Origin of the sequence: Pseudomonas aegrilactucae (genome assembly GCF_019168305.1) — a bacterium.
Lineage (GTDB): Bacteria > Pseudomonadota > Gammaproteobacteria > Pseudomonadales > Pseudomonadaceae > Aquipseudomonas > Aquipseudomonas aegrilactucae.
The window spans coordinates 1-42,131 of record NZ_JAHTBI010000107.1 but is presented as its reverse complement, the minus strand read 5'-3'; the positions used below and the strand labels follow the sequence as shown (position 1 = coordinate 42,131).

35 protein-coding genes and 2 pseudogenes are annotated in these 42,131 nt (G+C 63.8%); 22 read left to right on the top strand and 15 right to left on the bottom strand.

Features of this window, described 5'->3' with window-relative positions; genetic code table 11:
• Positions 1–103 precede the first annotated feature (103 nt).
• The 6 genes from recC to yfiB all read left to right on the top strand — a co-directional run bounded on the left by recC (position 104) and on the right by yfiB (position 11,800).
• Positions 104–3,583, top strand: coding sequence for an exodeoxyribonuclease V subunit gamma (gene recC, locus KUO17_RS24025; protein ID WP_217978062.1), 3,480 nt, complete (start codon positions 104–106; stop codon positions 3,581–3,583).
• On the top strand, positions 3,580–7,263 hold the full coding sequence (gene recB, locus KUO17_RS24020; RefSeq protein WP_217978061.1) for an exodeoxyribonuclease V subunit beta: 3,684 nt from the start codon (positions 3,580–3,582) through the stop codon (positions 7,261–7,263). Before recC ends, recB begins: the two co-directional genes overlap by 4 nt.
• Positions 7,260–9,338, top strand: a complete 2,079-nt coding sequence (gene recD, locus KUO17_RS24015) for an exodeoxyribonuclease V subunit alpha (protein ID WP_217978060.1) — start codon at positions 7,260–7,262, stop codon at positions 9,336–9,338. The genes recB and recD overlap by 4 nt, the downstream gene beginning before the upstream one ends.
• Before the next feature lie 115 nt (positions 9,339–9,453).
• Positions 9,454–10,029 carry a regulatory sequestration protein YfiR gene (gene yfiR, locus KUO17_RS24010; RefSeq protein WP_217978059.1) on the top strand — a complete coding sequence of 192 codons (576 nt, stop codon included), beginning with the start codon at positions 9,454–9,456 and terminating at the stop codon, positions 10,027–10,029.
• Positions 10,026–11,303, top strand: a complete 1,278-nt coding sequence (gene dgcN / locus KUO17_RS24005; RefSeq protein WP_217978058.1) for a diguanylate cyclase DgcN/YfiN — start codon at positions 10,026–10,028, stop codon at positions 11,301–11,303. The genes yfiR and dgcN overlap by 4 nt, the downstream gene beginning before the upstream one ends.
• Positions 11,304–11,326: 23 nt before the next feature.
• Positions 11,327–11,800 carry an outer membrane lipoprotein YfiB gene (yfiB, locus tag KUO17_RS24000; protein ID WP_217978065.1) on the top strand — a complete coding sequence of 158 codons (474 nt, stop codon included), beginning with the start codon at positions 11,327–11,329 and terminating at the stop codon, positions 11,798–11,800.
• Here yfiB and KUO17_RS23995 read toward each other — a convergent pair.
• Positions 11,801–11,935 (bottom strand): annotated as a pseudogene (locus tag KUO17_RS23995) (LysR family transcriptional regulator); the annotation flags it as partial. It lies immediately after the preceding gene.
• A gap of 47 nt (positions 11,936–11,982) precedes the next feature.
• Here KUO17_RS23995 and KUO17_RS23990 point away from each other — a divergent pair.
• The 7 genes from KUO17_RS23990 (at position 11,983) to KUO17_RS23960 (ending at position 17,702) form a co-directional block, all read left to right on the top strand.
• On the top strand, positions 11,983–13,470 hold the full coding sequence (locus KUO17_RS23990) for a tyrosine-type recombinase/integrase (RefSeq protein ID WP_255263766.1): 1,488 nt from the start codon (positions 11,983–11,985) through the stop codon (positions 13,468–13,470).
• Positions 13,471–13,494: 24 nt separating this feature from the next.
• On the top strand, positions 13,495–13,737 hold the full coding sequence (locus KUO17_RS23985) for a hypothetical protein (protein WP_217978057.1): 243 nt from the start codon (positions 13,495–13,497) through the stop codon (positions 13,735–13,737).
• A gap of 160 nt (positions 13,738–13,897) precedes the next feature.
• The gene (locus KUO17_RS23980; RefSeq protein ID WP_217978056.1) at positions 13,898–14,506 is read left to right on the top strand and encodes a hypothetical protein; all 609 of its coding nucleotides are present in this window, start codon (positions 13,898–13,900) and stop codon (positions 14,504–14,506) included.
• 464 nt (positions 14,507–14,970) lie between these two features.
• On the top strand, positions 14,971–15,738 hold the full coding sequence (locus KUO17_RS23975) for a Rha family transcriptional regulator (protein WP_217978055.1): 768 nt from the start codon (positions 14,971–14,973) through the stop codon (positions 15,736–15,738).
• Positions 15,735–16,025, top strand: coding sequence for a hypothetical protein (locus KUO17_RS23970; RefSeq protein WP_217978054.1), 291 nt, complete (start codon positions 15,735–15,737; stop codon positions 16,023–16,025). Before KUO17_RS23975 ends, KUO17_RS23970 begins: the two co-directional genes overlap by 4 nt.
• Before the next feature lie 163 nt (positions 16,026–16,188).
• On the top strand, positions 16,189–16,620 hold the full coding sequence (locus tag KUO17_RS23965; RefSeq protein WP_217978053.1) for a hypothetical protein: 432 nt from the start codon (positions 16,189–16,191) through the stop codon (positions 16,618–16,620).
• A 38-nt stretch (positions 16,621–16,658) separates the two neighbouring features.
• Positions 16,659–17,702 carry a hypothetical protein gene (locus KUO17_RS23960; RefSeq protein ID WP_217978052.1) on the top strand — a complete coding sequence of 348 codons (1,044 nt, stop codon included), beginning with the start codon at positions 16,659–16,661 and terminating at the stop codon, positions 17,700–17,702.
• Positions 17,703–18,267: 565 nt separating this feature from the next.
• Here KUO17_RS23960 and KUO17_RS23955 read toward each other — a convergent pair.
• The gene (locus KUO17_RS23955) at positions 18,268–19,215 is read right to left on the bottom strand and encodes a LysR family transcriptional regulator (RefSeq protein WP_217978051.1); all 948 of its coding nucleotides are present in this window, start codon (positions 19,213–19,215) and stop codon (positions 18,268–18,270) included.
• A gap of 134 nt (positions 19,216–19,349) precedes the next feature.
• Between KUO17_RS23955 and KUO17_RS23950 the strand changes: the two genes are divergently transcribed.
• Positions 19,350–20,876, top strand: a complete 1,527-nt coding sequence (locus tag KUO17_RS23950) for a CoA-acylating methylmalonate-semialdehyde dehydrogenase (RefSeq protein WP_217978050.1) — start codon at positions 19,350–19,352, stop codon at positions 20,874–20,876.
• 10 nt (positions 20,877–20,886) lie between these two features.
• Positions 20,887–21,774: a 3-hydroxyisobutyrate dehydrogenase gene (gene mmsB / locus KUO17_RS23945; RefSeq protein WP_217978049.1), complete on the top strand. Its 888-nt coding sequence runs from the start codon at positions 20,887–20,889 to the stop codon at positions 21,772–21,774.
• Between the two features lie 40 nt (positions 21,775–21,814).
• Here the strand turns inward: mmsB and KUO17_RS23940 are convergent, their stop codons facing one another.
• The 7 genes and pseudogenes from KUO17_RS23940 to KUO17_RS23910 form a co-directional block, all read right to left on the bottom strand.
• Positions 21,815–22,747, bottom strand: a complete 933-nt coding sequence (locus tag KUO17_RS23940) for a phosphatidate cytidylyltransferase (RefSeq protein ID WP_217978048.1) — start codon at positions 22,745–22,747, stop codon at positions 21,815–21,817.
• Position 22,748: 1 nt separating this feature from the next.
• Positions 22,749–23,372, bottom strand: a complete 624-nt coding sequence (locus tag KUO17_RS23935) for a lysophospholipid acyltransferase family protein (protein ID WP_217978047.1) — start codon at positions 23,370–23,372, stop codon at positions 22,749–22,751.
• A gap of 10 nt (positions 23,373–23,382) precedes the next feature.
• Positions 23,383–23,838, bottom strand: coding sequence for a hypothetical protein (locus KUO17_RS23930; protein ID WP_217978046.1), 456 nt, complete (start codon positions 23,836–23,838; stop codon positions 23,383–23,385).
• Complete coding sequence (locus tag KUO17_RS23925) at positions 23,835–25,154, bottom strand: phosphatase PAP2/dual specificity phosphatase family protein (protein ID WP_217978045.1); 1,320 nt, start codon at positions 25,152–25,154, stop codon at positions 23,835–23,837. Before KUO17_RS23925 ends, KUO17_RS23930 begins: the two co-directional genes overlap by 4 nt.
• A pseudogene (locus KUO17_RS23920) lies at positions 25,154–26,907 on the bottom strand (bifunctional alpha/beta hydrolase/class I SAM-dependent methyltransferase). Before KUO17_RS23920 ends, KUO17_RS23925 begins: the two are co-directional and overlap by 1 nt.
• Before the next feature lie 30 nt (positions 26,908–26,937).
• A complete protein-coding gene (locus tag KUO17_RS23915; RefSeq protein WP_217978063.1) occupies positions 26,938–27,543 on the bottom strand; it encodes a CDP-alcohol phosphatidyltransferase family protein in 606 nt (201 codons plus the stop codon).
• A 41-nt stretch (positions 27,544–27,584) separates the two neighbouring features.
• Positions 27,585–28,523 carry a LysR substrate-binding domain-containing protein gene (locus tag KUO17_RS23910; RefSeq protein ID WP_217978044.1) on the bottom strand — a complete coding sequence of 313 codons (939 nt, stop codon included), beginning with the start codon at positions 28,521–28,523 and terminating at the stop codon, positions 27,585–27,587.
• Between the two features lie 78 nt (positions 28,524–28,601).
• Here KUO17_RS23910 and KUO17_RS23905 point away from each other — a divergent pair, with 78 nt between their 5' ends.
• Positions 28,602–29,366: a sulfite exporter TauE/SafE family protein gene (locus tag KUO17_RS23905; RefSeq protein ID WP_217978043.1), complete on the top strand. Its 765-nt coding sequence runs from the start codon at positions 28,602–28,604 to the stop codon at positions 29,364–29,366.
• On the opposite strand, the gene KUO17_RS23900 is transcribed toward KUO17_RS23905, so the two are convergent.
• On the bottom strand, positions 29,356–29,670 hold the full coding sequence (locus tag KUO17_RS23900) for a putative quinol monooxygenase (protein ID WP_217978042.1): 315 nt from the start codon (positions 29,668–29,670) through the stop codon (positions 29,356–29,358). The genes KUO17_RS23905 and KUO17_RS23900 overlap by 11 nt on opposite strands.
• 156 nt (positions 29,671–29,826) lie before the next feature.
• Between KUO17_RS23900 and mdaB the strand changes: the two genes are divergently transcribed.
• From mdaB to ggt, 3 genes are all read left to right on the top strand, one after another.
• Entirely contained in the window at positions 29,827–30,417 is a 591-nt protein-coding gene (gene mdaB / locus KUO17_RS23895) for an NADPH:quinone oxidoreductase MdaB (protein WP_217978041.1), read from the top strand.
• 67 nt (positions 30,418–30,484) lie between these two features.
• Positions 30,485–31,381 (top strand): LysR substrate-binding domain-containing protein, encoded by an 897-nt coding sequence (locus tag KUO17_RS23890; RefSeq protein ID WP_217978040.1) that lies wholly within the window; start codon positions 30,485–30,487, stop codon positions 31,379–31,381.
• Positions 31,382–31,461: 80 nt separating this feature from the next.
• Complete coding sequence (gene ggt, locus KUO17_RS23885) at positions 31,462–33,129, top strand: gamma-glutamyltransferase (RefSeq protein WP_217978039.1); 1,668 nt, start codon at positions 31,462–31,464, stop codon at positions 33,127–33,129.
• 120 nt (positions 33,130–33,249) lie between these two features.
• On the opposite strand, the gene KUO17_RS23880 is transcribed toward ggt, so the two are convergent.
• Both KUO17_RS23880 and ypfJ read right to left on the bottom strand, forming a co-directional pair.
• Complete coding sequence (locus tag KUO17_RS23880) at positions 33,250–35,157, bottom strand: methyl-accepting chemotaxis protein (RefSeq protein WP_217978038.1); 1,908 nt, start codon at positions 35,155–35,157, stop codon at positions 33,250–33,252.
• 198 nt (positions 35,158–35,355) lie between these two features.
• The gene (ypfJ, locus tag KUO17_RS23875) at positions 35,356–36,240 is read right to left on the bottom strand and encodes a KPN_02809 family neutral zinc metallopeptidase (protein WP_217978037.1); all 885 of its coding nucleotides are present in this window, start codon (positions 36,238–36,240) and stop codon (positions 35,356–35,358) included.
• A gap of 194 nt (positions 36,241–36,434) precedes the next feature.
• Between ypfJ and pcaH the strand changes: the two genes are divergently transcribed.
• Together pcaH and pcaG are read left to right on the top strand one after the other, a co-directional pair.
• Entirely contained in the window at positions 36,435–37,154 is a 720-nt protein-coding gene (gene pcaH, locus KUO17_RS23870; protein ID WP_217978036.1) for a protocatechuate 3,4-dioxygenase subunit beta, read from the top strand.
• 11 nt (positions 37,155–37,165) lie between these two features.
• A complete protein-coding gene (pcaG, locus tag KUO17_RS23865) occupies positions 37,166–37,771 on the top strand; it encodes a protocatechuate 3,4-dioxygenase subunit alpha (RefSeq protein ID WP_217978035.1) in 606 nt (201 codons plus the stop codon).
• A 6-nt stretch (positions 37,772–37,777) separates the two neighbouring features.
• On the opposite strand, the gene KUO17_RS23860 is transcribed toward pcaG, so the two are convergent.
• From KUO17_RS23860 to KUO17_RS23850, 3 genes are all read right to left on the bottom strand, one after another.
• On the bottom strand, positions 37,778–38,248 hold the full coding sequence (locus KUO17_RS23860; RefSeq protein WP_078481789.1) for a cupin domain-containing protein: 471 nt from the start codon (positions 38,246–38,248) through the stop codon (positions 37,778–37,780).
• 100 nt (positions 38,249–38,348) lie between these two features.
• Positions 38,349–39,260 carry a LysR family transcriptional regulator gene (locus KUO17_RS23855; protein WP_078481788.1) on the bottom strand — a complete coding sequence of 304 codons (912 nt, stop codon included), beginning with the start codon at positions 39,258–39,260 and terminating at the stop codon, positions 38,349–38,351.
• A 58-nt stretch (positions 39,261–39,318) separates the two neighbouring features.
• Positions 39,319–41,037, bottom strand: a complete 1,719-nt coding sequence (locus KUO17_RS23850; RefSeq protein WP_217978034.1) for an FAD-dependent oxidoreductase — start codon at positions 41,035–41,037, stop codon at positions 39,319–39,321.
• 171 nt (positions 41,038–41,208) lie between these two features.
• Between KUO17_RS23850 and KUO17_RS23845 the strand changes: the two genes are divergently transcribed.
• Positions 41,209–41,985, top strand: a complete 777-nt coding sequence (locus KUO17_RS23845; RefSeq protein WP_217978033.1) for an IclR family transcriptional regulator — start codon at positions 41,209–41,211, stop codon at positions 41,983–41,985.
• Positions 41,986–42,131: the final 146 nt, after the last annotated feature.

The window sequence follows — 42,131 nt, the reverse complement described above, 5'->3', positions numbered from 1 at the left end:
AGGTAGGGGTTTTGTCTTTGTGGGTCAAAAAATCCAAGCCGCCCGGTCGCCCAGCAGACCGTGATAAGGTTCCCCCCAATCCGCACAGCCCAAGGGATGCCCCATGCCGCACGCAAGTACACTTCATCCGGGATTCATGGTCGTGCATGGCAACCGGCTGGATGAGTTGCGTGGCCTGGTGGTGAGCTGGATGCGTCGCTATCCCCTGGCACCCTTGGAAAACGAGGTGGTGCTGGTGCAGAGCAACGGCATCGCCCAATGGCTGAAGTTGGCCTTGGCCGAAGACCCTGACGATGACGACCAGGGCGGTTGCGGGATTGCCGCCGCCATCGAGGTGCAGTTGCCTGGCAGCTTCATGTGGCAGCTGTATCGCCGGGTACTGGGACGCGAAGAAATTCCCGAAACCTCGCTGCTCGACAAGGCACCCTTGACCTGGCGCCTGATGCGCCTGCTGCCCGAAGTGATCGACCAGCCGCACTTCGAGCCCCTGCAGCGTTTTCTGACCGATGACAGTGACTTGCGCAAGCGCTATCAATTGGCCGAGCGCCTGGCTGACCTGTTCGACCAATATCAGGTTTACCGCGCCGACTGGTTGAAAGACTGGGCGGCGGGTCGTCATGTGCTGAGCAGCGCGCGCGGTGAATCCAGGCCATTGTCCCCGGCCAACTGCTGGCAGGCCGAACTGTGGCGGGCCCTTCTGCTGGACGTGGGTGAGGCTGGCATGGCGCAAAGTCGCGCGGGTGTGCATCAGCGCTTTGTCGAACGTATCAATGCCCTTGAGCAAGCGCCGGCAGGCTTGCCATCGCGGGTCATCGTGTTCGGTATTTCCTCGCTCCCGGCACAGGCGCTCGAAGCCCTGGCCGGACTTGCCCGCTTCAGCCAGGTATTGCTGTGCGTGCACAACCCCTGTCGCCACCACTGGGCCGACATCGTTGCCGACAAGGACCTGCTGCGCCATCAGTACAAGCGCCAGCAACGCAAGCAGGGCATGCCCAGCCTGATTGATGCCGATGCACTGCACCAGCATGCCCATCCCTTGCTCGCGGCGTGGGGCAAGCAGGGCCGCGACTATATCAACCTGCTGGACAGTTACGACGATCCCAACAGCTACCGCGGCGCCTTCAGTGACGGGCGCATCGACCTGTTCAGCGAGAGCGAGCCACAGACCCTGCTCAACCAGTTGCAGGACGACATCCTCGAACTGCGGCCATTGGCTGAAACACGCGCGCTGTGGCCGCCGGTCGACCCGGCCAAGGACCGTTCGGTACGTTTTCATATCGCCCACAGTGCCCAGCGCGAAGTCGAGATCCTGCACGATCAGTTGCTTGCGCGCTTCAGCGCCGACCCCGGCCTGCGCCCGCGCGACGTGATCGTCATGTTGCCGGATATCAACGCCTATGCGCCGCATATTCGCGCCGTGTTCGGCCAGCTTGGGCGCAATGACCCGCGCTTCATTCCGTTCACCCTGACCGACCAGGGCCAGCGCGGCCGTGACCCGCTGCTGATTGCCCTGGAGCACCTGCTCAAGTTGCCCGACAGCCGTTTCCCGGTCAGCGAAATTCTCGACCTGCTGGATGTGCCCGCCTTGCGCGCGCGATTCGCGATCAAGGAAAGCGACCTGCCGACCTTGCACCGCTGGATCGAGGGTGCCGGTGTACGCTGGGGCCTCAATGCCCATCAGCGCGCCGGGCTGGGCCTGCCCAATGACCTTGAGCAGAACAGCTGGCGTTTTGGCTTGCGCCGCATGCTGCTGGGCTACGCGGTGGGCAGCGGTGACAGCTGCGACGATATCGAACCCTACGACGAAATCGGCGGCCTGGACGCTGCCCTGATCGGCCCGCTGGTGGCGCTGCTCGATGCCCTCGAAATTGCGCACCGCGAACTGTCGCAGCCGGCCACGGCCACGCACTGGGGCGTGCGCCTGCATGCGCTGCTGCAGGTGTTCTTCCTGGCCGAGAACGAGCACGACGACTACCTGCTGGTGCAGTTGCAGGCCTTGTGCGAGGGTTGGCTGCAGACCTGCGAGTCGGTCGGGCTGAACGATCAGTTGCCGCTGACGGTGGTACGCGAGGCCTGGCTGGCCGGTCTCGATCAGGGGCGCCTGTCCCAGCGTTTCCTGGCCGGTTCGGTGAACTTCTGCACACTCATGCCGATGCGTGCCATCCCGTTCAAGATCGTCTGCCTGCTGGGCATGAACGACGGTGACTACCCGCGAGCACAACCGCCGCTGGACTTTGACCTGATGGGCAGCGACTACCGCCCCGGCGACCGCTCACGGCGTGAAGATGACCGCTACCTGTTGCTCGAAGCGGTGCTGTCGGCGCGCGAGCAGTTGTATGTCAGCTGGGTCGGGCGCAGCATTCGCGACAACAGCGAGCGTCCGGCGTCGGTGCTCATAGGGCAACTGCGCGACCACCTGGCTGGCGGCTGGCGAGCGACGGCTAGCAAGGCCGACAGCCCTCTGGACGGTGGCCATCAGTTGCTGCATGCGCTGACCCTGGAACACCCGCTGCAGCCGTTCAGCGCACGCTATTTCCACCGTCACAGCCAGCTGTTCAGTTACGCCAGCGAATGGCGTGCCCTGCACCTGGCGCCTGCAACGCCGCCCACGCAGATCGACGCCCTGGCGCCTTTCGTTGCCGACGAGCCGCTGAGTGTCACGCTGCTGCAAGACTTCATGCGCCATCCGGTGCGGCATTTCTTCAGCCAGCGCCTGAAGGTGTTTTTCGAGGCGGCCGAGGCCCCTCTGGCCGATGAAGAGCCCTTCGTGCTCGATGCCTTGCAGCGCTACAGCCTGAGTGAGCGCCTGCTGGGCGCCGCCCTGGCTGACCCGGCCAACAGCACGCAAGCCCTGCAGGCCCAGGCGCGCCGCTTGCAGCGCAGCGGCATGTTGCCATTGGCCGGGTTCGGCGAGTGCCTGCAAGCCGAGCTGATCGAGCCGTTGCCCGACCTGCTGCAACGTCACGCCGCGTTGCTCACGCAATGGCCAACCCCTGTCGACAGCGCGTTGCCGATCCGTTTCGAGTACCGCCAGCTGCGCCTTGAAGGATGGCTGGGCCGGGTGTATCAGCGTGGCGACCAGTCGCTGCTGAGCATCACCACGTTGCCCAACGGTATCAGCAGCGGCAAGACGCTCAAGTGGCATCGCCTGGTGGCAACCTGGGTCATGCACCTGGCGGCCTGTGCGGTGGGTCATCGGTTGAGCAGCGCGGTGGTCGCCACCGACGTGACCCTGCTGCTGGGGCCGCTGGAACAGGTCCAGGCCGAGCAACGGCTGGGTGATCTGCTGCTGGCACGCCAGGCGGGCATGCATGCGCCATTGCCGGTCGCGACCAAGACCGCGTTTGCCTGGCTGGGGCAGCGTGATCCGGACAAGGCCCTGGCGGCCGCGGCCAAGGCCTATGACGGCGACGGCCAGAACACCCGCGGCGAGCGCAGTGAAAGCACCGCGCTGGCCCGACAGTACAGTGACTTTGCCGCACTGACGGCAAGCGAAGAATTCGAGGGCTGGTGCGAGGCACTCTACCGCCCGATGTTCGAAGCCACCTGGCAATCGCTGGGTAGCGATGAGGCGCGTCCATGACCGTTGAAGCACAGCAACCGCCCCTGGCGCTGACCTTTCCCCTGCACGGCAGCCAGTTGATCGAGGCCAGTGCCGGCACCGGCAAGACCTTCACCATTTCCGCGCTGTACCTGCGCCTGGTACTGGGCCATGGCGGCGAGCAGGGCTTTGGTCGCGAACTGCTGCCGCCGCAGATCCTGGTGGTGACCTTCACCGATGCCGCCACCAAGGAACTGCGCGAGCGTATCCGCACGCGCCTGGCCGAGGCCGCACGTTTCTTTCGGGGCGAACTGACCGACACCGACCCCTTGCTGGTGCAGTTGCGCGATCAGTTCGAGCCCGGCGCCTGGGCCGCCTGTGCCAACCGCCTGGATGTGGCCGCACAGTGGATGGACGAAGCCGCGGTGTCGACCATCCACAGCTGGTGCCAGCGCATGCTGCGCGAGCACGCCTTCGACAGCGGCAGCCTGTTCACCCAGACCCTGGAAACCGACCATAGCGAGTTGCTTGGCCAGGTCATGCGCGACTACTGGCGACGTTTCTGCTACTGCATGCAGGGTGACGCCCTGGCGTGGGTACGCAGCCACTGGGTCAGCCCTGAAGCGCTGTTGCCCAGGGTGCGCGCGCTGTTCGGTCGTGCGCATGTCGAGGAGAACGGTCCCGAACCCCAGGCACTGATCGAGGCGGTGCTGCAGCAGCGCGCCGAGTTGCTGCGCCAGCTCAAGGCGCCTTGGGCGCAATGGGCCCAGGAACTGCTGCAGATGTGCCATGCGGCGGTTGCCGCCAAGCAGGTGGATGGACGCAAGATGCAGCCCCGCTATTTTGAGCCCTGGTGCGAAAAACTCAGTGCCTGGGCGCAGGATGAGCAGGCCGTCGAGCTGGACCTGGGCACCGGTTTTACCCGCTTCACGCCTGAAGGCATGGCCGAAGCCTGGAAAGGCGAGCCGCCCAGCCACCCGGCACTGCAGGCCATGCCCGGCCTGCGCCAGCAGTTGCAGGCCATGCCCACGCCCGATGTCGGTGTGCTTGAACATGCGGCCAGCTGGGTGTCCAGGCGCTTCGAGCAAGAGAAGCGTCGTCGCGCCGAAATGGGTTTTGACGACATGCTGCTGCGCCTCGACCATGCCTTGAGCGGCGCGGCAGGCGAGCGCTTGGCTGGCCTGATCCGCGAGCAGTTCCCGGTGGCGCTGATCGACGAGTTCCAGGACACCGACCCGGTGCAGTACCGCATCTTCCAATGCATCTACCGCATCGAAGACAACGTGCGCGACACCGGCCTGTTCATGATCGGCGACCCCAAGCAGGCGATCTACGCCTTTCGTGGCGCCGATATCTTCACCTACCTGGGGGCGCGTCGGGCCACCCACGGTCGTCTGCACAGCCTGGACACCAACTACCGCTCCAGCCAGCCGATGGTCAGTGCGGTCAACCACGTCTTTGCCCGCGCCGAGCAGCGCGAGCTGGGCCGTGGCGCGTTCCTGTTCCGGGAGGAGGGCGACAACCCGGTGCCCTTCGTGGCGGTCAAGGCCCAGGGCCGCAAGGAGCACCTGCAGGTCGACGGCCAACCGGTGGCGGCGCTCAACCTGTGGCAACTGGCGAGCGACGAGCCGGTGTCGGGCGCGGTGTACCGTCAACATGTGGCCGCGAGCTGCGCCAGCCACATCGTCAGCCTGCTCAACGGCGGCCAGCAGGGCAGCAGTGGGTTCGTCCAGCCTGGCCAGCCCCTGCGCGGTTGCCTGCCTTCGGACATTGCCATCCTGGTGCGCGACGGGCGTGAGGCGCAGTTGATCCGCGCCGAACTCGCCGCGCGCGATGTGCGTAGCGTGTACCTGTCCGACAAGGACTCGGTGTTCGCCGCCCAGGAAGCACGGGACCTGCTGGCGTGGCTCAAGGCCTGCGCCGAGCCCGACAGCGAACGGCTGCTCAAGGCCGCACTGGCCAGTATCACCCTGAACCTGCCGCTGACCCGGCTGGCCCAGCTCAACGAAGACGAACGGGTCTGGGAACACTGGGTAATGAAGTTTCGCGACTATCGGCACCTGTGGCGTACCCAGGGCGCACTGCCGATGCTGCGCCACCTGCTGCATGACTTCGACCTGCCTCAGGTACTGATGCGCCGCAGCGACGGCGAGCGGGTGCTGACCAACCTGTTGCACCTGGCCGAACTGCTGCAGCAGGCCGCCACCGAACTCGACGGCGAGCAGGCGCTGATCCGCCACCTGAGCGAGCACCTGGCCAGCGCCGGCCAGGCCGGCGAAGAGCAGATCCTGCGCCTGGAAAGCGACGAGCAACTGGTCAAGGTGGTGACCATCCACAAATCCAAGGGGCTGGAATACCCGCTGGTGTTCCTGCCCTTCATCAGCACGGCCAAGCCGGTCGACGGCAAGCGCCTGCCGCTGGGTTGGCATGATGCCCTGGGCCAGGCCCAACTGACCCTTGCGCCCAACGCCGAGCAGATCGTCCTGGCCGATGACGAGCGCCTGGCCGAAGACCTGCGCCTGCTGTATGTGGCCCTGACCCGGGCCCAGCATGCGTGCTGGCTGGGCGTGGCCGACCTCAAGCGCGGTACCGGCAAGGACTCGCTGCTGCATCGCTCGGCGCTGGGCTACCTGCTGGGCGGCGGTGCCCCGCTGGGTGCCTCGACCGAGCTGGCGGGCTGGCTGCAGGCCCTGCAGGACGGCTGCACCTTTATCCACAGTCAGGTGTTGCCGCTGGCCGACACCCAGTGCTACCAGGCGCCGTGCAACACGGCCGAGCTGTTGCCGGCGCGCCGGCCGCGCCGGCGTGCGGCAGAAAACTGGTGGATCGCCTCCTACAGCGCCTTGCGCATAGGCGAAGACGTGCTCACGGCCGACAGTTCCCAGGCTCAGCAACTGCTCGATGACGAGCCCGCAGACCCGCAGACCCTGCGCGAAGTGGCGGCGACTGCCGGTGATATTCACCGCTTCCCGCGTGGCCCCAACCCCGGCACCTTCCTCCACGGCCTGCTCGAATGGGCCGGCCATGAGGGGTTCGCACGCGTGGTCGCGGCCCCCGAGCAACTGCACACCACCGTTGCCCAGCGCTGCAACCGTCGTGACTGGACAGGCTGGATCAACACCTTGAGCCCCTGGCTCGAGCACCTGCTCACTGCACCGCTGACGCTGGCCCCGGACAGCGCACCGGTAGCGCTGAGCCAACTGACCCATTACCAGATTGAAATGGAGTTCTGGTTCGCCAGCCACCAGGTCGACGTGCTTGGCCTGGACCGACTGGTGTGCAGCCACACCCATTCGGGGGCCGCACGGCCGGCTGCCCAGTCGGCGCTGCTCAACGGCATGTTCAAGGGCTTTATCGACCTGGCCTTCGAGTACGATGGGCGCTACTACGTGGCCGATTACAAATCGAACTGGCTGGGCCCGGACGACCAGGCCTACAGCGAGTTGGCCATGGAGGGGGCGATCCTCGACCACCGCTACGACCTGCAGTACGTGCTCTACCTGCTGGCCCTGCACCGCCAGTTGCGGGCACGCCTGCCTGACTATGATTACGATCGGCATGTAGGCGGCGCCGTGTTCCTGTTCCTGCGCGGCGTGCACGCGCTCAGCCAGGGCCTCTACTTCATCAAGCCGCCGCGCACCTTGATCGAGCGCCTCGATGCGCTGTTCAGTGGCGTCAGCGCGCCGCAGCAATCTGACCTGTTTGCCGGAGACATCCCATGACCCGCACGTTCGACGACCTGCTGCCGACGCCGCTGGATGCCGGGCACCTGGCAGCCCTGGCCCCGCTGAGCAGCGGTGCCGACCTGCTCACGTTGCTGGATCGCTGGGTCGAGCGGGGCTGGTTGCGCGCGCTGGACCGGGCCTTCGTGGGCTTTTTGCAGGAGCGCGACCCCCACGCTGATCCGCTGGTGCTGCTGGCGGCCGCACTGGCCAGCCACCAGTTGGGCCATGGGCACGTCTGCCTCGACCTGGCGCAGACCCTGGCCGAGCCCGACTTTGCGTTGTCGCTGCCGCCAGAAGGCGATGCCCTGGCAGGGCCCTTGTTGCTGCCCTCGCAACTGCTCGAACGGCTGGAACTGCCCACCTGGCACCAGCGCCTGCAGGCCAGTGCACTGGTGGCCGATGGCAGCAGTACGGTGCAGGCGTCCTGCCCGCTGGTGCTCAGCGGGCAGCGGCTTTACCTGCGCCGCTACTGGGCATACGAACGCCGCATCGATGGCGCCCTGCGCGAGCGCCTGGAGCAGGCCGAGCCAACCCCGCTCGACCTGCGCACGCGGCTGGACGCATTGTTCGACGGCGCTGGCCTGGCCGGCCAGGTCGACTGGCAGAAACTGGCGTGCGCATTGGCCACCCGCAGCGCCTTCAGCATCATTACCGGCGGCCCGGGCACCGGCAAGACCACCACGGTGGTACGCCTGCTGGCCTTGTTGCAGGCGCCTGCCGTGGAAGCCGGGCGGCCGCTGCGCATTCGCCTGGCCGCGCCCACGGGCAAGGCTGCAGCGCGCCTGACCGAGTCGATCGGCCAGCAGGTGGAGCGCCTGGCCGTGAGCACGCAGGTGCGCGACAACATTCCCAGCGATGTCTCCACGGTTCACCGCCTGCTGGGCAGCCGGCCCGGCTCGCGGCATTTTCGCCATCACGCCGGCAACCCGTTGCCGCTGGACGTGCTGGTGGTCGACGAAGCCTCGATGATCGACCTGGAGATGATGGCCAACCTGCTTGCGGCCATGCCCGGCCACGCGCGCCTGATCCTGCTGGGCGACAAGGACCAGTTGGCCTCGGTCGAGGCAGGTGCGGTACTCGGCGATCTGTGTCGCGACGCCGAGGCAGGGCGGTACACGGCTGCCACCCGCCGCTGGCTGGAGCAGGTCAGCGGCGAGTCGCTGGCCGGCAGCGGCCTGACCGAGGGTGATGCTGCGCGTGACCCGCTGCCCCAGCAGGTGGTAATGCTGCGCTATTCACGCCGTTTTGGTGAAGGCAGTGGCATCGGCCAACTGGCGCGCGAGGTCAACCGCCAGCAGCCGGAGCAGGCTCGTGCACTGCTCGACCAGGGACTTGCCGACGTAAACAGCCTGCGCCTGAGTGGCGAACACGACCGCAAGCTCGACAGCCTGCTGCTCGAAGGGCTGGGGCGTGGCGGCGACAGCCCGCAGGGCTATCGCGAGTACCTGCACCTGATCCGCCAGACCCGCCCCGCGGCGGATACCGCCGCCGACGACCCGCGCTGGAATGCGTGGGCGTTGAATGTGCTGCGTGCGTTCGAGCGTTTCCAGTTGCTGTGTGCCGTGCGCAAGGGGCCGTGGGGCGTCGAAGGCTTGAACCTGCGTGTGGGCAAGGTATTGACCCGAGCGGGGTTGATCGAGGGTGACCTGCCCTGGTACGAAGGGCGCCCAGTATTGATGACCCGCAACGACTATGGCCTGGGCCTGATGAACGGCGATATCGGTATCGCTTTGCGCCTGCCCGATGCGCAAGCGACGACACCGTTGCTGCGGGTGGCTTTTCCTAGGAATGATGGTCAGGGGGGTGTCAGATTCGTCCTGCCTAGTCGTTTGAGTGAGGTAGAAACGGTGTACGCCATGACCGTGCACAAGTCTCAGGGGTCGGAGTTTTCCCACACTGTACTGGTGCTGCCGGATGCCTTGAATCCGGTGCTGACCAAGGAGCTGATCTATACCGGTATCACCCGTGCAAAGGACTGTTTCAGCCTGATAGAGCCACGCCAGGGCATTTTCGAGGAGGCTGTGCGACGCAAGGTAAAACGCATTTCAGGGCTCATGCTGGAGCAGGTGTGAGTTGCTCGTTCAGCCGGCTTGTCGGCTGATTCCCCCTTGGCGGTGACCTCGCGAGAAAAGCAGGCGTTGTGCTATCGTTCCCTCACGTAAGGCATGGTCTTAAGAGATTTCCTATATGAAGGTCGCCGCCCCCACGCCGGGACGCGTAATGCGCTGGACGCACGCGCTGCTGGCGGCTTTTGTGTTGGTGTGCCCGCTGTGGGGCATGGCCCAGGGTGACCCGCCTGCCAGCGTGGCTGAAAAACGCGCCAAGGCCGTTACCCAGGTGGTGCTGGGTATTCTCGGTTATGCACGCTGGCCGGTTGAGCCTGCGCAACTGCGCCTGTGCCTGATCGGTCCCACCGAATACGCCGACGATCTGGTCAAAGGCACCACGCAGGCCACCGGTCGCCCGCTGACGGTGCGCCGTTTGCTGGCCGGCGACCCACGCATCGGCGGCGAGTGCGACGCGGTCTATATCGGCAAGCTCAGTGGCCAGGAGCGCAGTCAGCTCACCAGCACGCTCAATGGCAAACCGGTATTGAGTATCAGCGAAGCCGATGATTCGTGCACCGTCGGCAGCCTGTTCTGCTTGCGTGTCAAAGACGCCCAGGTCGCCTTCGACGTCAACCTCGACTCGGTGGCGCGCAGTGGTGTGCGCATTCATCCCAGTGTGCTGCAGCTGTCGCGGCGTCGGGCGGCGCAGCCATGATCGGCTGGCGCAAGGCGCGCACGCGTCCGACGCTGCGCTCGGTGCTCAGCCGCGGGCACCTGAGCGTGGCCTTGCTGGCCGTGGGGCTGGCCGGGGTGTCACTGACCCTGCTCGGGGTGTTGGCCTTGCGCGCGTATGCCAACCACAACCTGCACCTGATTGCCCGCTCGATCAATTACACCGTCGAGGCGGCGGTGGTGTTCAACGACAGCGCTGCGGCCAATGAAGCCCTGGCATTGATTGCCGCTGCCGAAGAAGTGGCCGACGCCAAGGTTTTCGGTGGCGACGCGCAATTGCTGGCGCAGTGGCAACGCGGCGAGCAGGGGATGCTCGCACAGTTGGAACTGCAGGTGGCCCGCACCCTGCTCGAAGAACCGATCAGGCTGGCAGTGGTGCATCAGGGGCGGCAGGTCGGGCGTATCGAGTTGACCGGTCAGGGCGGCAGCCTGATGCGCTTTCTGCTCAGCGGGCTGACGGGGATCGTGCTGTGCACCGCGCTCAGTGCGGTCAGTGCGCTGTACCTGTCGCGCCGCCTGTTCGGCGATATCGTGCGGCCGTTGCGCGGGCTGGCCAGCGTGGCCCACGCGGCGCGGCGCGAGCGCAGTTTCGACCGGCGGGTGGCGGCTACCGAGATCGCCGAGCTCAACGAGCTGGGCAATGACTTCAACGCTCTGCTCGACGAGATGGAAGCCTGGCAGAGCCACCTGCAGAGCGAGAACGAAACCCTGGCCCATCAGGCCAGCCACGACAGCCTGACCGGCCTGCCCAACCGGGCGTTCTTCGAAGGACGCCTGAGCCGCAGCGTGCGCAACGCCACCCAGCATCAGCAAGGGCTGGCGTTGCTGTTTCTCGACAGTGATCGCTTCAAGCACATCAACGACAGCTTTGGCCATGCAGCGGGCGATGCGGTACTGGTCAGCGTGGCCAACCGGGTGCGTGCGCAGTTGCGCGAGCATGACCTGGTGGCGCGCCTGGGCGGTGATGAATTCGCCGTGCTGCTCACCCCTTTGCAGCGCGTCGAGGATGCCCAGCGCATTGCCGACAAGATCGCCGCCAGCATGAGCCTGCCGATCCGCCTGCCGGACGGGCAGTTGGTCGTCACCTCGTTGAGTGTCGGGCTTGCGGTTTTCCCCGACGACGGACGTACCCCGGCCGAGTTGCTCAATGCCGCCGACGCGGCGATGTACCAGGCCAAGCGTCACACCCGTGACGAGCCCCAGCAGGCAGAGGCGGAGCCCTCTGCATCCAGCGCAAAAACAGGAGCTGAACCGTGATTCACCTGACCCGAAACTTTCGCATGCACCTGGCCTGCCTGGCCTTGGCGCTGTTCACTCTGGCGGGCTGCCAGACCACGCCGCCCAAGGGCTTGAGCCCTGCCCAGATCGCCGTGCTCAAGCAGGAGGGTTTCGTGCCCATCGACGAGGGGTGGGCGTTCGGTCTCTCGGGCAAGGTCCTGTTCGGCAGTGACCTGGATCTGCTCAATACCCAGAGCCGTGAAATCGTCGAGCGGATCGGCAAGGCACTGCTGTCGGTGAATATCGAGCGGGTGCGGGTCGACGGGCATACCGATTCTTCGGGCAAGGCCAGCTACAACGAACTGCTGTCGACGCGCCGTGCGGTCAGCGTGGCCAAGGTGCTGGTCAGCGTGGGTATGGTCCCGGAAAACGTCGAGACACGCGGGCTGGGCAGCCGCGAGCCGGTGGCGGACAACGCCACGACGGCCGGCCGCACCGAAAACCGCCGGGTCTCGATCGTGGTGGCGTCGGACTGATCAGTCGGCAAAGCGCATGGTGTGCGACTCGCCCATCAGCAGCGGCGCATTGCGCTCGGTCACCTCGCGAATGTAATCCCACAGCAGGGTGATCCGCTTGAGCTTGCGCAGGTCTTCCCGGCAGTACATCCAGAACTACAGGACGTAAGGGTTCCACCCAATGAATACGGGACCCTAACGCCATGAAGGTCAACGATAAGCTCTACCCTGTTACAAGTGATGTCACAAATGCGCTGGCTTTGCTGAGCCCACGTACACGACTTGCTAAGCTCTATCACTACCGACGCAACGGCGTTTACTATCTGCGCCTTCGCCGGACAGGCAGCACCACTGAAACTGTTTCCGTCTCCCTCAAGACCACTGACCGTAAGGCCGCTATGGACGCTTCACGCCGACTTGCAGATACCATTAAGTCTTTCCATCTGGACCACCCTGACGCCTCTTGGAATGAATTACGTGAGCATCTGGTCTGGGTCGCTGAAGGTCTTCTGGCCTGTGCGCACGATGTTCACTCACTACGTGACTGGGGCGACCTGTATGAGGACGTTAGGACAAACCTGACGGAGATCGCCGCTACGATGCCTATCAGCGTTGACCAGCATGAACATGTTGCCAAGGCCCGTGAGGTAATGAGCGCCGCCCAGATGCGCTTGCAGGGTGACTCCGTGCCACTGGTTAGGATCATCAGGGATCTTGAGGGCCGTACTGACCCCAGCTTGAAGCTCTCCGCAAACGAGCCTCTCTCCCTCTCCCAATCTGTAAGTGCTCCTGAGCTTACCTTTGAGGCACTTTCCGTTCTCTACCTGTCCGACCGCTCGCAGGACCAGAAGGCTTCGACCTTGAAGGAAACCAAGGTGTGTCACGGAACGCTCGCCACGGCGCTGGGTGAGCTGGACCTTCGGAAACACACGAGGGAGGACCTTGTGGCCCTTCGTGATCGCCTGTCCACGGGTCGTATGCCATCCACGGTCAACAAGCTGCTGGTAAAGCTATCAGCGGTTCTGACGTGGGCCAAAGACAACGGCCATTTGATCAATACTTACGACAAGAAACTCAAGCTCACCAAAGGCCTTGAATCGACCCGTAAGGCGTTCTCGCAGGCGCAAGTGGGTCAGTTGATGGATTATGCGAACAAGCTGCCAGAGACCTCATGGAAGCGCTGGCTGCTGAGCCTCGGTGTCATTACTGGTGGGCGACTGAATGAAATATCTCAGCTCACTGTAGGTGACGTGCAGACTTTTGAATCAGGTATTACCGTCATTCATATCAACGAAGCCGGTGAAGGTAAATCCATCAAGAACAAGCGTAGTGAGCGGCTGGTGCCATTGACTGACGGTGCTTATGGATTCGACCTTGCGGCGTTTCTGCGATACGTCGAAGCCTGCAAACTGTCCGGGTCAGAGGCATTAGCCCAAATTGGCTACAAGACAGCCGGTGAATGGGCGAACCAACAAGCTATACCAGCAGCCCTTGGTGATTCGTTTACTGGGGGACTGACCTTCCATTCACTGCGACACGCGTTGGCGTCCTTGATGCAGGCCAAGGGGGTTCCTACAGTCTACGCTCAGGCAGTCATGGGCCATGCGTCTGGGACCATCACGTTTGACACGTATGGTTCTGGCGTACCCGTTGAAGTGATCGCAGAAATGCTTGTGAGTTTGCTGCCATAAACCTTCGTTCATAAGGATTGAAGCATGAAGGACAACGTCAAGGATGTGGTTCAGGTTATAGCGCTACTATCGTTTTTTATTCCTGCTTGGCCTGCGGGAATCATTGCGTCAATGGTTTTCGGATTCTCAAGTGTCTCCGATCTTAGTGATGCGGCAAATGACGGTGAAGGATGGGTTTTGATCCCGTTCACACTGCTCTTTGGACTTATCTTTTGTGTATTCGGATGGTGTTGGGCGCGCATATTCAAAATAAGAAAAATCCTTTAGTAGTGCGGCGCGAAGGGGCACTTACCATTGGTGCTCCTTTCGATTCGCAAGACGGGCTCATATAACGCTGCTGAAAAATGAGCGTGAAGGCTGGTGTCGTTAAAACCCTCACTGAAACAGGATGACCACAACGGTCGCCATGATTTCAAGTGAGGACCATATGACCCAGTTAAACCAGCCCGGCTCGTATCACCGCCACGTTGACTACGAGACCGGCCAGATCCTGCATGCCGATCCGATTACGGGCGAGGTCATTGCCCAAAGCGCGATTGTTCGGGCGAAGAACCCTGAAGAGAAATATCAAGCATGGGCTGCTGAGCGACGGGTCGATGACCTGCTCGCCTCGGACCACTCCAGTGCCACCACGCTTTCGACTTTCCCGGAAGCGGTTGTGGCTGCTGCTGAGCCTGCGAAGGCCGGACGGGGGAGACCCAAGACCAGTTACGCGAATCCGGTAGCAGCCTACATGTATCTCCTTGCGGTGCCTGACCTGCTGCCTTGGGTTGATCACATCATCACCGGGTCGATCATCACCAGTACCGGAGTCACGAATGGCAAGATCAACGTAAAGGCCCGTTCAGTCATCGGTGCGTTGTTTGCTACGGAGATCACGGCGGAGGTCTGCAAGACCAGCGAGATCAGCTTGAGGACGGCCCAACGCATCGCCAAGGCTGCCCGACATGCTGCTCATGGGATTGCCTCGTACGTTGAGCGGCACCCTACAATCAAGGCTGAAATGGACGCGGAGGCTCTATTCCGGGCTTCTTAGGCTTAACGCCGGATAATATAAAAGAAAAACTTTATGACCCAGCTCTTAGCTCTTTACGTGTCTTGGGGTAAAAACGCACTGGGTTACTCAACAAGGACCCCAAGGGCGTTAGGTGGACCCAGTGTGAAGGGATTTGCAATTGCAAAATAATCCCCTTCTTATAAGTCAACTTTAAGTACCTATGAGTAGCACGCCAAGGGTCTATTGATTCTTCTGCCTAACAAGTTTGTTATGGTCCCGTCAAGGGGTGATTTAAAACCCTCACTACAACAGGGACAGCTACGTTTATTCTGAAATAAATATCAGCAGCCATTCCCTGTCACCTCTACGCCCGTCGCTGGGCTATGTACCAATCCAGTCTTTCTGATAGTGCCTTTCATGCCACGCCGGGTCCCTTTGTCGGGGTCTGGATGCTCGGCTGTGGGTGCGACCTGAAGGGCACTACCAAAAAGGATACGACAAGCATGCTGACCAACAACCAAGAAATCACAATGACCACCGTTGAGATTGCCGCAATGACTGGCAAGCGTCACGACAACGTTCTACGAGATGCTGACCGGGTCGTGACGCAAGTAGGAGCCCTCAAATCTGAGGCCACCGAATCAAGCTATACCACTGCTCAAGGTAAAGCGCTCCGAATGCTGGTTCTGAATAAGCACATGGTATTCACCCTTATTACCGGTTACGACACTGGTCTACGTCACACAGTGGTCGGTCGATGGATCGAACTTGAGCAGGCAGCCAACCCGGCGTTCGCCTCACAGGCAATCACAGACACACTTAATGACCTGCAAACCCGAGTCGATGCAATGGCACCGGCCTACGACGAACATGTCCGGAAAGGGACCACCACGGGCTATACGTGGCGTGAAGCCTGCCGTCTGGCTGGCGTAGCGAACCCAGATAAGGTGATGGAAATGTTCATCGCCACGGGGCGCGCTGCTAAGCGCAAGGATCTAACCCGGATGCACCCTAAGTACGCCAAGAGCGGCTGGGTCCGTGAAGTCTCATCGTCCAACAAGGCTATTCAACTTACCGGCCACCTCTTCAGGGTAACCCTCAAGGGTATCAATGATTGGCTTCGACCGAACGCTGAGAACATCGCCAAGGGTCTGATCGAACACCGCAAGCCTCGCTCTGTGGTTGACACTGACGGCTATGTGATCGACATCAAGGGCGATGGCGCTGCACGCATGACGATTGCCGATCTACCGAAGGGAATGTGTCCATGACCTTCGCTGAGCAACTCACCGCATTCCTAACGACACCAGCAAGTCGAACCAAGCTGATCACCCTGCGCGCCATCTGGCGGGACCGTTACGTCCGTGATCGGCTGACTTGCAAGGGTGAGCGTGGCGTGAACTACGAGAAACTTGCTGGGCACCTGAAGTCAACCAATCCAGCCTTGGTCTCGTTCATAGACTCTATCGTCGCCACAACCAGCATGCACCTCGATGCTGTCCTGACCGCGCCCATGCGAATCCCTCTGACCCGTCAACCAATCAACTTACCGCTGTAACACCCATCGCCGTCCGCCATCGGCACAACAACCCCATCTAACTGAAACCCAGAAAACATCGACAAGCCCTGAGGCCCCGGAGTGACGTACTCCTTCGTCTCTGGTTTCCGTGCGCCTATGCGGCAGGGCTTGATCAATGTTTCCGAATAGGAGACCCAACACCATGCAGCTGAATATCCAAAACGTAACCCCTGAAACCGTTGAAGTACAAGGTCAGGTCGTAGCCCGTGCGTATGCCGAGGGCGTCATGCTGGCGGCCCTGCTTGCCACCGCTGGGACCAACAAGCCTGCCCAAGAGGCAATCGTAAGCCAGTACTTGGACGCCGGTCTGAGCGCTGGTGCCTTCCCGGCCATCGTAAGGGCCATTGAGACCCGTAAGTTGGTCGCAGAGCGTGAGCACGCTGAACGTCTCCGCGAAGCTAACGCCCATGCCGAGCGCTGCAAGTCCTATGAAGGTGGCTCTGCCCTTGAGGTCGCTCGTCGTCGTGCCGCGCGTGAAACCCGTGAGGACAAGTACCGGGCCATGGGAGTAGCTATCCGGTCCGCTAATGGCCGTAGCGACTTCTCGTCTGGCAACTGGCTCGACAACCACTAAGACCAGCCTTTACCAACCAATTTCAGGAGACCACTATTATGTCCAACGCATTCAAAACTACCGATCACCGTGACCAGCGCGACCGCTACAAAGCACCTACTGCCTATGAGTCTGCCGTATGGGGCAATGGCGGCAACCTTCAGTTCTCTACTCAAGCCTCTACGGGCGCTCAAGCGACTGATTCCAGCGTATTGGCTCAGGCCATCACTCAGGGCATGGACGAATTCTTTAACGGCGGTGAGTGGCACGACAACGCTGTCGATGCGATCCCATGCGAATTCCGCCCTAAAGGGACCGAACCGACCCCCGTTCAACTGGTCAACATGGTTAACCGCAACGTCGAGTTTGACCCTCGCCAGTCGATTTACGATCACTCTCTGGTCACTAAAGGGGAGGCCGTAGCTGGCGACTTCATCTTCACTGAGCCGACCAATACCGCTGCGTTCTTCTCGCATCGCTTCACTCTTCTGGATGCCCACGTTGTCGCTGGCTTCACTGGCGATAGCATTGGTCAGATGATGGACAAAATGCTGGCTGACTTCGAGAAGGCCTGTGGGTCCACCGTAGTAGACATTCTCATCAAGTCCCCAAGCGTCGAAGCCAAGGAGGTCACCATTGCGGGCACCACTCCGCGTGATCGTGCTGAAGACTGGATTGACGCCCTGACCCTGAGCATTAACCAGTCGGTCGGTAACTCTCTGAGCGACTTCGTGTTGCTGATGCACATGACCGAGCAGGCAATGCTTGAGCGTGCTGCCCAGCGTGCCGGTGTCGAATCCATTGAGGACCTTTTGGGCTGCCGTACTCAGTTCTACTCCGGGTCTGACCGTGGCGTCTTCATGCTGCCCAAGGGCTTCGCCTCGCTGTCGTTCCGTCATGACCAAGAAGGCGACGTGTGGAAGATCCTTGCGAGCCGTAACGCTGGCGTACAGGGCTGGGACTTTGAGGTGAGCGGTGTGGCTGACGTGATGGCTCAGGCCAAGGTCAAGATCAAGCTGGCTAACCCTGAGGACCCAACCGAGCGCCTGCAAGTTGAGTCGGTAAACTTCCCGCTGATCACTCGTGTGGTCGTCAAGGCGTAACACCCGCAGTATCCATGGGGTCCGTAATGGACCTCGTGGGCTGACCTGAGCGTCTCCCTAAACTGGTGGACCTTCAGTTGAGCCCATGTGTAATTCGTCGCTATGCAAAATGTGCAGGGCACTGACCCACATTCTTTATCAGACTTCACGTAGGAGACCGCTATGGCCGCCAAGAAACCATGGTTGGCCGTCCTTAAGGCCCTGTTGACCTCAAAGGCCACGTGGAAACTGATGGGCACCGTAGCGGCTCTTTACGGTTGCGCTCATGGTGAGCTGATCGCTGAGCTGGTCGGTGAGGTCGTAGCGGATACGTTAGGGACCCTTTGAGAATCTGGTACAAATTTCCCTGAGACCACCTGTCATAGCTAACCTGCGCGCATACCCCCGTAGGCCCGTCCGTGCGCGTAACGAATCGTGTGGGCGCATGGGGTCTCTAACGTGTGCCTGTACGCCACTGTAAGCCATGACTCCGCTGTCACAAACCGTGTACCAACCGCTGTCACAAACGGTTGCCAAGGGCCTGAGGACGCCGTTAGGATAGGTCTCCCTTACGCCTTGTAGGCTCTCAGTCTACGAACCGTTGGACTCGCGTTTCGCCCAGCAATAGCGGGCCATTAAGCTCAGTGACCTCTCTTATGTAATCCCATAGAAGAGTGATTCTTTTGAGCTTGCGCAAATCCTCCCGGCAGTACATCCAGAACTGCCGGGTGATGTCTATTTCATCCACCAGCACCGGCACCAGCCGTGGGTCCTGCGCGGCCAGAAAGCACGGCAGTATCGCCAGCCCGCGCCCCTGCTGGGCGGCCACGTACTGGGCGATCACGCTGGTGCTGCGCAGGTGCGCGGTGGCGGTGGGCAGCAGGTTGGCCAGGTACAGCAACTCGGAACTGAACGCCAGGTCGTCCACATAACTGATGAACGGGTGCCGCGCCAGGTCGCTGCTGCTCCGTATCGGCTCGTGGTTGTCCAGATAGTCTCGGGTGGCATACAAGCGCAGGCGGTAGTCGCACAGCTTGCAGCATACATAGGGCCCGTGCTCGGGTCGCTCCAGGGCAATGACGATATCCGCTTCGCGCTTGGACAGGCTGATGAAGTGCGGCAGCGGCAGGATATCCACCGAGATCGCCGGATAGGCATCGACGAAATGGCTCAGTTGCGGGGTGATGAAGAAGCTGCCGAAGCCTTCGGTACAGCCCATGCGCACATGCCCGGACAACGCCACGCCCGAGCCCGAGACTTGCTCGCAGGCCATGTGCAGGGTGCTTTCGATGGACTCGGCATAGCTCAGCAGGCGCTGGCCTTCGGCGGTCAGCACAAAGCCGTTGGTGCGCGACTTTTCAAACAGCAGGGTGCCCAGCGAGCCTTCCAGCGAACTGATGCGCCGTGACACCGTGGTGTAGTCCACACCCAGGCGTTTGGCTGCGCTGCTGGCCTTGCGGGTGCGCGCCACTTCCAGAAAGAACTTCAGGTCGTCCCAGTTCAGCGAACCAAGGGAGGTGATGTTTTTTTGCATGTTGGTCCGGCTTATATGTGCGTTCTTATTAGAAGTTTGCACATCTATACTCCAATTCAGCCCAGGACCCAAGCACCGTCGCGGCTGACGCGTCGGCGTTTCTCTCCCTAACAATAAATCCAGGAGAACCCTTCATGAACGCATCCCTCACGCCCGGCCAGACCAAGGTCGAGCAGGTCAAGTTGCTGATCGACGGCCAGTGGGTCGAGTCCACGACCACCGAATGGCGCGATGTGGTCAACCCGGCCACCCAGCAGGTGCTGGCACGCGTGCCCTTCGCCACCGCCGAGGAAGTCGATGCGGCCATCGCCGCCGGCCAGCGCGCCTTCAAGACCTGGCGCGACACCCCGATCGGCGCGCGCATGCGCATCATGCTCAAGTTGCAGGCTTTGATCCGCGAACACTCCAAACGCATCGCTGCGACCCTCAGTGCCGAGCAGGGCAAGACCCTCGCCGACGCCGAGGGCGATATCTTCCGCGGCCTTGAAGTGGTCGAGCACGCCTGTTCGATCGGCAGCCTGCAGATGGGCGAGTTCGCCGAGAACGTGGCCGGCGGCGTCGATACCTACACCCTGCGCCAGCCCATCGGCGTGTGCGCCGGGATCACCCCGTTCAACTTCCCGGCGATGATCCCGCTGTGGATGTTCCCGATGGCCATCGTGTGTGGCAATACCTTCGTGCTCAAGCCGTCCGAGCAGGATCCGCTGTCGACCATGCTGCTGGTGGAACTGGCACTGGAAGCCGGCGTGCCGGCCGGCGTGCTCAACGTGGTGCACGGTGGCAAGCAGGTGGTGGATGCGCTGTGCACCCACAGCGACATCAAGGCGATCTCCTTCGTCGGCTCTACCGAGGTCGGCACCCATGTCTACAACCTGGCCGGCCAGCACGGCAAGCGCGTGCAGTCGATGATGGGGGCCAAGAATCACGCCGTGGTGCTGCCTGACGCCAACCGTACGCAAACCCTCAACGCCTTGGTAGGCGCAGGCTTCGGCGCCGCTGGCCAGCGCTGCATGGCCACCTCGGTGGCGGTGCTGGTGGGCAAGGCCCGCGAGTGGCTGCCGGAGCTCAAGGCGCTGGCCGCCAACCTGAAGGTGAACGCCGGCAACGAGCCGGGCACCGATGTCGGCCCGCTGATCTCCAAGCGTGCCAAGGAGCGTGTGCTGGGCCTGATCGAAAGTGGCATCAAGGAGGGGGCCACGCTCGAACTGGATGGTCGCGATGTGCAGGTGCCGGGTTACGAGCAGGGCAACTTCATCGGCCCCACCCTGTTCTCCGGGGTGAGCACCGACATGCAGATCTACACCCAGGAAATCTTCGGCCCGGTGCTGGTGGTGCTGGAGGTCGACACCCTCGATGAAGCCATCGCACTGGTCAACCGCAACCCCTTCGGCAACGGCACCGGCCTGTTCACCCAGAGCGGTGCGGCGGCGCGCAAGTTCCAGAACGAGATCGACGTGGGCCAGGTCGGCATCAACATTCCGATCCCGGTGCCGGTGCCGTTCTTCAGCTTCACCGGCTCGCGCGGTTCCAAGCTGGGTGACCTGGGCCCGTATGGCAAGCAGGTGGTGCAGTTCTATACCCAGACCAAGACCGTCACCGCGCGCTGGTTCGACGATGACAGCGTCAACGATGGCGTGAACACCACCATCAGCCTGCGCTAAGGAGCTCACCATGCGTATTGCATTCATCGGGCTGGGCAACATGGGGGCGCCGATGGCGCGCAACCTGATCAAGGCCGGCCACACGCTCAACCTGTTCGACCTGAACAAGGAGGTACTGGCAGAGCTGGCCGAACTGGGCGGGCAGGTCAGTGCCTCGCCCAAGGACGCGGCCAGCGCCAGCGAACTGGTGATCACCATGCTGCCGGCGGCTGCGCATGTGCGCAGCGTGTACCTCAATGACGACGGCGTGCTGGCCGGTATACGTGCCGGCACGCCGGTAGTGGACTGCAGCACCATCGACCCGCAGACCGTGCGCGCGGTGCATGCGGCGGCGGCCAGGCAGGGTGTAGACCTGGCCGATGCACCGGTGTCCGGTGGCACCGGAGGCGCTGCGGCCGGCACGCTGACCTTCATGGTCGGGGGCAGTGATGCGTTGTTTGCCACCCTGCAGCCGGTGCTGGCGCAGATGGGGCGCAACATCGTGCACTGTGGCGAGGTGGGGACCGGGCAGATTGCCAAGATCTGCAACAACCTGCTGCTGGGGATCTCGATGATCGGCGTGTCCGAGGCCATGGCCCTGGGCAATGCGCTGGGCATCGATACCCAGGTGCTGGCCGGTATCATCAACAGCTCGACCGGGCGTTGCTGGAGTTCGGACACCTACAACCCGTGGCCGGGGATCATCGAGACGGCGCCGGCCTCGCGTGGCTATACCGGTGGGTTCGGTGCGGAGTTGATGCTCAAGGACCTGGGGCTGGCGACCGAAGCGGCGCGCCAGGCACACCAGCCGGTGATCCTGGGCGCGGTGGCGCAGCAGTTGTACCAGGCCATGAGTTTGCGTGGTGACGGTGGCAAGGACTTTTCTGCGATCGTCGAGGGGTATCGCAAGCCCGAGTAAAAAGCATCGCGGGTCAAGCGCGCAGCGCTCGTCAGAGCGCTTACGCCCACCAGTACCGTACAAAGTGAAAGAACACCGGCGCCGCAAAACACACCGAATCCATCCGGTCGAGCATGCCGCCATGCCCCTCGATCATGTGCCCCCAGTCCTTCACCCCGCGATCACGCTTGATCGCCGACATCACCAGCCCACCGGCAAAGCCCATGAGGTTGACCGTCAGCGCCATCAGCGCGGCCTGCCAGAAGGTGAACGGGGTGATCCAGCACAACGTGGCGCCTATCAGCGTGGCCAGCGCCACGCCGCCCACCAGGCCTTCCAGCGTCTTGGACGGGGACAGGCGTGGCGCCACCTTGCGCTTGCCGAACAGCTTGCCGCACACGTACTGCAGCACATCGGAAATCTGCACCACCAGGATCAACCAGGCGATCAGCAGCAGGTTGCGTCCCTCGAAACCGGGAATGTCCAGCGTCATCAAGGCCGGCACCGATGACAGGCAGTACACCGCGATCATCAGGCCCCACTGCACCTTCGACGCACGCTCCAGAAAGCGCGTGGTATCGCCGCCCAGGCTGGCCAGGATCGGCAGCAGCAGGAACAGGTACACCGGGATGAAGATGCTGAACAGGCCGTACCAGTCCATGGCGATCAGCAGGTACTGCACCGGCAGCGCCACGTAGAACGCCGCCACCAGCGCGGGGTAGTCGCTGCGCCGGGTCGGGGTGAGGGTGAGGAACTCGCGCAGCGCATAGAACGACACGCAGTAGAACAGCAGGATGACCCCCAGCTTGCCGAACAGGAACGCCAGGCCGATCACCAGCACCATCACCCACCAGGCATTGATGCGCGCATTGAGGTTGTCGATCACCGCATGCGGGGCGGGGCCTGCGCGCCATTTGAGCACGCGTCCGATCAGGCTTGCGAGCAGCAGCAGGCCACCGATACCGGCAAACAGCAAAAGCGTGTTGTGGTCCATCTCAGGATTCCTTGGGGGCCAGGGCCAGCAGCGCAAGGCGTGCCCGTTCTAGAAAGGCGAGCTTGCTGTCGTCGGCGTGGCATGGCACCGGCTCGCCGAAGCTCAGGGTGCACAGCAGCGGCAGCGGCAGGGCGCGGCCCTTGGGCATGACGCGGTTGAGGTTGGCGATCCATACCGGTATCACCTCGACCTGCGGGTTGGCCGCGGCCAGGTGAAACAGGCCGCTCTTGAACGCCAGCAAGGGTTCGTCGCCCAGGTTGCGCGTGCCTTCGGGAAAGAAGATCAGCGAATCACCTTGCGTCAGCGCGTCGTGCACCGGCTGCAGCGGGCTGCTCTGGGCGTCGGCATGCTGGCGGTCGATCAGCACGCCATTGAACACGCGCTTGATCAGAAACTGGCGAATGCCCGGCTTTTGCCAGTAGTCGGCCCCCGCCACGGGCCGGGTACGCTTGCGCAGCTCCACCGGCAGCGAGGCCCAGATCAGCACGAAGTCGCCGTGGCTGCTGTGGTTGGCGTAGTACAGGCGTTGCACCGGTTGCGGCGTGCAGCCCAGCCATAAGGCACGCGCACCGGTGATCAGGCGTGCAACCGACGTGATGGCGAAAGCGGTGAGGGTGGCAAGCATGACGAAATCCTTATCCAGCGAGAGGAAGCCAGGGCAGCAGCAGGAGGCCGGCCAGCGCCAGCAGCACCTGCGCCGCGAAGCACAGCAGTTGCCGACGCAACAGGGCGAGTGCGCCCCGGCTGCGTGCCGGCCAGTCACGCTCATCGGCCAGTGCCGGCTTGAGGCCAAGGGCGAATAGTGCCTGGTCCAGGACCAGGGTGTTCGCCGGCAGTTGTTCAGGCTGCGCAGCCAGGCGCGCGAACAGCTCGGCGTCCAGCGCGACACGCATGCCCCAGAACTTCTGCAGCAGGCCTGTCACCAGCAGCAGCGCGCAGAGTGCCGCGCCGCCAGTGTGGGCGGGTGCCCCCGCAAGTGGCGCCAGGCCGTAGGCCAGGGCCAGCAGGCTGATCACATCCGACACGCGCTCGACCTGGCGCCCGCGCCTGAGCAGGCTGGCCACCAGCGCCAGGGCGGTATCGCCGCTCACAGGCCGTGCTCCGGTTGAAGCTGATCGATGCAGTGCCGGTGCGCAGGGCGCAGCACCACGCCGGGACGTGCCTGGCTGATGCGTTGCTGGGCCTGGGCGGCATCCTTGCAGCGCCCGCTGAGCACCAGCCAGGCGGCCACGGCACAGGCGCTGCGCGAATAGCCCAGGGCGCAGCACACCAGCACCGGGCCCTGGCCGCGCAGACGTTCGATGGCCTCGGCAGCCTCGCGGCAGCGCTCGGCCGTCGGCACGATCAGGTCCAGGCTGGGCAGGCTGCAATAGGCCTGGCCAGGCGCGAGCGACACCGGCAACTCGGCACACAGGTCCACCACCGCGGCAAACTGTGCGGCTTGGCCGTGCCCTGGAATACGCCCCAGGAACACACCGTCGCACACTTCGTCGGGCTGCCGATGGTGCCGCGTCCACCACCGCGAATTGAGCCAGGCACCGATCAGGTAGGGGGCCAGCAGCCATCGGGCGGCATACGACAAATGCCCGTCTGCGTCTTTCTGAAAGCCCTGTGCGCCCAGCAGCGCATAGTTCAGCGCCACCAGCAGCAGCGCCAGCGCAGGCCACAGCAACAGCAGCGCGATACCGCCTGCATACGCGGCCAACCCGGCAGACACCGCGCACCCCAGTGCGTAGTACAGGGCCAGGCGCCAGCGTTTCGGGTCGCGGGCCAATGCCAGATGGCGCAGCACCGGCTGGCCTTCGAGCGGCCACAGCCACACGCACAGCATCCCGGCCAGGGCGCCGGTCGGCACGTCGATGAAGTGATGCTGCCAGGTGGTCAGCACCGACAGGCCGATCAAGCCCATCCACACGTGCACCAGCAGCCGTGGCAGCGGCCGCTGCACATGGCGCGCGAACATCGCCCAGATGATCACCAGCAGGGCGATGTGCAGCGAGGGCGCCTGGTTGAACGGCTTGTCGAAGCCCATCAGCACGTCGAACAGCCAGCCGAACACCCCGTCCAGCGCAGGGCGCTCGAAGGTGAATCGCAGCGGCCACAGCAGAAAGCCTGCGATGCAGATCAACTGCGCGCTGAGCAGGCGCAGGGCGTGGCGGTCCGTTTCCACACGGCTGAGCGGCAGCAGGAAGGACAACCCGTAGAGCAGGTCGATCGACCAGTACGGCAGGATGGTCCACGGCCACAGGGGGATAGCGCTTTCCCAGCCGAAGACCAGGCTGCCGACGTCGCTGCGCCCCGCCGTGAAGCTGTTGGTAAGGCCGTAGCTGAGAAAGAACAGCGGGCCGAGCAGCAACAGCCACAGCACGCCGCGCCTGATCAGCCCTGGCTCGCGTTGGCGCTTCATCAGGCGATCCGCTGGGCCAGGCTGACGCTGAAGATGCCCCACTCGTCGATGCGCTGGCTGATCTTGCGAAAGCCCGCCGCCTCGACCAACTGGTCCATCTCCCCCTGGCTGCGCCGCCGCATCACCCAGGCCTGGCCGGCGCGGTGGCTGGTCAGGGCGCGGGCGATCATCTCCAGTTGCGGGTGCCACGGCTGGCCGGTGTACACCAGGTAGCCGCCGGGCGGCACGGCCTGGGCCAGGCCACCGAGCGAATCGCCGACCATCTGGTTGCTGGCGAACAGCTCATACAGCCCCGACACCACCGCCAGGCTCGGGCGCGGGTCCAGGGCGGCCAGGCTCTGCGCATCAAAGGCGTCGCCCTGCACGAAGCGGGCAATGTCGGTAAGGCCCTTCTGCGCGATCAGCGCGTTGCCTTCGCGCACGTTCAATTCGCTGTAGTCACGCAACAGGATCGACTCCGGCGCCTGCTCCAGCCCCTGCAGGGCTTCGAGGATGTAGCGGCCATGGCCGGCGGCGATATCGACGATGTGTACCGGCGCACCCTGCTCGCGCAGGTAGCCGATGGCCAGGCGCAGCAGTTCTTCCACATGCAGCTTGCGCTGGCGAATGCCCTTCCAGCCGATGGCATTGAGGTAGTTCTGGTCGATCAGGCGGCCCAGCGCGCCCTTGCCGGTGGGCTGGTTGCGGTAGATGTAGTCCAGCGTGCTGCCCGAATCGAAGCCGGTCTCGAAGCCCAGCTTGACCCCGTCCGACAGGCCCTTGCCCAGGCGCAGGCCGGCTCGCGTGGCGCGCCAGTAGAGGTCGGCGGGCGAGTTGCGCGGCAGTGGCGCGGCCAGGCTTTCGGCCTCGGCGCAGCTGGCGCCCAGGCGGTCGGCGTCCAGCAGCGAGGGGCGCTGTGGCGCCTGGCTGAAGCACTGCTCGATGAAGCGATGGATGCGCGCCAATGCGTGGCCACGGTCGCGTTCGCCGAGGGTGTCGTGGAAGAACCCGGGCAGTACGTGCTTTTCCTTGTGCACGCTGCCCAGGCGATCGAAGAACTGCTCCTGCGGCTGGCGCTTGACCACGAAGTCGGCGCCCGAAATCAGCAACTGGGTCGGCACCTGGATCGCCTGGGCATCGGCCACCACGCGGTCGGCGGCCTCGTACAGGCCCAGCAGCATGTTCACCGAAATCGGCCGGCTGATCAGCGGGTCGTTTTCATAGGATGCGATGCGTTGCGGGTCGTGGCTGAGCAGGCGCGGCTTGACGTAGCTGTTGACGAAGAAGTTGCCGCGCCAGGCGCGCATCAGCTTCAGGCCCGGGCGTGCGAACGGCACGTACAGCTTGACCTTGAACGCCGGCGAGGCCAGCACCAGGCAGCGCACCCTGGGCGCGTAGTCGTGCGCCCAGGTGGCGATCAGCACGGCGCCGACGCTCTGCGCCAGCACGGCCATGTCCTGTTCCTCAATGCCATGCGCGCGGGCGATGTGCTCGATGAAGGTCTGCACGTCACGCACGCTGCAGGCAAAGCTCGGGCTGTCGCCACGCGCGCCCGGCGACTCGCCATGGCCACGGGCATCCCAGGCAAAGATGTCGTAGCCCGGCAGGTCCAGTTCATCCGCCAGGTGGGCCATGCGCCCGCCGTGTTCATGGCCGCGATGGAACAGCACCACGCGCGCCGTGGCTGGCCGTCGGCAGGGCTGGCAGCCCAGTGGCGATAGTGCAGCTCGACGCCGTCATGGGTAGTGAAGTGCAGCGATTGCGCAGTGCGCATGGCAAATATCCTTATCGGGCACAAAGGGTTTCAGCGGGTTTGCGCCAGGCCGCGGCTGACCCGGTTGTAGAGGGTATAGAGCGATAGCAGCAGTACCACCAGCAGCACGCCGTTGAGCCAGGCCGCGCTCAGCAGGCCAGCGGCAACGCCGGCCCCCAGTACGCCGAACACGAAGGCGCGGTCGCTCTTGCCCATGGGGCCGTCATAGCGACGCTCTGCGCCGACCAGCGGGCCCATTACACCGGCGTACTCGCTGACCAGCGCGGTCAGCACCACGACCACCACCAGCCCCGGCCACACGCCCGGCAGCAGGGCAAACGGCAGGAACAGTGCGGCGTCGGCGATCAGGTCACAGAGTTCATTGAGGTAGGCGCCCAGGCGCGACTGCTGGCCGAACTCGCGTGCCAGCATGCCGTCGATGGCATTCAGCGCCATGCGCAGCACCATCCAGGCCGGCACCAGGGCGAACAGCCAGGTGGTCTGTGGCGTTGCGGCCAGCAGCACGCCAAGCAGCAGGCTGACTCCGGCGGCGGCCAGGGTCACCTGGTTGGCGGTGATACCACGCTCGTACAGGCGCTTGACCATCGGGCGCAACAGCGCCTGGAAACGGGGTTTGAGCTGGTAGATCGACGGCACGGTAAAACTCCCTTTACGGCGCGGTTGCATGTCATTGCTTGTTACATAGGCGTGCGCGAAAGCGATTGTGGGTGGATTGCCCCTGCCGGGGCAATAGCCGCCATGGACAAGCTTTCCAGAAGTGTGCGCGTGTGCCCGGCAAGCGCAGAAAAATTGCGGCTGCACAGGTGCAGCTGGCGCCGGGCCCAGGGTTCGCCCAGCGCCACGCTGTGCAACGCCAGCAGCCCCTGCCAGCGCTGCACCGCGGCCAGTGGCACGATGCCAAGCCCCGCGCCATGCGCGACCATGCGGATCACCCCGTCGAAGCCGTCGGCGCGCACCCGCACCTGCAGGCGGCGGCCCAGGTGCAGGGCCTGTTCCTCCAGGTGCAGGGCCAGCGCGCTGTCTGCCTGCAGGCCGACATGGCCGTGCTCCAGGGTGTCGGTAAAGCGTACCTGGAGACGCGTGGCCAGGGGGTGATCCGGCGCCATGATCAGCACCAGCGGATCATCGCGAAACGGCGCCGTCTGCAGGTGCTCGCTGGCCACGGCATTGGAAATGATGCCCAGGTCCGCCTCGCCCTGGGTGATCGCCTGCACGATGCGCAGGCTGGGCAGCTCGACCACCTCCACATCGATGGCCGGGTGCCGGGCCAGAAACGCGGCCAGCAGTTCGGGCAGGTACTCGGTCAGCGCGGCGGTATTGCACAGCAGGCGCACCTGGCCTTGCAGGCCCTGGGCGTACTGGGCCAGGTCGAACTGCAGGCGCTCGACCTGCTGGCCGATCTGGCGCGCATGCTGCACCAGCGCCTGGCCGGCCGGCGTCGGTTGCACGCCACGTCGATTGCGTTGCAGCAACGGCGTGCCCAGCGAGTGTTCCATGGCACGGATACGCGCGCTGGCGGCGGGCAGCGAGAGGTGGCTGCGCTGGGCGCCGGCGGTGATGTTGCCGCACTCGACGGAGTGCAGGAACAGTCGAAGGTCGATCAGGTCGAAATGCATCAGCCTCTGCCTGGGCAATAGTCTGGCTCAGTATATGGCAGATGGTCAGGTGCGCGCGGGCAGGGCAGCATGAGTGCCATGAATACCTTTCTCGGCGTCTATCAGGATATCGGCCCGGCGCTGTCGCTGCTGGTGGTGATCACCTTCGTGCTGGCCGGGGCGGTCAAGGGCGTCATCGGCCTGGGCCTGCCGACGGTGGCGATGGGGTTGCTGGGGCTGGCTATGCCCCCGGCACAGGCAGCGGCGCTGCTGATCGTGCCGTCCGCCCTGACCAACCTGTGGCAGCTGGCTGCGGGTGGCCATCTGGGGGCGCTGCTGCGCCGGCTGTGGCCCCTGCTGGTGATGATCTTCATCGGCACCCTGCTGGGCAGTGCCTGGCTGGGTATCGACAGCGGTGCGTGGGCCGTCCATGCACTGGGTGGGGCCTTGCTGGTGTATGCGCTGTACGGCCTGTGCCATCCCGGCCTGCACCTGGCCGCCCGGCACGAACCCTGGCTGGGCCCGCTGAGCGGTCTGGTGACCGGTATCATCACCGCCGCCACCGGCGTGTTCGTGATCCCGGCGGTGCCCTACCTGCAGGCGCTGGGCCTGAACCGGGATCAGATGGTACAGGCGCTGGGCCTGGCGTTCAGCGTCTCGACCCTGGCGCTGGCCATGGGGCTGGCCGGCCAGGGCGTGCTGGGCGGCGAGGCGCTGGGGGCCTCGCTGCTGGTGCTGGCGCCGGCATTGCTGGGCATGCTGCTGGGGCAGTGGCTGCGTCAGCGCATCAGTGCCGCGCTGTTCAAGCGCTGCTTTTTCATCGGCCTTGGGCTGCTTGGCGCGCACCTGTTGCTCAACGGCTAGCCGAGGAGGCGCTGAGCATCTCGATCAGCTGGATATCGAAGTCACGCTCCAGGTACTCCATGCGCTGCTCGGCGAACTGTTGCATGTGCGGCAACGCCGAGTGCACGTCCAGCGCCGCCTTGCTGGCCCAGACCTCGTAGAAGATGAACAGGCTCGGGTCCTGCCGGTCGCGCAGCATGTGGTACTCGATACAGCCTGGCTCGGCACGGCTGGGCTCGACATAGGCGCGAAACAGTGCTTCGAACGCCTCGGCTTTTTCGGGACGGGTCTTGGCGTTGAGGATGAAACCGTAGGGTTCGCTCATGGAAGGCTCCTGTGACAGTGTGGTCAATTTTATTTCAATAATAAGGTGCCTATTCGTGCTTTTTGGTCAAAAGCCTTTTGCCTGCCGATGGCTTATTCGGCTGCGCTGAACTGATTAATCTGCCGCCATCGTACCGAACTCCAGATGAGGCAAATGATGAAGAAGATCCTGTTGCTCAACGGCGGCAAGCAGTTCGCCCACTCCGATGGCCGCCTGAACGAAACCCTGCACGAGACCGCGCTGGCGTTTCTGGACCGTGCCGGTTTCGACGTCAAGAGCACCTATATCGATGGCGGCTACGACAACGCCGAAGAAGTGCAGAAATTCCTCTGGGCCGACGTGATCGTCTACCAGATGCCGGGCTGGTGGATGGGTGCGCCCTGGACCGTCAAGCAGTACCTGGACGAAGTGTTCACCGCCGGCCACGGCAGCCTCTACGCCAGTGACGGGCGCAGCCGTACCGATGCATCGCGCACATATGGCAGCGGTGGCCTGATCCAGGGCAGGCAGTACATGCTGTCGCTGACCTGGAATGCACCGCAGGAGGCGTTTGACGCGCCGGGCCAGTTCTTCGAAGGCAAGGGCGTGGACGCGGTGTACTTCCCGTTCCACAAGGCCAACCAGTTCCTGGGCATGAGCGGCCTGCCGACCTACCTGGCCACCGACGTGATGAAGAACCCCGACGTCGAGGCTGCCGTGGCCGCCTACGAGCAGCACCTGGCCCGGGTTTTCCGGATCGGGGCCTGATGAAAGGTTGCGCAAGGCAGGCCAAGCGGCTATCTATCACGGCTGATCGCCCCCTCAAGGAACAGCCGTGAAAGCCAGGTCCGATGAATTGCAGATGTTCGTCTCGGTGATCGAGTGCGGCTCGATTTCCGCCGCCGCCGAACAGGGCGCTCAGACGCCCTCGGCGATCAGCCGCAGCCTGTCGCGGCTGGAGGCCAAGCTGGGCACCACGTTGATCAACCGCACCACGCGGCGCATGGACCTGACCGAGGAGGGGCGCTATTTCTTCGAGCGCGCCAAGGCCATCCTGCAGCAGATGGACGAGCTCGAAGAGCGCCTCAGCCAGCATCACCAGACGCCTGCCGGGCGCTTGCGGGTCAATGCCGCTGCGCCGTTCATGCTGCACGCCATCGTGCCGTGGGTGGGCGAATTTCGCCGGTTGTACCCGGATATCCAGCTGGAGCTGAACACCGACGACCTGATCATCGACCTGCTCGAACAGAGCACCGATATCGCCATCCGCATCGGCGAACTGGCCGACTCCAGCCTGCACGCCCGCTCGCTGGGCTGCAGCCCGTTGCACATCCTGGCCAGCCCTGCGTACCTGGCACGCCACGGTACACCGCAGCAGGTACAGGCGCTGGCCGCGCATTCACTGCTGGGTTTCACCCAGACCGATACCCTCAACCACTGGCCGCTGCGCCACCGCGAGGGTGATCGTTATTCGATCACTCCTGCCCTGAGCGCCTCCAGCGGCGAGACCTTGCGCCAGTTGGCGATCGCCGGTGAAGGCATCGCCTGCCTGTCGCACTTCATGACCCACGACGATGTGCGCGCCGGGCGCCTGCAGGTGCTGCTGGCCGAGGCCAACAGTGGCTACCGCCAACCGATTCACGCGGTGTACTACCGCAACTCGCAGCTGGCCCTGCGCATCCAGTGCTTTCTCGATTTCATCCAGCAGAAGCTCTCGGTCTACGCCTGCTGAATGCCTCGCGCGGTGTTTGAAAAGTCCCGGGGCATGCGTCTTAATGACTGTTCAACGAAAACAACACCAAGGAAGCTTTCATGCGCGTTGTGATGTTCCGAACCCTGAGCCTGGGCGCCGCGATACTCGCCAGTTCGTCGGCCTACGCCGTGACCCTGGAGGGCGGCGCGGTTGCCGCTCCCGATCAATATGGTGCACAGGTCGCCGCCGATATCCTCAAGAAGGGCGGTAACGCGGTCGACGCCGCCGTGGCGACTGCCTTCACCCTGGCGGTGACCTACCCCGAAGCCGGCAACATCGGCGGCGGCGGTTTCATGACCCTGTACATGGACGGCAAGCCGTACTTCCTCGACTACCGCGAAGTGGCGCCAAAGGCCGCCAGCCGCACCATGTACCTGGACGACAAGGGCGAGATCGTCGAGAACCTGAGCCTGGTGGGTGCGCGCGCCGCCGGTGTGCCGGGCACCGTGATGGGGTTGTGGGAGGCGCACCAGAAGTTCGGCAAGCTGCCCTGGGCCGAATTGCTGACCCCGGCGGTGGGCTACGCGAAAAATGGCTTCAAGATTGCCGCCAAGCAGTACCAGTACCGCGAAGACGCGCTGGGGCTGTTCAAGGACAGCACCAACTTCAACGATTATTTCGGCAGCATGAAGGTCGGCCAGACGTTCAGGCAGCCGGAGCTGGCGCAGACCCTGGAGCGCATCGCCGACAAGGGTGTCAGCGAGTTCTACCAGGGCAGGACGGCCGACCTGCTGGTGGCGCAGATGCAGGCCGACAAGGGCCTGATCAGCAAGGACGACCTCAAGGACTACAAGGCCGTGTGGCGTGATCCGATGGCCATCGCGTGGCGCGGCAATGTGGTCTACACCGCGCCGCTGCCAAGCTCCGGCGGGATTGCGCTGGCGCAGTTGCTGGGCATCAAGGAGCAGCGTGCGGCCGACTTCAAGGGCGTCGAGCTGAACTCGGCGCGCTACATCCACCTGCTGGCAGAAATCGAGAAACGCGTGTTTGCCGACCGTGCCGACTACCTGGGTGACCCGGCGTTTTCCAAGGTGCCGGTGGCGCAACTGATCGCCAGCGACTACCTGGCCAAACGCGCGCAGGAGGTCAACCCGAGCGCGATTTCCGAGACCGAAAAGGTCCGTCCGGGGCTGGAGCCGCACCAGACCACGCACTTCTCCATCGTCGACAGGCAGGGCAACGCGGTCAGCAACACCTACACCCTGAACTGGGACTACGGCAGCGGTGTGGTGGTCAAGGGCGCAGGCTTCCTGCTCAACGACGAGATGGATGACTTCAGTTCCAAGCCCGGGGTGGCGAATGCGTTCGGTGTAGTTGGGGGCGATGCCAATGCCATCGAGCCGGGCAAGCGCATGCTGTCGTCGATGAGCCCCAGCCTGGTGACACGCGATGGCCAGGTCACGCTGGTGCTGGGTACGCCGGGTGGTTCGCGCATCTTCACCTCGATCTTCCAGGTGCTCAATAACCTGTACGACTACGACCTGCCGCTGGAAAAGGCCGTGGCTGCGCAGCGCGTGCATCATCAGTTGCTGCCCAAGGACACGATCTACTACGACGCCTATGCGCCGCTCAATGGCAAGGTGGCAGAAGCGCTTAAGAAGATGGGCTACACCCTGGAGGATCAGGGTTGGGAGATGGGTGACATCCAGGCGATCCGGGTCAAGGGCGCGGCGCTGGAAACCGCATCTGACCCGCGTGGGCGCGGGGTGGGACAGGTCGTCAAGTAAGCGCTGCCCCTTTTCGCTGGCAAGCCAGCTCCCACAGGTGTAGCGGTGATTCAAAGATCACGGCAATCCCTGTGGGAGCTGGCTTGCCAGCGAAGAGGCCCGCTCAGTCACCGCAAACCATCAGACGCGGAAGTGGCTGACCATCATCTGCAACTGGTTGCCCAGGCGCGCCAGCTCGACGCTGGAGGCCGCCGTTTCCTGGCTCGCCGCCGCCGTCTGTTCCGACACATCACGCACATTCAGGATGCTGCGGCTGATCTCTTCGGCCACCGCACTCTGCTGCTCGGCCGCCGCGGCAATCTGCTGGTTCATCGACTGGATGTTCGACACCACACGGGTGATGTTCTCCAGCGAGGCACCGGCCTTGCGCGTCAACTCCACACTGCTGTCGGTCAGGGCGCGACTGCCGTGCATCACGTTGGCCACCTGCTGCGTACCGCTTTGCAGGCCCGCCACCAGCACCTCGATCTCCTCGGTGGACTTCTGTGTACGCTGCGCCAGGCCGCGCACTTCATCGGCCACTACGGCAAACCCACGACCTGCTTCACCGGCACGCGCCGCTTCGATGGCCGCATTGAGGGCCAGCAGGTTGGTCTGCTCGGCCACCGACTTGATCACGTCCATCACGCTGCCGATCTTCTGGCTTTCCTGCTGCAACTGGCCCATGGCTTCGGTGGAACGGTTGACCTCGACCGCCAGGCGTTCGATCTGCGCGATGGCCTGCGCCACCACCTGGTCGCCGGCACGGGCCTGGCCATCGGCATCGGTCGCGGCTTCGGAAGCATGCTCGGCGTTGCGTGCGACTTCCTGCACGGTGGCCGCCATTTCGTGCATGGCCGTGGCCACCTGGTCAGTCTCGACCTTCTGGCTGTTGACCCCGGCATTGGTCTGCTCGGTGACCGCCGACAGCTCTTCGGCAGCGCTGGCGATCTGGGTCACGCCGTCGCGAATGCCGCTGATCAGGTCGCGCAGGGTCGAGCCCATGCGCTGGATGCCTTGCTGCAGCACGCCGAGTTCGTCGCGGCGGGTGACCTGCAGCGTCTGGGTCAGGTCGCCGGCGGCGATTTTCTCCACCACGGCCAGGGTTTCCTGCAGCGGGCGGGTGATCTGGCGGGTGATGATCACCGCCGCCAGTACGCCGAAGAGCAAGGCTGCCAAGGTGCTGGCCAGCTGCCAGGTACGCGCCTGGCTGCTTTCGATGTCACGACGTTGCAACTGGATGCTGTACAGCTCGTTGCTCAGGCGCACGATGTCGTAGCCCTGCTGGGTCATTTCCTTGCGCGCTTCGCCGATGGCGGCGTTGGTCGCTTTATAGGCACGTACCGCATCCCCGTAGCGCAGCGCGGCGGTTTCGAGCGGTTGCGCGCGTGACTCACCCGCGGTGAGCTGGCGAATGGCGGCCAGCGCAGTGTCGAGCTGACGCGCCGCCTTGTGTTCGGTTTCGGGGGTGAGGTCGGCGATATAGCCGCGCATCTCGAAGCGCGCCAGCAGCAGTTCCTGGCGCACGTCGGTCAGGCGCTTGAGCAGCGCCAGGCGGGCGTTGTCATCCTGTGCCGAGGCGAGCGTATCGGTGACCAGGCGGTCCATCTGGGCGCCCGCCTCGGTGGCTGCCACGCTCATCGCCTTGCGGGCCTCGGCCCCCTGGGTGTAGGCGCTGCGCATCTTGTTCAGCGAGACCTGATAGGCCGCCAGTACCTGCTCCTGCTCACGCAGCAGCTTGAGGTTGTCCGGGCTCTTGAAGGTGTTCAGCAGCTTTTGCTGCTTGGCCATGAAGGCATCGAGCTTGACCTGCACGTTGGCGGCGGTCTTGTCGTCGCCGTCGGCAATCATGTACTGCAGGCGTGCTACGCGCAGCTCGGTCAATTCGTTGTTGAGCTGGGTGATATCACTCATCCAGTTGCTGCGGTCGATCAGCCCGCCCAGGCTGGTCCACCCGGTCAGGGCCAGCAGGCCGGTCAGCAGCAGCACCAGGCCGAAGCCCAGGGCAAGTTTCAGGTTGACGCTGATGTTGGCAAACCAGCTGTTCATGTGATCCCTCCAGGATTTTGCGCGCTCGCTTGATCTGATCGCTGGAAGGTTTTTTTTTCTTGGAGGCCAGCGGATGTGAGCTGGTCTTATCGGCTGAATCTGACAGAGCTGAAACGCTTTTTCGCTAATTCCGACAAAATTGATCAACAAAGTGTTTAAGGGGTGTTTTCAGCCGTGTGTCAACACCCTTTCGTCGTCTCAGAGGGTGCGTGCGCCAAAGGTATCGCACTGATTGATGTCGCCTTTGGCGAAGCCGGTCTTGAACCAGCGTACCCGCTGCGCCGAGGTGCCGTGGGTGAACGAGTCGGGTACCACGCGGCCTTTGCCTTGCTGTTGCAGGCGGTCGTCGCCGATTGCGTTGGCCGCGTTCAGAGCCTCCTCGACGTCACCTGGCTCCAGCCAGTTATGGCGTTGCTGGGCCTGGTAGGCCCACACCCCGGCCAGGCAGTCGGCCTGCAGTTCCTGGCGCACCAACAGACCATTGTCGCCTTGCAGGCGCTGGCCGTTGCGCCGGGCCTGGTCGATCTTGGCTGACACACCCAGCAGGGTCTGCACGTGGTGGCCGACCTCGTGGGCGATCACATAGGCCTGGGCGAAGTCGCCGGCGGCGGAGAAGCGCTGTTCCATTTCACGGAAGAAGCTCATGTCCAGATACACCTGCTGGTCGGCCGGGCAGTAGAACGGCCCGGTGGCCGAGGAGGCGAAGCCGCACGCGGAGTTGACCTGGCCACTGAACAGCTTGAGGGTCGGGTCTTTGTACTGGCGCCCGGACTGGGCAAAGATTGCCCGCCAGGTGTCCTCGGTGTCGCCCAGGATGCTGGCGACGAATTCGGCCTGCTCGTCGCCGGCCGGTGGCGCCTTGCGCTCGCCGGTGCTGAGCGGGGCGCTCTGCTCGCTCATCTGACCGGTCAGTTGGCCGAGGATCTGCATCGGATCCTGGCCGGTGAGCAGCCCGATGCCGACGATCAGCAGCACGGCCGTCAGGCTCAGACCCTTGCCGCCCATGCGCATGCCGCCGCCTCCACCGCCCTCACCGCGGGCATCGACTACGTTGTCGCTGCGCCTGCCTTTTCGCCATAGCATGAGCATTCTCCTGAACTTGAAACATGAAGATAAAGATTAGTTCACCGCGCCTTGTGCTGTCGGCGTTTTAACCATAACCAAATGGTTATGGATGCCGGGGTTCTTTTCAATGTTCGCCAACCGACGCCTGGGGGACACTGCCGATCACGCCTGTTCCGTGCAGGCCTCCAAAAAACCAACAAGAGGAGAACGGCATGTCTGCACAAGACACCAGTCGTTTCGTTATCCGTGATCGGAACTGGCATCCGAAAGCCTTTACCCCTGACTACAAGACCTCCATCGCGCGTTCGCCGCGCCAGGCCCTGGTGAGCATTCCACAGTCCATCAGCGAAAGCACTGGGCCGGATTTCTCTCACCTGAAATTCGCCGAGCACGACAATGACCTGCTGCTGAACTTCAACCATGGCGGCTTGCCGATCGGCGAGCGCATCATCGTTGCCGGGCGCGTGTGCGACCAGTATGGCAAGCCGATCCCGCACACCCTGGTGGAGATGTGGCAGGCCAACGCCGGCGGCCGTTATCGCCACAAGAACGATCGTTACCTGGCCCCGCTGGACCCCAATTTCGGTGGCGTCGGCCGAGCCCTGACCGACAGCGAGGGCTACTACAGCTTCCGCACCATCAAACCGGGCCCGTACCCATGGCGCAATGGCCCGAACGACTGGCGCCCGGCGCATATCCACGTGTCGGTCAGCGGCCCGTCGATTGCCACGCGTCTGATCACCCAGCTGTACTTCGAAGGCGACCCGCTGATCCCGATGTGCCCGATCGTCAAGTCGATCGCCAACCCGGACGCGGTACAGAGCCTGATTGCCAAGCTCGACATGAGCAACGCCAACCCCATGGATTGCCTGGCCTACCGCTTTGACATCGTGTTGCGCGGCCAGCGCAAGACCCATTTCGAAAACCGCTGAGGAGCCCCGTCATGCCTATCGAACTGCTGCCGGAAACCCCCTCGCAGACTGCCGGCCCGTATGTACACATCGGCCTGGCGCTGGAAGCGGCCGGCAACCCGACCCGCGATCAGGAAATCTGGAACCGCATGGCGCGCAGCGACGCGCCCGGCGAGCACATTATGCTGATCGGCCATGTCTATGACGGCAATGGTCACCTGGTGCGCGACTCGTTCCTGGAGTTCTGGCAGGCCGATGCGGCCGGCCAGTACCACGACGATTACAACCTGGAAAAACCGTTCAACAGCTTTGGCCGTACCGCCACCACCTTCGATGCCGGCGAGTGGACGCTGGAAACGGTCAAGCCGGGTGTGGTGGCCAATGCGGCCGGCGTGCCGATGGCGCCGCACATCAACATCAGCCTGTTTGCGCGTGGCATCAACATCCACCTGCACACCCGCCTGTATTTCGATGATGAGGGCGAGGCCAACGCCAAGTGCCCGGTGCTCAACCTGATCGAACAGCCACAACGCCGCGAGACCTTGGTCGCGCGGCGTTGCGAAGTGGATGGCAAGCTGGCCTACCGTTTCGATATCCGCATCCAGGGTGAAGGCGAAACGGTGTTCTTCGATTTCTGAGGCCGCCTAGCGGGGGACCGGGTTCAGGTCGAAGTGGTTGCGCTGGTACTGGAACAGCAGGCAAGGCTCCTTCTTGGCGGTCATCTTGCAACCGCTCTCATGTTCCAGCCCGGCCGGCAACTGGTAGTACGAACCGGCCGGGTACTCGGTCTCGACCAGCTTGCCGTTCTTGTCCTTGATGCGGGCGTAGAACACGCCGCTCATCACCACGGTCGGCAACGTCTCGGTGTGGGTGTGGTAGCCATTGTCCACACCGGGACGGAAACTGACGAAGGCCTCGTAGGCACCATTGCCCAGGATGTCGCCCTGCACGTTGGCGTAGGTGACGTTGTTGTTGGTGCCCGGTACCACTTTCCAGGTCAGCGCATTTTTCGGCAGGGAGATGAGTGGGGCGGTGCAGTAGCAGACGGCAGCCACGGCGGTAGTGGCGCAAGCTGCCAGCAGCAAGCCGGCGGCGGTAACTCGAAGTGCTTTCATGGTTGAAACCCTCTGATGAACAATCGAAAGAAGGTTAATCAAACAACGAACGCACAAATACGGCAGAAGCAGCCCAGAACCTGTGTGCTTCTTGCACAGATCACATCTTGATTTCCCATCGTGGTTCAGCGTAGTACGCCCGCGCATACTCGACCAATGCCCGAACCTTGGGCGCCAGATAGCGGCTTTGGGGGAACATCGCGTACACGTGCCGGGAGGGCTGCTGCCATTCGGGCAGCACCTGTACCAGGCGCCCGTCGAGCAGGGCGTCATGCACGATGAAGCGGTCGAAGCTGGCGATACCCAGGCCGGCAATGGCCGCCGCACGCAACGCCATCGGCGAGTTGGCGCTCAGCCGGCTGGGCATTGCCACGTCCAGGCGCTGCCCGTCGGGCCCCTGCAGGCTCAGCCGTTGCGGCTGGGCCAGGCGGTTGTAGCCGAGCAACGCATGCTCGCCCAGGGTGTGCGGTTCGATGGGGGCCGGCCAGCGCTGCAGGTACGCGGGGGCGGCTACCAGCACGACTTCGCTGACGGCCAGTTGCCGGGCCACCAGGTTGGAGTCGGGCAGGTGGGTGGTCACCCGCAGGCACACATCGACCCCTTCTTCGAGCATGTCCACAAAGCGGTCGGTGCAGATGAGCTCCACCTGCAACTGGTCGAAGCGCTCGACGAAGTCCGGTAGCCAGCGCCCCAGCTCCAGTTCACCGAATGCCGTGGCCACGCTCAGGCGCAGGGTGCCTGTGGGTTGCTGCTGGTGTTCGGAAATCTCCAGGCTCATGGCTTCGAGCTGCTCCAGCACCTGCACGCAATGGCGGTAGCACAGTGCGCCGGCTTCGGTGACGTGCAGGCGCCGCGTGGTGCGGCTGAGCAACTGGGTGCCGAGGTGGCGCTCCAGGTTCTTGACCTGGCGCGACAGCACGGTGTGCGATTGCCCGGTCAGGGCCGCAGCGGCGCTGAAACCACCACTCTCTACCACGCGGCGAAACGCCTGCATCGCGCTGATCTGGTCCATGGTCGGCTGGCTTCCCTGAGGGGTGATTAGGTCGCCAGTCTAACAGCTGCCGGCGCGCCTATTCGTAGGCGCTGACCCCGGCAATATGCCGCCCGGCGATATAGCCGAAGGTCATCGCCGGCCCCAGGTTTATCCCGCCCGCCGGGTAATGCCCGCCCATGATGCTGGCCATGTCGCACCCGGCGGCATACAACCCCGCGATCGGCTGTTGCTGCGCATCCAGCACCTGTGCGTGGGCGTTGGTCCTGAGCCCGGCAAACGTGCCGAAGCACCCCGGCTCCACTTTCACGGCATAGAACGGCCCCTGCTCGATCGGCGCCACGCACGGATTGGGCTGGTGCAAGGCGTCGCCTTGCTTGCGGTTGTAGGGTGTACTGCCGCGACCGAACGCGGGGTCCTGGCCCAGCCGTGCGTGGCGGTTGTACTCGTTCACGGTGGCGCTCAGCCCTTGCGGATCAATGCCGCAGGCGCTGGCCAGCGCCTCGATGCTGTGGCCGCTCTTCAGGTAGCCCGAGCGAATGAACGGCGTCACCGGCAACGGAAATGGCCGTGAGATGCCCAGGCCGTAGCGGCGCTGGAAGGCATGGCTGCAGATCAGCCACGAGGCCACCTGCTGGCCGGGCGCGCTGGCGACCAGGGCGCTGACATAGTCGTAATAGCCGTTGGCCTCGTTGACGAAGCGTTTGCCGTCGGCCAGCACGCCGATGATGCCCGGTTTGGCGCGTTCGATGATGTGCGGGAAATGCCCGAAGGTACCGTCCTTGTACGGCACCTTCGACACCGGCGCCCAGGCCACCGGGCTGTACAGGTCGTCGGCCACCCGCGCGCCGACGCTCTCGCCCAGCCGCAGGCCGTCGCCGCTGGCGCCCAGCGGCGGCAAGGCCAGGTGTTCATGCCCGGTCGGGGTACGCGGGAACAGCGCCTTGCGCCGCTCGATATCGTTGGGGAAACCGCCGGCTGCCAGTACCACCGCCTTGCGCGCATGGACCGTGACCTCGCCGCAGGGGGTCTCGACTACCGCGCCCGTCACGCGCCCTTCGGTGTGCAGCAGGCGCCGTGCGGGGGCCGATGCCCACAGCTGCACGCCAAGGTCTTCGGCCGACTTGGCCAGGCGGGCAATCAGCGCCACGCCATTGACCAGTTGCATGGCCCGGCCGTGACACGCCAGGTCGAGCAGGTGGCGCGTGAGACGCTTGGCCACATGCAGCAGCGAGCGCCAGGAGCGGGTCAGGGTGAGGAAGGCGGTGAGGTCCTTGCCCGCCATGATCGGCATGCCCATGAACGAGGTCTCGCGCATTGTCCTGCGCAGGCGCTTGAGCAGCTTGCCGACCGTGCGGGCGTCAAGCGGGGCGGCGATCACCGAGCGTCCCCCGGTGCCCGCCCCGGGGCTGTCGCCATGGATATCGGCGATGCCGTTGCCGTCGGCGAACTGCAGCGCCGTGTGACGCTCGAAGAACCCCACCATGTTCGGCGCCGCCTCCAGAAAGGCGTCGATCAGCGCCGGGTCGAAACGCTCGCCCAGCTCATGTTCCAGGTAGGTGCGCGGTGCCGAGCGGTCTTCGATGATGCCGGCACGACGCGCCAGCGGGTTGCACGGTACCCACATCCAGCCACCGGACCAGGCGGTGGCGCCGCCGAACACCGGGTCTTTTTCTACCACGATGACCTTCTGCCCGTGAAACGCTGCGGTTACCGCCGCGCTCAGGCCGGCAGCGCCGGAGCCGATCACCAGTACATCGCAGTCGACCGAGCGTGGGGAAGGGGAGTGGGCTGTCATGCAAAGGCCTCGCAGTGCGCAAAAGTTATTATTATGGAACATGGTTCCATATTCATTGATTGCGCCTCGGGCGCCAAGTGGGGATGTGCAAAGGTGTTCGAAGATCGAACACTTGGTTGGCGCTTTGCCCGGCGCTCTTTAGAATCGGCAAAATTTTCAGGGACCGTGACCATGGCCGGCAGTCAGATCGAACGTGCTTTCAGCCTTCTCGAAAGCCTCACCAGCGAGCCGCGCGGGTTGCCGATGCAGAGTCTGGCCGAGCAGTTGGGCATCCCCAAGAGCGCGACCCATCGCATGCTCGCCGAGCTGATGCGGCTGGGCTACGTGCGCCAGAACCCCGAGAGCAGCCGCTACCTGCTGAGCACCAAGCTGGTGGGCATGGGTTTTCGCTACCTGGCGCAAAGCGGTGCCGACATCGTCCAGCCGATTCTTGACCAGTTGGCCGGGCAGACTGGCGAACTGGTGCGCCTGGGGGTCATCGACGGCGAGCGCCAGGTGTGGATCGCCAAGGCCCAGGGCGCCCGCTCGGGGCTGCGCTACGACCCCGACATGGGGCGCGAGGCGCCGTTGTTCTACAGCGCCTCGGGACATGCCTGGCTGGCCAGCCTGAGCGATGCCCAGGCGTTGTTGCTGGTGGAGCGTCAGGGCGTGGGCCGGCGCGAAGATTTCGGGCCGAATGCGCCGGCCTCCAATGCCGCGTTGCTGGAGCGTTTGCGCATGGCCCGCGAGCTGGGGTATGCGTGGGTGGTGGAGAGTTCGGCGCTGGGCACTTCGGCGTTGGCGGCGGTGGTGCAGCACCCGCAGGATGGGCATGTGGTGGGCGTGCTGAGCGTGGCCGGGCCCACGGCGCGCATGAGCGAGGCGCGCTTGCACGAGCTGGCGCCGGCCTTGCTTGCGGCGACGGCGGAACTGTCGGCGGCCACGCCTGCTTCCGAGTTGTTTGTCTAAAAAGCTTCGCTGGCAAGCCAGCTCCCACAGGATATTGCGGTGCTCGCAGAACGTGTGGGAGCTGGCTTGCCAGCGAAGGGACCCACAGGGGCTACAGAAGGCAGCCGTCACGAAATGACGGCTGTCTTTTTTTGGGCTTGCATTGA

Excerpts from the sequence above, each read along its gene's own strand:
- recD (WP_217978060.1), top strand. The coding sequence starts at position 7,260 with ATGACCCGCACGTTCGACGACCTGCTGCCGACGCCGCTGGATGCCGGG.
- recB (WP_217978061.1), top strand. The coding sequence starts at position 3,580 with ATGACCGTTGAAGCACAGCAACCGCCCCTGGCGCTGACCTTTCCCCTG.
- KUO17_RS23990 (WP_255263766.1), top strand. The coding sequence starts at position 11,983 with ATGAAGGTCAACGATAAGCTCTACCCTGTTACAAGTGATGTCACAAAT.
- KUO17_RS23860 (WP_078481789.1), bottom strand. The coding sequence starts at position 38,248 with ATGAAAGCACTTCGAGTTACCGCCGCCGGCTTGCTGCTGGCAGCTTGC.
- KUO17_RS23950 (WP_217978050.1), top strand. The coding sequence starts at position 19,350 with ATGAACGCATCCCTCACGCCCGGCCAGACCAAGGTCGAGCAGGTCAAG.
- KUO17_RS23980 (WP_217978056.1), top strand. The coding sequence starts at position 13,898 with ATGACCCAGTTAAACCAGCCCGGCTCGTATCACCGCCACGTTGACTAC.
- yfiB (WP_217978065.1), top strand. The coding sequence starts at position 11,327 with ATGCACCTGGCCTGCCTGGCCTTGGCGCTGTTCACTCTGGCGGGCTGC.
- KUO17_RS23850 (WP_217978034.1), bottom strand. The coding sequence starts at position 41,037 with ATGACAGCCCACTCCCCTTCCCCACGCTCGGTCGACTGCGATGTACTG.
- dgcN (WP_217978058.1), top strand. The coding sequence starts at position 10,026 with ATGATCGGCTGGCGCAAGGCGCGCACGCGTCCGACGCTGCGCTCGGTG.
- KUO17_RS23855 (WP_078481788.1), bottom strand. The coding sequence starts at position 39,260 with ATGGACCAGATCAGCGCGATGCAGGCGTTTCGCCGCGTGGTAGAGAGT.
- KUO17_RS23880 (WP_217978038.1), bottom strand. The coding sequence starts at position 35,157 with ATGAACAGCTGGTTTGCCAACATCAGCGTCAACCTGAAACTTGCCCTG.
- yfiR (WP_217978059.1), top strand. The coding sequence starts at position 9,454 with ATGAAGGTCGCCGCCCCCACGCCGGGACGCGTAATGCGCTGGACGCAC.
- recC (WP_217978062.1), top strand. The coding sequence starts at position 104 with ATGCCGCACGCAAGTACACTTCATCCGGGATTCATGGTCGTGCATGGC.
- ggt (WP_217978039.1), top strand. The coding sequence starts at position 31,462 with ATGCGCGTTGTGATGTTCCGAACCCTGAGCCTGGGCGCCGCGATACTC.
- pcaG (WP_217978035.1), top strand. The coding sequence starts at position 37,166 with ATGCCTATCGAACTGCTGCCGGAAACCCCCTCGCAGACTGCCGGCCCG.
- KUO17_RS23955 (WP_217978051.1), bottom strand. The coding sequence starts at position 19,215 with ATGCAAAAAAACATCACCTCCCTTGGTTCGCTGAACTGGGACGACCTG.
- KUO17_RS23905 (WP_217978043.1), top strand. The coding sequence starts at position 28,602 with ATGAATACCTTTCTCGGCGTCTATCAGGATATCGGCCCGGCGCTGTCG.
- KUO17_RS23985 (WP_217978057.1), top strand. The coding sequence starts at position 13,495 with ATGAAGGACAACGTCAAGGATGTGGTTCAGGTTATAGCGCTACTATCG.
- KUO17_RS23900 (WP_217978042.1), bottom strand. The coding sequence starts at position 29,670 with ATGAGCGAACCCTACGGTTTCATCCTCAACGCCAAGACCCGTCCCGAA.
- KUO17_RS23910 (WP_217978044.1), bottom strand. The coding sequence starts at position 28,523 with ATGCATTTCGACCTGATCGACCTTCGACTGTTCCTGCACTCCGTCGAG.
- KUO17_RS23965 (WP_217978053.1), top strand. The coding sequence starts at position 16,189 with ATGCAGCTGAATATCCAAAACGTAACCCCTGAAACCGTTGAAGTACAA.
- KUO17_RS23940 (WP_217978048.1), bottom strand. The coding sequence starts at position 22,747 with ATGGACCACAACACGCTTTTGCTGTTTGCCGGTATCGGTGGCCTGCTG.
- pcaH (WP_217978036.1), top strand. The coding sequence starts at position 36,435 with ATGTCTGCACAAGACACCAGTCGTTTCGTTATCCGTGATCGGAACTGG.
- KUO17_RS23935 (WP_217978047.1), bottom strand. The coding sequence starts at position 23,372 with ATGCTTGCCACCCTCACCGCTTTCGCCATCACGTCGGTTGCACGCCTG.
- mmsB (WP_217978049.1), top strand. The coding sequence starts at position 20,887 with ATGCGTATTGCATTCATCGGGCTGGGCAACATGGGGGCGCCGATGGCG.
- KUO17_RS23845 (WP_217978033.1), top strand. The coding sequence starts at position 41,209 with ATGGCCGGCAGTCAGATCGAACGTGCTTTCAGCCTTCTCGAAAGCCTC.
- KUO17_RS23970 (WP_217978054.1), top strand. The coding sequence starts at position 15,735 with ATGACCTTCGCTGAGCAACTCACCGCATTCCTAACGACACCAGCAAGT.
- KUO17_RS23960 (WP_217978052.1), top strand. The coding sequence starts at position 16,659 with ATGTCCAACGCATTCAAAACTACCGATCACCGTGACCAGCGCGACCGC.
- ypfJ (WP_217978037.1), bottom strand. The coding sequence starts at position 36,240 with ATGCTATGGCGAAAAGGCAGGCGCAGCGACAACGTAGTCGATGCCCGC.
- KUO17_RS23975 (WP_217978055.1), top strand. The coding sequence starts at position 14,971 with ATGCTGACCAACAACCAAGAAATCACAATGACCACCGTTGAGATTGCC.
- mdaB (WP_217978041.1), top strand. The coding sequence starts at position 29,827 with ATGAAGAAGATCCTGTTGCTCAACGGCGGCAAGCAGTTCGCCCACTCC.
- KUO17_RS23925 (WP_217978045.1), bottom strand. The coding sequence starts at position 25,154 with ATGAAGCGCCAACGCGAGCCAGGGCTGATCAGGCGCGGCGTGCTGTGG.